60 protein-coding genes and 1 tRNA gene (1 of these 61 cut by a window edge) are annotated in these 54,712 nt (G+C 61.4%); 17 read left to right on the plus strand and 44 right to left on the minus strand.

Going from position 1 to position 54,712, the window contains the following annotated elements; genetic code table 11:
• Window positions 1-152: 152 nt before the first annotated feature.
• Entirely contained in the window at window positions 153-2,024 is a 1,872-nt protein-coding gene (locus ACF8GF_RS24290) for a TonB-dependent receptor domain-containing protein (RefSeq protein WP_392461584.1), read from the plus strand.
• On the opposite strand, the gene ACF8GF_RS24295 is transcribed toward ACF8GF_RS24290, so the two are convergent.
• From ACF8GF_RS24295 to nrdR, 12 genes are all read right to left on the minus strand, one after another.
• A complete protein-coding gene (locus tag ACF8GF_RS24295) occupies window positions 2,002-2,814 on the minus strand; it encodes a cobalamin-binding protein (protein WP_176684358.1) in 813 nt (270 codons plus the stop codon). The genes ACF8GF_RS24290 and ACF8GF_RS24295 overlap by 23 nt on opposite strands.
• Entirely contained in the window at window positions 2,814-3,233 is a 420-nt protein-coding gene (locus tag ACF8GF_RS24300; protein WP_176684357.1) for an MFS transporter, read from the minus strand. Before ACF8GF_RS24300 ends, ACF8GF_RS24295 begins: the two co-directional genes overlap by 1 nt.
• Entirely contained in the window at window positions 3,230-3,847 is a 618-nt protein-coding gene (ribA, locus tag ACF8GF_RS24305; protein ID WP_003255389.1) for a GTP cyclohydrolase II, read from the minus strand. The genes ACF8GF_RS24300 and ribA overlap by 4 nt, the downstream gene beginning before the upstream one ends.
• A 180-nt stretch (window positions 3,848-4,027) precedes the next feature.
• Window positions 4,028-4,771 carry an ABC transporter substrate-binding protein gene (locus tag ACF8GF_RS24310; RefSeq protein ID WP_176684356.1) on the minus strand — a complete coding sequence of 248 codons (744 nt, stop codon included), beginning with the start codon at window positions 4,769-4,771 and terminating at the stop codon, window positions 4,028-4,030.
• Window positions 4,772-4,787: 16 nt separating this feature from the next.
• The gene (locus ACF8GF_RS24315) at window positions 4,788-5,291 is read right to left on the minus strand and encodes a phosphatidylglycerophosphatase A (RefSeq protein ID WP_028697792.1); all 504 of its coding nucleotides are present in this window, start codon (window positions 5,289-5,291) and stop codon (window positions 4,788-4,790) included.
• Window positions 5,288-6,256: a thiamine-phosphate kinase gene (thiL, locus tag ACF8GF_RS24320; protein WP_392487502.1), complete on the minus strand. Its 969-nt coding sequence runs from the start codon at window positions 6,254-6,256 to the stop codon at window positions 5,288-5,290. The genes ACF8GF_RS24315 and thiL overlap by 4 nt, the downstream gene beginning before the upstream one ends.
• A gap of 18 nt (window positions 6,257-6,274) precedes the next feature.
• Complete coding sequence (nusB, locus tag ACF8GF_RS24325; protein WP_003255393.1) at window positions 6,275-6,775, minus strand: transcription antitermination factor NusB; 501 nt, start codon at window positions 6,773-6,775, stop codon at window positions 6,275-6,277.
• Complete coding sequence (ribE, locus tag ACF8GF_RS24330; protein WP_003255395.1) at window positions 6,772-7,248, minus strand: 6,7-dimethyl-8-ribityllumazine synthase; 477 nt, start codon at window positions 7,246-7,248, stop codon at window positions 6,772-6,774. The genes nusB and ribE overlap by 4 nt, the downstream gene beginning before the upstream one ends.
• A 91-nt stretch (window positions 7,249-7,339) precedes the next feature.
• Complete coding sequence (ribBA, locus tag ACF8GF_RS24335) at window positions 7,340-8,431, minus strand: bifunctional 3,4-dihydroxy-2-butanone-4-phosphate synthase/GTP cyclohydrolase II (RefSeq protein ID WP_209968241.1); 1,092 nt, start codon at window positions 8,429-8,431, stop codon at window positions 7,340-7,342.
• An 18-nt stretch (window positions 8,432-8,449) separates the two neighbouring features.
• Window positions 8,450-9,115: a riboflavin synthase gene (locus ACF8GF_RS24340; protein WP_003255399.1), complete on the minus strand. Its 666-nt coding sequence runs from the start codon at window positions 9,113-9,115 to the stop codon at window positions 8,450-8,452.
• A gap of 42 nt (window positions 9,116-9,157) precedes the next feature.
• A complete protein-coding gene (gene ribD, locus ACF8GF_RS24345) occupies window positions 9,158-10,288 on the minus strand; it encodes a bifunctional diaminohydroxyphosphoribosylaminopyrimidine deaminase/5-amino-6-(5-phosphoribosylamino)uracil reductase RibD (RefSeq protein ID WP_392487503.1) in 1,131 nt (376 codons plus the stop codon).
• A 2-nt stretch (window positions 10,289-10,290) separates the two neighbouring features.
• The gene (nrdR, locus tag ACF8GF_RS24350; protein ID WP_003255402.1) at window positions 10,291-10,755 is read right to left on the minus strand and encodes a transcriptional regulator NrdR; all 465 of its coding nucleotides are present in this window, start codon (window positions 10,753-10,755) and stop codon (window positions 10,291-10,293) included.
• 106 nt (window positions 10,756-10,861) lie between these two features.
• Here nrdR and ACF8GF_RS24355 point away from each other — a divergent pair, with 106 nt between their 5' ends.
• From ACF8GF_RS24355 to trxA, 3 genes are read left to right on the plus strand one after another with little or no spacing between them, the layout of a single operon-like run.
• Window positions 10,862-11,308 carry a YbaY family lipoprotein gene (locus ACF8GF_RS24355; protein ID WP_339535389.1) on the plus strand — a complete coding sequence of 149 codons (447 nt, stop codon included), beginning with the start codon at window positions 10,862-10,864 and terminating at the stop codon, window positions 11,306-11,308.
• Window positions 11,309-11,968, plus strand: coding sequence for a 50S ribosomal protein L11 methyltransferase (locus tag ACF8GF_RS24360; RefSeq protein WP_176684351.1), 660 nt, complete (start codon window positions 11,309-11,311; stop codon window positions 11,966-11,968).
• 31 nt (window positions 11,969-11,999) lie between these two features.
• Window positions 12,000-12,872, plus strand: a complete 873-nt coding sequence (gene trxA, locus ACF8GF_RS24365; protein ID WP_176684350.1) for a thioredoxin — start codon at window positions 12,000-12,002, stop codon at window positions 12,870-12,872.
• A 151-nt stretch (window positions 12,873-13,023) separates the two neighbouring features.
• Here the strand turns inward: trxA and ACF8GF_RS24370 are convergent, their stop codons facing one another.
• Window positions 13,024-13,368 carry a hypothetical protein gene (locus tag ACF8GF_RS24370; RefSeq protein ID WP_392461588.1) on the minus strand — a complete coding sequence of 115 codons (345 nt, stop codon included), beginning with the start codon at window positions 13,366-13,368 and terminating at the stop codon, window positions 13,024-13,026.
• Between the two features lie 130 nt (window positions 13,369-13,498).
• Here ACF8GF_RS24370 and ACF8GF_RS24375 point away from each other — a divergent pair, with 130 nt between their 5' ends.
• The 5 genes from ACF8GF_RS24375 to ACF8GF_RS24395 all read left to right on the plus strand — a co-directional run bounded on the left by ACF8GF_RS24375 (window position 13,499) and on the right by ACF8GF_RS24395 (window position 17,494).
• The gene (locus ACF8GF_RS24375; RefSeq protein WP_392487504.1) at window positions 13,499-14,086 is read left to right on the plus strand and encodes a DUF2796 domain-containing protein; all 588 of its coding nucleotides are present in this window, start codon (window positions 13,499-13,501) and stop codon (window positions 14,084-14,086) included.
• Window positions 14,087-14,797, plus strand: coding sequence for an ABC transporter ATP-binding protein (locus ACF8GF_RS24380; protein ID WP_176684347.1), 711 nt, complete (start codon window positions 14,087-14,089; stop codon window positions 14,795-14,797). It begins immediately after the preceding gene.
• Window positions 14,797-16,062 (plus strand): ABC transporter permease, encoded by a 1,266-nt coding sequence (locus ACF8GF_RS24385; RefSeq protein ID WP_176684346.1) that lies wholly within the window; start codon window positions 14,797-14,799, stop codon window positions 16,060-16,062. Before ACF8GF_RS24380 ends, ACF8GF_RS24385 begins: the two co-directional genes overlap by 1 nt.
• A 126-nt stretch (window positions 16,063-16,188) precedes the next feature.
• The gene (locus ACF8GF_RS24390) at window positions 16,189-16,701 is read left to right on the plus strand and encodes a DUF3299 domain-containing protein (protein ID WP_209968269.1); all 513 of its coding nucleotides are present in this window, start codon (window positions 16,189-16,191) and stop codon (window positions 16,699-16,701) included.
• A gap of 109 nt (window positions 16,702-16,810) precedes the next feature.
• Window positions 16,811-17,494 (plus strand): OmpW family protein, encoded by a 684-nt coding sequence (locus ACF8GF_RS24395; RefSeq protein ID WP_021783920.1) that lies wholly within the window; start codon window positions 16,811-16,813, stop codon window positions 17,492-17,494.
• Here the strand turns inward: ACF8GF_RS24395 and ACF8GF_RS24400 are convergent.
• Window positions 17,482-18,687, minus strand: coding sequence for an MFS transporter (locus tag ACF8GF_RS24400; protein WP_392461594.1), 1,206 nt, complete (start codon window positions 18,685-18,687; stop codon window positions 17,482-17,484). The two genes, ACF8GF_RS24395 and ACF8GF_RS24400, sit on opposite strands and share 13 nt — an antisense overlap.
• A 102-nt stretch (window positions 18,688-18,789) precedes the next feature.
• Here ACF8GF_RS24400 and ACF8GF_RS24405 point away from each other — a divergent pair, with 102 nt between their 5' ends.
• Window positions 18,790-19,233 (plus strand): helix-turn-helix domain-containing protein, encoded by a 444-nt coding sequence (locus ACF8GF_RS24405; protein WP_209968275.1) that lies wholly within the window; start codon window positions 18,790-18,792, stop codon window positions 19,231-19,233.
• A 30-nt stretch (window positions 19,234-19,263) separates the two neighbouring features.
• Here ACF8GF_RS24405 and ACF8GF_RS24410 read toward each other — a convergent pair whose 3' ends face one another.
• Both ACF8GF_RS24410 and ACF8GF_RS24415 read right to left on the minus strand, forming a co-directional pair.
• The gene (locus tag ACF8GF_RS24410) at window positions 19,264-20,202 is read right to left on the minus strand and encodes an NAD-dependent epimerase/dehydratase family protein (RefSeq protein ID WP_176684342.1); all 939 of its coding nucleotides are present in this window, start codon (window positions 20,200-20,202) and stop codon (window positions 19,264-19,266) included.
• The gene (locus ACF8GF_RS24415) at window positions 20,195-21,079 is read right to left on the minus strand and encodes a sugar nucleotide-binding protein (RefSeq protein WP_176684341.1); all 885 of its coding nucleotides are present in this window, start codon (window positions 21,077-21,079) and stop codon (window positions 20,195-20,197) included. The genes ACF8GF_RS24410 and ACF8GF_RS24415 overlap by 8 nt, the downstream gene beginning before the upstream one ends.
• Before the next feature lie 261 nt (window positions 21,080-21,340).
• On the opposite strand from ACF8GF_RS24415, the gene ACF8GF_RS24420 reads away from it, so the two are divergent.
• The 3 genes from ACF8GF_RS24420 to ACF8GF_RS24430 are packed head-to-tail and all read left to right on the plus strand — an operon-like array spanning window position 21,341 to window position 24,043.
• Window positions 21,341-22,381, plus strand: coding sequence for a hypothetical protein (locus tag ACF8GF_RS24420; RefSeq protein ID WP_392461596.1), 1,041 nt, complete (start codon window positions 21,341-21,343; stop codon window positions 22,379-22,381).
• Window positions 22,382-22,397: 16 nt separating this feature from the next.
• A complete protein-coding gene (locus ACF8GF_RS24425) occupies window positions 22,398-23,189 on the plus strand; it encodes a TSUP family transporter (RefSeq protein ID WP_209968281.1) in 792 nt (263 codons plus the stop codon).
• A gap of 8 nt (window positions 23,190-23,197) precedes the next feature.
• Window positions 23,198-24,043, plus strand: a complete 846-nt coding sequence (locus ACF8GF_RS24430; RefSeq protein WP_176684339.1) for an alpha/beta hydrolase — start codon at window positions 23,198-23,200, stop codon at window positions 24,041-24,043.
• A gap of 11 nt (window positions 24,044-24,054) precedes the next feature.
• Here the strand turns inward: ACF8GF_RS24430 and ACF8GF_RS24435 are convergent, their stop codons facing one another.
• Window positions 24,055-24,864, minus strand: a complete 810-nt coding sequence (locus ACF8GF_RS24435) for a helix-turn-helix transcriptional regulator (protein ID WP_176684338.1) — start codon at window positions 24,862-24,864, stop codon at window positions 24,055-24,057.
• 178 nt (window positions 24,865-25,042) lie between these two features.
• Here ACF8GF_RS24435 and ACF8GF_RS24440 point away from each other — a divergent pair, with 178 nt between their 5' ends.
• Both ACF8GF_RS24440 and ACF8GF_RS24445 read left to right on the plus strand, forming a co-directional pair.
• Entirely contained in the window at window positions 25,043-26,485 is a 1,443-nt protein-coding gene (locus ACF8GF_RS24440) for a sodium:alanine symporter family protein (RefSeq protein WP_176684337.1), read from the plus strand.
• Window positions 26,486-26,548: 63 nt separating this feature from the next.
• Window positions 26,549-27,547, plus strand: a complete 999-nt coding sequence (locus ACF8GF_RS24445; protein WP_392461598.1) for an asparaginase — start codon at window positions 26,549-26,551, stop codon at window positions 27,545-27,547.
• Window positions 27,548-27,653: 106 nt separating this feature from the next.
• Here ACF8GF_RS24445 and ACF8GF_RS24450 read toward each other — a convergent pair.
• The 9 genes from ACF8GF_RS24450 to ACF8GF_RS24490 all read right to left on the minus strand — a co-directional run bounded on the left by ACF8GF_RS24450 (window position 27,654) and on the right by ACF8GF_RS24490 (window position 38,555).
• Window positions 27,654-27,749: transfer RNA gene (locus ACF8GF_RS24450), tRNA-Sec, on the minus strand.
• A gap of 6 nt (window positions 27,750-27,755) precedes the next feature.
• On the minus strand, window positions 27,756-29,678 hold the full coding sequence (gene selB, locus ACF8GF_RS24455) for a selenocysteine-specific translation elongation factor (protein WP_392487505.1): 1,923 nt from the start codon (window positions 29,676-29,678) through the stop codon (window positions 27,756-27,758).
• On the minus strand, window positions 29,675-31,102 hold the full coding sequence (selA, locus tag ACF8GF_RS24460; RefSeq protein WP_176684334.1) for an L-seryl-tRNA(Sec) selenium transferase: 1,428 nt from the start codon (window positions 31,100-31,102) through the stop codon (window positions 29,675-29,677). The genes selB and selA overlap by 4 nt, the downstream gene beginning before the upstream one ends.
• 139 nt (window positions 31,103-31,241) lie before the next feature.
• On the minus strand, window positions 31,242-32,168 hold the full coding sequence (gene fdhE / locus ACF8GF_RS24465) for a formate dehydrogenase accessory protein FdhE (RefSeq protein ID WP_392461600.1): 927 nt from the start codon (window positions 32,166-32,168) through the stop codon (window positions 31,242-31,244).
• Window positions 32,169-32,172: 4 nt separating this feature from the next.
• Entirely contained in the window at window positions 32,173-32,829 is a 657-nt protein-coding gene (locus ACF8GF_RS24470) for a formate dehydrogenase subunit gamma (RefSeq protein WP_392487506.1), read from the minus strand.
• Complete coding sequence (gene fdxH, locus ACF8GF_RS24475; protein ID WP_176684331.1) at window positions 32,826-33,776, minus strand: formate dehydrogenase subunit beta; 951 nt, start codon at window positions 33,774-33,776, stop codon at window positions 32,826-32,828. The genes ACF8GF_RS24470 and fdxH overlap by 4 nt, the downstream gene beginning before the upstream one ends.
• Entirely contained in the window at window positions 33,776-36,844 is a 3,069-nt protein-coding gene (fdnG, locus tag ACF8GF_RS24480; protein ID WP_392487507.1) for a formate dehydrogenase-N subunit alpha, read from the minus strand. The genes fdxH and fdnG overlap by 1 nt, the downstream gene beginning before the upstream one ends.
• A gap of 147 nt (window positions 36,845-36,991) precedes the next feature.
• Window positions 36,992-37,753: an SDR family NAD(P)-dependent oxidoreductase gene (locus ACF8GF_RS24485; protein WP_021783900.1), complete on the minus strand. Its 762-nt coding sequence runs from the start codon at window positions 37,751-37,753 to the stop codon at window positions 36,992-36,994.
• A gap of 13 nt (window positions 37,754-37,766) precedes the next feature.
• The gene (locus tag ACF8GF_RS24490) at window positions 37,767-38,555 is read right to left on the minus strand and encodes a sulfite exporter TauE/SafE family protein (protein ID WP_392487508.1); all 789 of its coding nucleotides are present in this window, start codon (window positions 38,553-38,555) and stop codon (window positions 37,767-37,769) included.
• Window positions 38,556-38,756: 201 nt separating this feature from the next.
• Between ACF8GF_RS24490 and ACF8GF_RS24495 the strand changes: the two genes are divergently transcribed.
• Window positions 38,757-40,139, plus strand: coding sequence for a PLP-dependent aminotransferase family protein (locus ACF8GF_RS24495; protein ID WP_176684328.1), 1,383 nt, complete (start codon window positions 38,757-38,759; stop codon window positions 40,137-40,139).
• Between the two features lie 90 nt (window positions 40,140-40,229).
• Here ACF8GF_RS24495 and ACF8GF_RS24500 read toward each other — a convergent pair whose 3' ends face one another.
• Complete coding sequence (locus ACF8GF_RS24500) at window positions 40,230-40,775, minus strand: single-stranded DNA-binding protein (RefSeq protein WP_003255446.1); 546 nt, start codon at window positions 40,773-40,775, stop codon at window positions 40,230-40,232.
• A gap of 9 nt (window positions 40,776-40,784) precedes the next feature.
• A complete protein-coding gene (locus ACF8GF_RS24505) occupies window positions 40,785-42,179 on the minus strand; it encodes an MFS transporter (RefSeq protein ID WP_176684327.1) in 1,395 nt (464 codons plus the stop codon).
• A gap of 129 nt (window positions 42,180-42,308) precedes the next feature.
• Between ACF8GF_RS24505 and uvrA the strand changes: the two genes are divergently transcribed.
• Window positions 42,309-45,143 (plus strand): excinuclease ABC subunit UvrA, encoded by a 2,835-nt coding sequence (gene uvrA, locus ACF8GF_RS24510; protein WP_176684326.1) that lies wholly within the window; start codon window positions 42,309-42,311, stop codon window positions 45,141-45,143.
• 72 nt (window positions 45,144-45,215) lie between these two features.
• On the opposite strand, the gene bfr is transcribed toward uvrA, so the two are convergent.
• The 16 genes from bfr to rpsN form a co-directional block, all read right to left on the minus strand.
• A complete protein-coding gene (gene bfr, locus ACF8GF_RS24515) occupies window positions 45,216-45,680 on the minus strand; it encodes a bacterioferritin (protein WP_003255449.1) in 465 nt (154 codons plus the stop codon).
• Between the two features lie 163 nt (window positions 45,681-45,843).
• Window positions 45,844-47,283: a catalase gene (locus tag ACF8GF_RS24520; protein ID WP_339443336.1), complete on the minus strand. Its 1,440-nt coding sequence runs from the start codon at window positions 47,281-47,283 to the stop codon at window positions 45,844-45,846.
• 172 nt (window positions 47,284-47,455) lie between these two features.
• Entirely contained in the window at window positions 47,456-47,842 is a 387-nt protein-coding gene (rplQ, locus tag ACF8GF_RS24525) for a 50S ribosomal protein L17 (protein WP_003255451.1), read from the minus strand.
• 42 nt (window positions 47,843-47,884) lie between these two features.
• On the minus strand, window positions 47,885-48,886 hold the full coding sequence (locus ACF8GF_RS24530; RefSeq protein ID WP_003255452.1) for a DNA-directed RNA polymerase subunit alpha: 1,002 nt from the start codon (window positions 48,884-48,886) through the stop codon (window positions 47,885-47,887).
• 22 nt (window positions 48,887-48,908) lie between these two features.
• The gene (gene rpsD / locus ACF8GF_RS24535; protein WP_003255453.1) at window positions 48,909-49,529 is read right to left on the minus strand and encodes a 30S ribosomal protein S4; all 621 of its coding nucleotides are present in this window, start codon (window positions 49,527-49,529) and stop codon (window positions 48,909-48,911) included.
• A gap of 15 nt (window positions 49,530-49,544) precedes the next feature.
• On the minus strand, window positions 49,545-49,934 hold the full coding sequence (rpsK, locus tag ACF8GF_RS24540; protein ID WP_003255454.1) for a 30S ribosomal protein S11: 390 nt from the start codon (window positions 49,932-49,934) through the stop codon (window positions 49,545-49,547).
• 18 nt (window positions 49,935-49,952) lie between these two features.
• The gene (gene rpsM / locus ACF8GF_RS24545; protein ID WP_012316515.1) at window positions 49,953-50,309 is read right to left on the minus strand and encodes a 30S ribosomal protein S13; all 357 of its coding nucleotides are present in this window, start codon (window positions 50,307-50,309) and stop codon (window positions 49,953-49,955) included.
• 131 nt (window positions 50,310-50,440) lie between these two features.
• Window positions 50,441-50,557 carry a 50S ribosomal protein L36 gene (gene rpmJ, locus ACF8GF_RS24550; protein WP_002555468.1) on the minus strand — a complete coding sequence of 39 codons (117 nt, stop codon included), beginning with the start codon at window positions 50,555-50,557 and terminating at the stop codon, window positions 50,441-50,443.
• 28 nt (window positions 50,558-50,585) lie between these two features.
• Window positions 50,586-51,917, minus strand: a complete 1,332-nt coding sequence (gene secY / locus ACF8GF_RS24555; protein WP_003257108.1) for a preprotein translocase subunit SecY — start codon at window positions 51,915-51,917, stop codon at window positions 50,586-50,588.
• Complete coding sequence (gene rplO / locus ACF8GF_RS24560; protein ID WP_003255461.1) at window positions 51,918-52,352, minus strand: 50S ribosomal protein L15; 435 nt, start codon at window positions 52,350-52,352, stop codon at window positions 51,918-51,920.
• Between the two features lie 3 nt (window positions 52,353-52,355).
• Complete coding sequence (rpmD, locus tag ACF8GF_RS24565) at window positions 52,356-52,532, minus strand: 50S ribosomal protein L30 (RefSeq protein WP_003255463.1); 177 nt, start codon at window positions 52,530-52,532, stop codon at window positions 52,356-52,358.
• Between the two features lie 2 nt (window positions 52,533-52,534).
• Window positions 52,535-53,035, minus strand: a complete 501-nt coding sequence (rpsE, locus tag ACF8GF_RS24570) for a 30S ribosomal protein S5 (RefSeq protein WP_003255465.1) — start codon at window positions 53,033-53,035, stop codon at window positions 52,535-52,537.
• Between the two features lie 3 nt (window positions 53,036-53,038).
• Window positions 53,039-53,389 (minus strand): 50S ribosomal protein L18, encoded by a 351-nt coding sequence (gene rplR / locus ACF8GF_RS24575; protein ID WP_003255467.1) that lies wholly within the window; start codon window positions 53,387-53,389, stop codon window positions 53,039-53,041.
• 10 nt (window positions 53,390-53,399) lie between these two features.
• Window positions 53,400-53,933 carry a 50S ribosomal protein L6 gene (rplF, locus tag ACF8GF_RS24580; RefSeq protein ID WP_003255469.1) on the minus strand — a complete coding sequence of 178 codons (534 nt, stop codon included), beginning with the start codon at window positions 53,931-53,933 and terminating at the stop codon, window positions 53,400-53,402.
• Window positions 53,934-53,945: 12 nt separating this feature from the next.
• Entirely contained in the window at window positions 53,946-54,338 is a 393-nt protein-coding gene (gene rpsH / locus ACF8GF_RS24585; protein ID WP_003255471.1) for a 30S ribosomal protein S8, read from the minus strand.
• A gap of 208 nt (window positions 54,339-54,546) precedes the next feature.
• On the minus strand, window positions 54,547-54,712 hold the 3' portion of the coding sequence (rpsN, locus tag ACF8GF_RS24590; protein ID WP_110637824.1) for a 30S ribosomal protein S14. It continues 140 nt past the right edge of the window; only the last 166 of its 306 coding nucleotides appear in the window; the start codon falls outside the window, past its right edge; it ends in the stop codon at window positions 54,547-54,549.

Genomic DNA, 54,712 nt, shown 5'->3' on the forward strand with positions numbered 1-54,712 from the left:
TGCCCACTGTAGGAGCGGGTTTACCCGCGAATACGGTAGCGGCGGCAACGGTGAACGGCTGGTGGAAATTGGCCAGCAGGCCCGGCCCTTTCGCGGGTGAACCCGCTCCTACGGGGACAGCACAGTGCTGTGAAAACTCTTTGGAACTGCCCATGAAAAAATTTGCCTGTACCACGATTCTCTGTGCCCCTACATTCCTTCTGGCCGCTGAGCGCGACGACGCCCTCAAGCTCCCCGACGTGCTGATCAGCGCCAGCCGTCAGGTCGAGTCGCGAACCGCCACCAGTGCCGCCAACACGGTTTTCACCCGCTCCGACATCGACCGCCTGCAACCCACCAGCGTCACTGACCTGCTCTCCCGCGTACCGGGCGTGCAAGTGGCACCTACCGGTGGCCGTGGCAGCCTGCCGGGCATCTTTATCCGTGGCACCAAGGCGGCGCAAAGCCTGGTGCTGGTCGATGGCGTACGCATCGCCAATGCCACTTCGGGCGACAGCGGCCTGCAGTTTCTGGACGTCGATCAGATCGAGCGGGTTGAAGTGCTGCGTGGCTCGCGCTCGGCGGTGTACGGCAGCGATGCCATTGGCGGGGTTATTCAGATCTTCACCCGCCGCAGCAATGGCCCCGGCCTGCAGCCACGCCTGCGCATGGCCGCCGGCAGCAACCAGACATTCCAACGCAGCCTGGGGCTTTCTGGCGGCAACGACTCGACCCGCTTCAACCTTGGCGCCAGCCTGGATGAAACTGCCGGTATCGACTCGACCGGGCCATCCTTCGCCAGCGATGGTGACCACGACGCCTACCGCAACAAGGCGGTGAACCTGAGCCTGAGCCACACCTTCGGTGAGCGTTTCGAGGTCGGCCTGAACCTGCTCGACAGCCGTGGTCGCAGCGAGTACGACAACCCGTTCGGTGGCTTCGACCCGGTCACCTTCGAAAGCTTCGGTCAACAACCCTACACCGACTTCAGCGTCAGCAGCCTGGGCAGCTACTTTGACGTTCAGTTCACCGAAACCTGGCATTCACGCCTTGAACTGGCACATAGCGAGAACCGGGACGACAAACGCGACAAGCTCAGCGCTGAGCGCTTCGTGTTCAACACCTACCGCGATCAGGCTACCTGGCAGAACGACCTGTCCATCGGCGAACGGAACACCGTACTGATCGGTGGCGACTGGTACGAAGACCGCGTACACGGCAGTACCGACTTCACTGAGGACAGCCGCTGGAACCGTGCCGTGTTCGCCCAGCACCGCTACCAGGGCGAGCCGTTTTCCACTGAGCTGGGCGTGCGCCATGACCGCAACCAACAGTTTGGTGGCCAGACCACCTGGAGCGGCAGCCTGACCGTACCGCTGAACGCGAACAACGATGTGCTGCTGTCATACAGCGAAGGCTTCCGCGCTCCGACGTTCAACGACCTGTATTACCCACAGTTCAGCAATCCGAACCTGGACCCAGAGCACTCCAGAAGCTACGAGCTGCAATGGCGCAGCCAGCTGAGTACAGAGAGTCGGCTGGAGACTTCGCTGTACCGCACCGATCTGCGCGACGCGATCATCTTTGGCCAGGACTCGATACCCCGTAACGTCGCCTCGGCACGAATCAATGGGGTGGAAATGGCACTAGCGCAGCAATGGGGCGCCTGGCACAGCCAGCTTGGCCTGGCGCTGATCGACCCACGCGACCGCGAGACCGGCCATACCCTCGCCCGCCGAGCCCGCCGCTCCTTGAGCCTGGACCTTGACCGTGAGTTCGGGCGTTTCAGCGTGGGTGCCAGCTGGCAGGCGGTCAGCAGCAGTTATGACGATGAGGCCAACCGTAACCGCATCGGTGGCTATGGCCTGCTTGGTTTGCGCGGCAGTTGGGCGGCTAGCGATGAACTGGAACTCGAAGCCAAACTGGATAACCTGCTGGACCGCAACTACAGCCGCGCCCTTTACAGCTACGAGGGCACGTATCACCCTTACCGCGAAGAAGGCCGCACTGTGCTCTTCAGCGTCACCTGGACGCCGGCGCTTTAGCGTCCAGCAACGCACACAAGCGGGCGGTGGCTTCGATCATCTGCCCGCTGGGACGCTCCAGCCCTTTGTCCGGCACCACCAGCAGGCGCCCATCAGCAACCGCCCGAATCTGCGGCCAGGCCTTCCAGCTGGCCAGTTGCGCCTCATCGGCTGCCAGGATGACCTGCGGATTACGCAGCAGCACGGACTCCACATTCACTTGCGGCGCGGGCTGGGCAAGGTCAGCGAACACATTGCGCGCCCCGCACACGGCCAAGGCGTCGGTCACCACCTGGCGGCCACCGAGCGTGTACAGCGGCCGATCCCAGACTTGATAAAACACCTGCAAGGGCTCGTCACGCCGATACTGTTGGCGCAGCTGCTGCAGCCGCTCACGCAGGGCTCGCGCGTACGAATGGCCCTGCTCGGCCCGCCCGATACGCCCGGCAATGGCCTCGATCTGCTCAATCAACTGGTCGATGTCATGGGGTTCGGCGCTGAAGGTGGCAATACCCAGGCGCTTGAGTTGGTCACGCTGGGCCGGTGGCACACTGCCTGGCCACAGCAGCAACAGATCGGGGCGCAGGCTGAGCAGGCGCTCCATGTCCAGTTGCCCCTGGCGCCCGACCGAAGGCAAGTGGCGCAGCGCAGCCGGCCGGTCGCCGCCATCCAGCACGCCCACCAGCAGGTCGTCGGCCTGCAGCTCAAGCATGATCTCGCTCATCGAGGGGGCCAGGCTGACGACACGCAGCGGTTCGGCAGCCTGTACGGTGCAGGCGAACAACGCCAGCAGGCCAGGTAGCAGTCGCATCAGCCCAACTGGCGCGGAATGCGATAGAGGTACAGCACTACAACCGTCGACAATGCGAGCAGGATCTGCGGCACCGCCTCCAGGCCGACCAGCACCGACAGTGCGGCGACCCAAGCCGGGAAGCAGGCATACAGCATGGCCACGCGCCGTACCCGTGCCAGTTCGATCCAGGCAGTGGGCTCTTCACCCGTACCGAGCACTTTGGAGGTGGCAATAAGTGCGCGCTTATAGGCGCCGAAGCGCGGCAGGCTGAGAAACATGGTGGCCGCACCGGCGATGAATAGCGGCATGGCCAACACCGGAGGCAGCGCATCGCCTCCCCCAAAGGCCCAAGCCATGACTGGCAACGGTACCAGGCCCACCGCCAGGTACTGCCACCAGGCCAGTGCCAGGCGCCGCTTGACCTCGGCGCGGGTCACGCCTGGGGCACCTCGCCCTGGTGTTCGTTGCCCAGCATGTGGCCCAACTTGCCGGCCTTGGTCGCCAGGTAGTAGCGGTTGTGCGGGTTATGCCCGGTGTGCAGCGGCACACGCTCGGCAACCACGATGTTCATGTCGGTCAGGGCTTTGACCTTGCGCGGATTGTTGGTCATCAGGCGCAGCGACTTGACGCCCAGGTGCTCGAGCATCGGCAGGCATATGGCGTAGTCACGCTGGTCGGCAGCGAAGCCCAGGCGCTCGTTGGCTTCGACGGTGTCGGCGCCGCCATCTTGCAGCTCGTAGGCGCGTATCTTGTTCAGCAGGCCGATGCCACGGCCTTCCTGACGCAGGTACAACAGCACCCCACGGCCTTCGCGGGCGATGGCCTGCAGCGCGGCTTCAAGCTGCGAGCCGCAGTCGCAGCGCTGGCTGAACAGTGCATCGCCGGTCAGGCACTCGGAATGCAGGCGCCCCAGTACCGGCTGGCCGTCCGCGATATCACCCAGGCTGAGCACCACATGCTCACGGCCTGTAGCTTCGTCGAGGAAGCCATGCATGGTGAAGGTCGCGAAGGGCGTCGGGAGTTTAGAGGCGGCAACAAAGACGACGGGCACGTTGTGCTCCTGGAATAAGTAGGAATTTTCTCGTGGGCCGATTGTATCAGCAGGTTGGGGGATGTGGGCTGGCTGTATACGGTGGGTTAAGATCGAAAAGTTCGATACTTATTGAAAGCCACCGCTCAATCACAAGCCCGCTGCCACAGAGAACCGCGATCTACCTCAATGTATTCGGCCTCAGTGCGGGCGACTGTCCGCGTTGAACGGATAGGGCTGTTTCCAGTGCTCGAAAATCGGCTTCAGTTCGCCGCTACGTACCAGCTCTTTCATGCGCTTGTCGAACAGATCGCGCAGGGCCCTGGCCTGGTCGTTACGGGCAAAGGCCAGGTACAACGGCAACTCGGCCACATGGGTACGCCGAAAGCGCTCGGGCTGGGGGGCTTGCCCGAGCACGTAGTCCACCTCGGTCAGTGCGTCGATGTAGTAGTCCACCCGGTCATGCTCGAGCATCGGCAAAATGCCCTCGCGACGCTGGATTTCGCGGAACTCGTGCACATTGGGCAAGTAGCTGCCGTAATCATAGCCACGCACCCAGGCCAACCGGTACTTGCCGATGGTCTCCAGCGTAGGCGCAGGCTTGCTGGCCAGCCCCAAGGCATAGATATGGTCCATGTCGAAGTGCCAGCGCGGGTACAGATTGTCGTCGTTTTCTTCCTTGTACGAGCCAACCCAGGCATCAGCCTCGCCGCGCCTGACCAGGCCAACCGCCCGGCTGTAGGGCGCGCTCTGGGTGACCACCTCGACTCCGGCCGGCTCGAACACTTTGCGCAGCACATCCCAGGCCACCCCGGTACCGTCGGCGTTGGTGTAGTCGAGCCACTCCTCGCTAACCAGATGGATCTGTTTCGGCATGCTCTCGGCAGCCGCCACCCACGGGGCAACACTCAGCAGCATTGCCAGCAGTACAGTCCTTATGGCCATTCACGCACTCCCTGTTTCAGGCAACCGCCCACACCAGAACCTGCATGCCCAGCCAGGCAAACACGCCGGCCAGGATATCGTCGAGCATGATGCCGACGCCCCCGTGCACATGGCGGTCGATCCAGCGGATCGGCCACGGCTTGAGGATGTCGAAGAAGCGGAACAGCAGGAACCCTGCCAACAGCCACTGCCAGCCCTCCGGCACCAGCCAGAGGGTGATCCACATGCCGACAATCTCGTCCCAGACAATGCCTTCATGGTCGTGTACGCGCAAGTCATTGGCAACTTTGCCACACAACCAGAAGCCAAACAGCATGCTCACGCCGAGCAACAGCCAGTAACCCCAGTCGGGCAGCATCTGCCACAGCGGGATGAACGGTATGGCCACCAGCGAGCCCCAGGTACCCGGCGCCTTGGGCAAGGTGCCAGAACCAAAGCCAAAAGCGATGAAGTGCCACGGGTTGCGCCAGACCGAAGGCGGAACGAACTCCGCAGGCACCTGATTGGGGTGATCGGTCACGGTATCTCCCTGAAGTGTTGATAGCCCCGCTGAACGGGGGTGATGTCCTGGCCCTGCGCGTCGCGCAAGGTCACGCCTTGCCCTTCGAGCACACGGCCGACGGTATGCACCTCGATAAAATCGAAGGCTGCCAGAGGCGCCAACGCCTCGGGTGGCAAAGTGAACGCCAGTACGTAATCGTCGCCACCGGTAAGCGCTGCCTGCACGGCTGCTTCACGGCCGAGGAAGCTCTCCAGAGCAGGAGACACTGGCACTTGCGCCAGGTTCACCTCCAACGCGACACCGGATGCCTTGGCAATATGCCCACAGTCGGCGAGCAGCCCGTCGGAGATGTCCAGCGCCGCCGTGGCCCGGCCACGCAGCAGGGCACCGAGGGTGAGCTGCGGCATCGGTGACCAGTAATGGGCCAGCAGCGGCTCGGCCTGCGCGGCAGGCACCTCGCGCTCACCCAGCACCAGCGGCAATGCACCGGCGGCCTTGCCCAGTGAACCACCGACACACAGCAGGTCACCCGGCCTTGCACCGCTGCGGCGCAAGGCCTGGCCAGCCGGTACGCGGCCGAACACGGTCACGGTGATGCTCAACGGGCCGCGCGTGGTGTCACCACCGATCAGGCTCATGCGACAACGGTGGGCCATGCGACCAAGGCCGTCGGCAAAGGCCGCCAGCCAGTCAGGGCCAACGTCAGGCAGGGTCAGTGCGAGGGTAAAGCCGATTGCAGTCGCACCCATGGCTGCCAGGTCACTGGCCGCCACGGCCAACGAACGCTGGCCAAGCAGCAACGGATCGCAAACAGCAGGAAAGTGCACCCCGGCGACCAGGGTATCGGTCGACACCGCCAGTTGCTCACCGGGGGGAAGGTCCAGCAGGGCGCAGTCGTCGCCGATTCCCAGCGCCACGCCATCGCCGCCCTGCGCACAAGGCGCAGCGGCGAAGTAATGGTTGATCAGCTCGAACTCACCCATGGCCAGGCAGCGCCAGGATCAGCGCTTGTTCGCCTTGACTTCTGCTTCACGCAGCGCCGGGGCGAGCTTGTCCAATACGCCGTTGACGAACTTGTGGCCGTCAGTGGCACCGAAGACCTTGGCCAGCTCCACACCTTCGTTGATCACGACGCGGTACGGCACGTCGACGCGCTTGATCAGTTCCCAGGTGGACAGGCGCAGCACGGCCAACTCAACCGGGTCGAGCTCTTCCAGTGCGATGGTCATGCAAGGCACCAGCGCCTTGTCGATTTCGCCCTTGATTGCCGGGACCCCATGCAGGATCTCGCGGAAATAGGCACCGTCGACATCGGTGAAATCGTTGTCCACCCGGAACTGCGCTTCGATCTCGTTCAGCGAATGCTGGGCCATGTGCCACTGGTAGAGGGCCTGGGTCGCGAGCTTGCGGGCTTCGCGGCGCTTGGCGCTCTTCGAGGGCTTGCCGGCATCCGCAGGTTTTGGATCGCGCGGGTTGAAACGATCGCTTTCGTCGCTAATCACTTGGCCTCCAACTGCGCCAGCAGGCTGACCATTTCCAGTGCGGACAGGGCAGCTTCAGCACCTTTGTTGCCGGCTTTGGTGCCAGAACGCTCGATGGCTTGCTCGATGGAGTCGACGGTCAGTACGCCGAACGCCACCGGAACACCGAACTCCATGGACACCTGGGCCAGGCCCTTGGTGCATTCGCCCGCCACGTATTCGAAATGCGGGGTACCGCCACGGATCACGGCGCCCAGGGCGATGATCGCGTCGTAGGCGCCTTGCTGGGCGACCTTCTGTGCCACCAGCGGGATCTCGAATGCACCCGGGGCACGGATGATGGTGATGTCGCTTTCGCTGACACCATGGCGTACCAGGGCGTCAACGGCACCGCTTACCAGGCTTTCGACAACGAAGCTGTTGAAGCGGCCAACCACCAAAGCATAGCGACCTTTGGGGGCGATGAAGGTACCTTCGATGGTCTTCAGGGTCATTCCGATATTCTCATCTTCAAGAGCGAGGCCGCATACAAGCGGCCTCGGCAGGGGTCTGGACTCGAGCAGAGGGCGTCAATGCCGCCTCAAGTCACTCGGAGGGCACGTATTCTACAACTTCCAGATCGAATCCGGATATCGCGTTGAACTTCATCGGCGAACTCATCAGGCGCATCTTGCGCACGCCGAGGTCGCGCAGGATCTGCGAACCGGCACCCACAGTGCTGTAGGTGGTCGGGGCCTTGGTCGGCGCATCGCCCGCACTTTCGCGGATGTGCGCCAGCAGCACGTCGCCGTCCAGTGGGTGGCCCAGCAGCAAGACCACACCGCTGCCGGCCTCGGCCACGGCGGCCATGGCCGCGCGCAGGCTCCAGCGACCTGGCTGTTTGACCAGCAGCAGGTCACGCAGTGGGTCCATATTGTGTACCCGTACCAAGGTCGGCTCTTCGGCGCAGATCTTGCCCAGGGTCAAGGCCATGTGTACGTCGCCTTCGACCGCGTCACGGTAGGTGACCAGGTTGAACTCACCCAGCTCGCTCTCCACCGATTGCTCGGAAACACGCTGCACGGTGCGTTCGTGGATCATGCGGTAGTGGATCAGGTCGGCGATGGTGCCGATCTTCAGGCCGTGCTCGGCGGCGAACACTTCCAGTTCGGCGCGGCGCGACATGGTGCCGTCGTCGTTCATCACTTCGCAGATCACGCCGCTTGGCTCGAAACCGGCCATGCGCGCCAGGTCACAGGCGGCTTCGGTGTGGCCGGCACGCGCCAGCGTACCGCCTGGTTGGGCCATCAGCGGGAAGATGTGACCAGGGCTGACGATGTCTTCGGCCTTGGCGTCCTTGGCTGCGGCAGCCTGCACAGTGCGTGCGCGGTCGGCGGCGGAAATACCGGTGGTGACGCCTTCGGCGGCTTCGATCGACACGGTGAACTTGGTGCCGAAGCCCGAGCCGTTGCGCGGTGCCATCAACGGCAGCTTCAGCGTTTCGCAACGCTCGCGGGTCATCGGCATGCAGATCAGGCCACGGGCGTGCTTGGCCATGAAGTTGATGTGCTCGGGCTGGCAGCATTCGGCCGCCATGATGATATCGCCTTCGTTCTCACGGTCTTCGTCATCCATCAAGATGACCATTTTGCCCTGGCGGATGTCTTCGACCAGTTCTTCGATGCTGTTGAGCGCCACGCGGCACCCCCTTCTCAATCAGGATTTCAAGAAGCCATTGGCGGCCAGGAAGCTTTCGGTAATGCCACTGCCCTTGCTCGGTTCGGCGGCCTTGTCACCCAGTAGCAAGCGCTCCAGGTAACGGGCCAGCAGGTCGACCTCAAGGTTTACCCGACGCCCTGCACGGTAATCGGCCATGATGGTTTCGGACAGAGTGTGCGGGACAATGGTCAGCTCGAACTCGGCGCCATTGACCTCATTCACCGTCAGACTGGTACCGTCGACGGTGATCGAACCCTTGTGGGCGATGTACTTGGCCAGTTCCTTCGGTGCACGCACGCGAAACTGGATGGCGCGAGCGTTATCGCTGCGCGAAATGATTTCGCCGACCCCGTCGACGTGGCCGCTGACCAGGTGCCCGCCCAGGCGGGTGGTGGGCGTCAGGGCTTTCTCCAGGTTGACCTTGCTGCCGCTCTTGAGGTCGATGAAGGCGGTGCGCTTGAGGGTTTCGACGCTGACATCGGCCCAGAAGCCGTCGCCCGGCAGCTCTACGGCCGTAAGGCATACACCGTTGACGGCGATGCTGTCGCCGAGTTTGACGTCCCCCAAGTCGAGCTTGCCGGTTTCTACGTAGACGCGCACGTCACCACCCTTGGGGGTCAGGCTGCGGATGGTGCCAATGGATTCGATGATGCCGGTGAACATGGGGTCTTCCTCAAAAACGGTTTGCGCAGGGCAAGCCCGGCATTATACGCCGGGCGCCGGCAGGGGGATGGCAGTGACCCGCCAGTCATCGCCCACTGCGCGCATTTCGGTAATTTTCAGCCGCGGCGCCTCGCTCATCTTTTCCAGTGGCCAGTCCAGTAATGGGCGGGCGTGGGAGCCGAGGAAGGTGCCGGCGACGAACAGCTGGAACTCATCGACCAGGCCCAGCCTGGCAAAGGCACCCACCAGGCCAGCGCCAGCTTCCAGCAGGATTTCGTTTACGCCGCGGGCGGCCAGGGCCTGCAGCAGCGCCGCAAGGTCGACCTGGCCATTGTCGCCCGGCAAGCTGAGCAATTCGTGGCCGGCAGCGGCATAGCGCGGGTCATCTGCGACAGCAGTCACCACCAGAGCCGGGCCGACCTGGAAGAACGGCGCAGCCAGTGGCAGGCGCAGGCGGCCATCGACCAACACTCGCAAGGGTGTGCGGCTGAGTGCCTGGGCAGTGGTTTCGGCATCCAGACCCAGCTCGGCGCCACGCACGGTCATGCGTGCGTTATCGGCCAGTACACTGGCGGCGCTGGTCAGCACCACGCTGGAACGGGCGCGCAGGCGCTGTACCGCCGAGCGGGCGGCCGGGCCGGTGATCCACTGGCTTTCACCACTGGCCATGGCGGTGCGGCCATCCAGGCTCATGGCCAGCTTGGCGCGAACGAACGGCAGGCCATGCTCCATGCGCTTGAGGAAGCCTGGGTTGAGGGCGCGAGCCTCGGCTTCGAGCACCCCGCTGGCCACTTCGATTCCGGCTTCGGCCAGGCGCCGCAGGCCCTGTCCCGCCACTTGCGGGTTAGGGTCCTGCATGGCGGCTACTACACGCGCCACGCCGGCCTTGACCAGCGCTTCGGCACACGGCGGCGTACGGCCATGGTGGCTGCATGGTTCCAGGGTGACGTAGGCACAAGCCCCGCGGGCAAGTTCACCCGCCTGACGCAGGGCATGCACTTCGGCATGCGGCTCGCCGGCGCGTACGTGCCAGCCTTCGCCAACCACCTCGCCATCACGTACGATCACGCAGCCGACCCGCGGGTTCGGGTGGGTTGTGTACAGGCCTTTGCGCGCCAGCTCCAGCGCGCGGGCCATGTAGTGGGCGTCTAGGATGGCGGCTTGGCTGGGCATGTTCACTCTTTAGCTGGCTCACGGGCCAGACGGTCGATTTCTTCGCGGAACTCGTCGAGGTCCTGGAAGCGCCGGTACACCGAGGCAAAGCGGATATAGGCCACTTCATCGAGTTTGCGCAACTCGGCCATGACCATTTCACCGACCACCAGCGATTTGACTTCGCGTTCGCCAGTGGCTCGCAGCCGGCTCTTGATGTGCGCCAGCGCGGCTTCCAGGCGCTCGACGCTGACCGGACGCTTTTCCAGCGCCCGCTGCATGCCGGCGCGCAGCTTTTCTTCGTCGAAGGGCTGACGCGTGCCGTCCTGCTTGATCAGCCGGGGCAGCACCAGCTCGGCGGTTTCGAAGGTGGTGAAGCGCTCGCCGCAGGCCACGCATTCACGGCGGCGGCGCACCTGCTCGCCCTCGGCGACGAGGCGAGAGTCGATGACCTTGGTGTCGTTGGCACCGCAAAAGGGACAGTGCATGGTGGCAGGCAACAAAAAAAGGGAGGGCCATGGTAGCGCATTGCACTGGCAAGACAAGCCAAAGGGGTTAACATCCATGGGAAATATGCCCGTGAAGGACTCCCCCATGCACTACCGAGCGCTCGTCGTGCTGTGCTGCGCCGGTCTGCTTGCCGCCTGCGGCAGCGACAGGCCAAAGACCGACAACCCGGCGCCCGCCCCTGCCCGCTCGGCCAAGGCCGAAGTACCGGGTCCGCTGCCGGCCTACCAGCGCGAGCTGAGCGGCACCTTGCTGGAAATCCCGGCAGGTGCCGACGTGGAACTGGCCTTGCTGGTCATCGACGAACGCGACCGTCCGCAGCGCCTGCTGGCAAGCAGCAAGCTGACCGGTACTGGCCAGGCACTGCCCTACCACCTGCGTTTCAACCCCGAAGCCTTCCCGCCCGGTGCCCGAGTCGAACTGCGTGGCCGCGCCAGCAACTCTGGCCAGCTGATCATGCACCTGCCCCCTGTGCGCATTATCCAGGCACAGACCCAGGCCACAGGCCCGCTGCGTTTCGAGAAGGCGCCGTAAGTGGCGCCGCTGGCCCTGCAACAGGCCCTCAGCGGCCTGATCGGCGAAGCGCGCCTGATCGTCAGCGAACTGCCCGATTGCGACCTGAAGCTATGGCTGATCGACGACCAGAACATGGATCGCGCCTTCAGCAGCGAAGAAACCCGGCGCATTCTTGAAGAGCCCCCCTATTGGAGTTTCTGCTGGGCCAGTGGGCTGGCAATGGCCCGCTACCTGGCCGAACGCCCGGAGTGGGTGGCGGGCAAGCGCGTGCTGGACTTTGGCGCCGGCTCTGGCATCGCCGGCATTGCTGCTGCACGCGCCGGTGCACTGGAAGTGGTGGCCTGCGACCTCGACCCGCTGGCCCTCGATGCCTGCCGTGCGAATGCAGCACTGAACGGGGTGACACTAAGCTACAGCAGCGATTTCTTTGCCGAGGAAGACCGCTTCGACCTGATCCTGGTTGCCGATGTGCTGTACGACCGCGCCAACCTGCCGCTGCTGGATGCCTTCCTGAGCCGCGGTCGCCAGGCCCTGGTGGCCGACTCGCGAGTACGTGACTTTCGCCACCCGTTGTACCAGCAATTGGGCGTGCTCGAAGCACTGACCCTGCCGGACCTGGCCGAGCCACACGAATTCCGCCGGGTCAGCCTGTACCACGCCAGCCGCGACACCTTATAGTGTTGCCATACACGAGTTTGCGAGAGTCGCGATGACCCAAGACACGCCTTACATTTTCGACGCCACCGATACCACCTTCCAGCAACTGGTGATCGAGAACTCCTTCCACAAGCCGGTGCTGGTAGACTTCTGGGCCGAGTGGTGCGCGCCGTGCAAGGCGCTGATGCCATTGCTGGCAAAGATTGCCGAGGGTTACCAGGGCGAACTGCTGCTGGCCAAGATCAACTGCGACGTGGAGCAACAGGTGGTTGCCCAGTTCGGCATCCGCAGCCTGCCGACAGTGGTGCTGTTCAAGGACGGCCAGCCGGTTGACGGTTTTGCCGGGGCACAACCGGAGTCGGCGATCCGCGCCATGCTCGAGCCGCATGTACAAATGCCAGCCGCGCCCACCGCCTCGCCACTGGAACAGGCTAAGGCGCTGTTTGCCGAAAGCCGTTTTGCCGAAACCGAAGCGCTGTTGCAGGCGCTGCTGGGTGAGGACAACAGCAATGCCGAAGCGCTGATCCTGTATGCCCGCTGCCTGGCCGAGCGTGGCGAGCTGGGCGAAGCGCAAGTGGTGCTGGATGCGGTCAAGACTGACGAACACAAAGCTGCACTGGCCGGTGCCAAGGCCCAGCTGACCTTCCTGCGCCAGGCTGCCAGCCTGCCGGAAGTGGCTGACCTTAAAAGCCGCCTGGCGCAGAACCCGCAAGACGACGAGGCGGCTTATCAGCTGAGCATTCAGCAACTGGCGCGCCAGCAGTACGAGGCGGCGCTGGAAGGGCTGCTGAAGCTGTTCCAGCGTAACCGTGGCTACGAGAACGGGCTGCCGCAAAAGGCGCTGTTGCAGGTGTTCGATTTGCTGGGTGGCGATCACCCGCTGGTTGGTGTTTATCGTCGCAAGCTGTCGGCGGCAATGTTCTGAGTGACCTTGAAGCCTGCGCTGGACCTGTGGGAGCGGGCATGCCCGCGAAGAAACCGACACAGTGGATGGCACCGGCTCTGCCGGTGTTCGCGGGTAAACCCGCTCCTACGGGCGACCGCGCAGACTTTTCAGATTTTGAGCAAGACAGCGCTCACCCGACCCAGTGATAAACCGGCGCATCCACGCCACTCTCCACCTTGACCTCACTGCTGTGCCGCAAACGCACCAGCAGCCGTTTGCCCGCCGCCGTACTCCCGGCCAACCCTTCCAGCCGGTCCAGCAATTCCGGCCCGCTCATCTGTCCTGCCAGGCGCAACACATCACGCGCCGCAGCCCACTGAGCGTCATTCTGGCGCGGCCCGGCCACCGCTGCTGTCGCAGCCGCCTGGGCTACCACCGGCACCTCGGTCTGCCGCCCCAACTGCGCCCACTCTTCAGGCGTAAGCTCGATGGTCAGGTCCACCGGCCAGTCACCAATCTGTCCACGAACTCTCATGATGCATTCCTTGAACTCACGTCAATGCAGCCATGCTACCGCAACATGAAACCTGTGCCACACAGACTGGCGGCAAGCAGAAAAGTTGTTATAACATAACCGAATCTTTCAGCCCGCTCCGGAGTCGTCCATGCGTCGCCTGCTGCTCGCCCTGCCCTTCGCTTTGCTGCCACTGGCCGTTGCCCATGCCCACGATGACCATGATCATGACCACGCCCACGGCTCGCTCGGCGCCCACGAGCATGGCGTGGCCAAGCTCAACGCGGTACTCGATGGCAATACCCTGGAACTGGAGCTGGACAGCCCGGCAATGAACCTGGTCGGCTTCGAGCATGCCGCCAGCAGCGATGCCGACAAGGCCAAAGTCGCCGCCGTGCGCCAGCAACTTGAACAACCACTGAAGCTCTTCGGTCTTTCTGGCGCCGCAAACTGCAAGGAAGACCAGCAGGCACTGGAAAGCCCTCTCTTCGGTGACGCCTCCAAGGCCGATGACGAGAGTGACGAACACGAACATGAACACGAACACGGCCATCAGCACAGCGACATCGGCGCCCACTACCAGCTGACGTGCGCCAACCCCGACAAAATGACCCAGCTGGACCTGGCGCCGCTGTTCAAGGCCTTCCCCGCCACCCAGAAAATCAACGTGCAACTGATCGGTCCCAATGGCCAGAAAGGCCTGGAATCCACGCCGGCCAAGGCAGCGGTCGCCTTCTGAATGAACCAGCCGTTGATCGATCTGCATGACCTGGTGTTCGCCTGGCCAGGTCACCCGCCGCTGCTGGATATTCCGGCATTGCGCCTGGACGCTGGTGAGGCACTGTTTCTCAAAGGCCCCAGCGGCAGTGGCAAGACGACCTTGCTGGGCCTGCTGGGCGGGGTGAACGTGCCGGACAAGGGTCGCATCCAGCTGCTCGGCCAGGACCTCGGCAGCCTGAGCCAGGGCGCCCGCGATCGTTTTCGGGTCGATCACACAGGGTACATCTTTCAGCAGTTCAACCTGCTGCCGTTCCTCTCGGTACGTGAAAACGTCGAGCTGCCCTGCCGCTTCTCGCGCAGCCGCAAGGCACGCGCCGAGCAGCGCCATGGCAGTGTTGACCAGGCGGCCAGCACGCTGCTGACCCACCTGGGCCTGGGCGACCCTGCCATGCTTGCCCGCCGCGCCGACAGCCTGTCGATCGGCCAGCAGCAGCGGGTCGCCGCCGCCCGCGCACTGATCGGCCAGCCTGAGCTGGTGATTGCCGACGAACCGACCTCGGCTCTGGATGCAGACACCCGCGAAGCGTTCATCCGCCTGCTGTTCGATGAGTGCCGCGCCGCCGGTGCCAGCCTGCTGTTCGTCAGCCACGACCAGAGCCTGGCACCGCTGTTCGACCGCCACCTGTCGCTTGCTGAACTGAACCGTGCCGCCAAGCCCCGGGAGGCCTGATGTACCTGCTCCGCCTTGCCTTGGCCAGCCTGGCCAACCGCCGCTTCACCGCTTTTCTGACCGCCTTCGCCATTGCCCTGTCGGTGTGCCTGCTGCTGGCTGTTGAGCGGGTCCGTACCGAAGCCCGTGCCAGCTTCGCCAGCACCATCAGCGGCACCGACCTGATCGTCGGCGCACGCTCTGGCTCGGTGAACCTGCTGCTGTATTCGGTGTTCCGCATTGGCAACGCGACCAATAACATCCGCTGGGACAGCTTCCAGCACTATGCACAGGACCCACGGGTGAAGTGGGCAATCCCGATCTCGCTGGGCGATTCGCACCGCGGCTACAGAGTGATGGGCACCACCACAGATTACTTCAGCCATTACCAGTACGGCCGCCGCCAGCATCTGCAACTGAGCCAGGGGCGAGAGTTTGCCAACGACCCGTTCGAGGTGGTGCTCGGCGCCGAAGTGGCCGAGGCATTGCACTACAAGCTGGGTGACAAGCTGGTGCTGGCCCACGGCGTGGCCGCAATCAGTCTGGTCAAGCACGACGACAAGCCGTTTACCGTGGTCGGCGTACTCAAGCGCACCGGTACCCCCGTCGACCGCACCCTGCATATCAGCCTGGGCGGCATGGAGGCGATCCATATCGACTGGCACAACGGCGTACCCGCCCGTGGCGCCGGGCGCATCAGCGCCGAGCAGGCCCGTACGATGGACCTGCAACCTGCTGCCATCACTGCATTCATGCTTGGCCTGAACAGCAAGATCGCAACCTTCAGTCTGCAGAGGGAAATCAACGAATACCGCAGCGAGCCGTTGCTGGCGATCCTGCCTGGGGTCGCCCTGCAAGAGCTGTGGAGCCTGATGGGCACCGCAGAGCAGGCATTGTTCGTGGTGTCACTATTCGTGGTGCTGACCGGTTTGATCGGCATGCTCACGGCGATTCTCACCAGCCTCAACGAACGCCGCCGAGAAATGGCAATCTTGCGCTCGGTCGGGGCCCGGCCTTGGCATATTGCAGGGTTGCTGGTACTGGAAGCACTGTCACTGGCGTCGGTCGGGATCGTGGCCGGGCTTGGCTTGCTATATGCGGGTATCGCCCTGGCACAGGGGTATGTGCAGGCCAACTATGGTTTGTATTTGCCACTGGCTCTGCCAAGTACTCATGAATGGACCTTGCTGGCTATCATCATGGGGGCCGCGTTGCTGATGGGCAGCGTGCCGGCGTGGCGGGCTTACCGCCAGTCGCTGGCCGACGGCCTGTCCATCCACCTCTGAGTGCGCGTAATGATCAAACACCTCTCCGCCTGCCTCGCGGGCACGCCCGCTCCCACAGGGAGCCCCGCAGGCTTCGGACCTTGTGCAGTACCTATGGGAACGGGCATGCCCGCGAAGAGGCCGGCAATGCACATGCTGCTGGCCCTGCTGTTGCTGGTAGCGATGCCTCTGTGGGCCGCCGAACCCAAGGAGCTGGACTGGCCCGCGCTGATCCCTGAAGGTGCACCGGTCATCCCGCCGCAACTGGCTCCGCTGCACGACATGTCACAGCTCAGCAGCGCATTGTCTGCCGAATCCGCCCCGCCCGCGCGCCAGCAGGCGCCCGACGCGCCAGTGGTAAAAAGCCTCGACGGCCAACAGGTCAAACTGCCCGGCTACATCGTGCCCCTGGAGGTCAGCGAGGAAGGCCGCACCACCGAATTCCTGCTGGTCCCTTACTATGGCGCGTGCATCCACGTGCCGCCGCCACCACCGAACCAGATCGTGCATATTTTCAGCGAGATGGGCGTGCGCGTCGAAGACCTCTACCAGCCCTACTGGATCGAGGGAAAGATGCAGGTTAGAGCTTCCAGCAGCGAGCTGGCCGACGCTGGCTACCAAATGGAAGCCGAGAAAATCTACGCTTATGAGCTGAGATGAGAACTGTTTCGAATTCGTGAAGACGCTTCGTTGAGCTGGGTCAAACTTTCCGTTTAACCAGCTCCGTACCATTGGACTACTCGATTAATAACGTCCTTTGGGAGCTTCCATGAACAAGTCCTTGCTGGGTGCCTCGCTTGTGGCCCTTGCGCTCGCCGCCCCTGCCGCCCACGCCTATCAGGCGGGGGACATGATCCTGCGCGCAGGCGCCATCACCACCGCCCCGAACGAGAGCAGCGGCGACCTCAAGTTCGACGGTAACAAGGTGTCGGGCACCAAGGCGACCCTGGACAGCGATACCCAGTTGGGCCTGACCTTTGCCTACATGCTCACCGACCACATCGGCCTGGAGCTGCTGGCAGCTACCCCGTTCAAGCACACTGTCGCCGTAAAAGGTCTGGGCGGCGGGCTGGACGGCAAGCTGGCGGACATCAAGCAACTGCCGCCGACGCTGTCGCTGCAGTACTACCCAATGGAGCCAAATTCGCGCTTCCAGCCGTACGCTGGCGTCGGTATCAACTACACCCTGTTCTTTGACGAAGACTTGAGCAGCGCACGCAAGCAACAAGGCTTCAGCAACCTCAAGCTGCAGGATTCGGTAGGTATCGCCGGCCAACTGGGCATGGACTACATGCTGACCGACAACCTGCTGGTAAACGCCTCGGTCTGGTACGTCGACATCGACACCAAGGCCAGCGTCAACGGCCCGACCGCCCTTGGCTACAGCAAGACCAAGGTCGACGTCGACGTCGACCCGTGGGTATACATGGTCGGCCTAGGCTACAAGTTCTGACCTGAACATTGCAGGGCGGCCTCGGCCGCCCTCGCGCGCTGCAGCCATAGCCAGTAGCACAGCGCGGCGGCACTGATGCCCATGCCAAGCCCACACACCGCAACCCAGCCCCAGTGTGCAAACACCCAGCTCGCCAACACCGCCCCCAAACCGCTGCCCAGCGAATAGCAACACATGTAGGCGCCGATCAAACGGCTAGCCATCGCACCACGTCCGGTCAGCAACAGGCTCTGGTTGGTAACATGCACTGCCTGCACGGCAAAATCCAGCATCAGCACACCCAGCACAAAGGCCAGCAATGAATGCTCGACGAACGCTGTTGGCAGCCACGACAACGTCAGCAGGGCCAACGACACCCCGGTTGTACGCTCACCCCGCCCATGGTCGGCCAGACGCCCGGCATGCGAAGCCGCCAGCGTACCCACGACACCTGCCAGGCCAAACAGGCCGATCTCGGTATGGCTCAGCGCCAGCGGCGCAGCGCTTAGCGGCATGACCATGGCGCTCCAAAGCACGCTGAATGCAGCGAAGATCAATACACCGAACACGCCGCGCTGGCGCAGCAACCTGTCGTGCCGATACAAACTGAACTGGGCCATGATCAGCGCCCGGTAACGCGGCCGGCTCCTCATCGGCTGCCCGCCGGGCAGACTGCGCCACAGCACCAGCGCCAACAACATCAAGAGCCCTGCGGCGACCAGGTACACACTTCGCCAACCGGCCAGGTCGGCAAGCCCGCCCGAAGCCAGCCGTGCCAGCAGAATGCCCAGCACCACACCACTGGTGACAGTGCCTACCGCCTGCCCTTGCTGGCCAGGTGAGGCCAGGCTCGCGGCATGAGCCACCATCACCTGCACCATGACGGCCATCAACCCAGTGATAGCCAGAGCCAGCAGCAATATTGCCCAGTTCGGCGCCATGCCAACGCCGACCAGCGCAAGCGCCGAGAACAGCAACTGGCCAAGCAACAGACGTTTACGGTCGACCAAGTCCCCGAGCGGCACAATCAGTAGCAGCCCCAGGGCGTAGCCCGCCTGGGTCGCGCCGACTACCCAGCCAATCTGCTGCTGCGCCACCCCCAACTCAGCAGCCATCGACTCAAGCAGCGGTTGAGCGAAGTACACCGTCGCCACAGCCATCGCACTGGTGGTGGCAAGCAACAGGGTTATCCAGCGTGTCAGCGAAGGTATCATCGGGCAAGCCTCTGGAATCTGGTTTCAATTTGAAACCACACGCTGGCTATTTAACAAAAGTGGTTTTAATCTGCAACCAGATAATCAAGACAGGCGTGCCCCATGCTCGATGAAAACAATGCGCAGTGCCCCGTGGCCCGGGCTCTGGAGGTGCTGGGTGACCGTTGGGCGCTGATGATCCTGCGCGATGCCTTTGACGGCCTACGGCGTTTCAGTGAATTTCAGAAGAACCTGGGGCTGGCGAAGAACATCCTCACCTCGCGGCTAAAGCTGTTGGTGGAAAGTGGGTTACTGATGACACAGCCGGCATCGGATGGCAGTGCCTACAAGGAATATGTGTTGACCGATAAAGGGCGGTCGGTGTTTCCAGTGGTGATTGGTTTGAGGCAGTGGGGGGAGCGGTTTCTGTTCGAGGCGGGTGAAACGCGTTCGGAACTGGTGGACGGCGTGACGGGGCAAGCGCTTGAGATATTGCAGGTCCGCAGCCAGGATGGGCGGGCCTTACATCCCGAAGATTGCCAGCGCAGAAGGGTGCGGCATGGGTGATTTCAGGGCCGCGGCGCAGCCCCGAGGGGTTCAGCCTTTACCGAGAAGCTTTGCCAGGCCTTCAACCATCGGCGTCACCTGCGCAAAATCGAACCGCGCCAACAACCGCTGGTTATCCGCTCGCGAATGGCGGATATCACCCGATCGCGCCGCCGCATAGCTGATCGCTGGCAAGCGCCCCACAACCTTCTCCAGCGCAGCCAGCAACTGGTTCAGTGAGGTCGCCTGGTTCAGCCCGATGTTCACCGCCCCCTCCTCGACCTGCGGCTGCTCCAGTGCCTGCACCATCACCTGCACCAGGTCGCCCACGTAAAGGAAGTCCCGCGTCTGCTCGCCATCACCGAACACTGTAATCGGCAAGCCCTGTACAGCACGCTCGCAGAAGATGCTGATCACCCCGGAATACGGTGAGGAAGGGTCCTGCCGTGGCCCGAAGATGTTGAAGAAGCGGAACACCACCGGCTCCAGGCCATGCTGGCGGCGGTAGAAGTCCAGGTACTGCTCACTGGCCAGCTTGTCCACGGCATAAGGTGTCAACGGCGCCTTGGGTGTGTCTTCGGAAATCGACTCCCCTTCACCATTGTTGCCGTACACCGCTGCGCTGGAGGCGAACAGCACCCGACGCAGCCCATGCACGCGCATGGCTTCGCAAACGTTGAGGGTACCGATGAAGTTACTCTGGTGAGTACGCACCGGGTCTTCGACCGAGGCCTGAACCGAGGCCACCGCGGCCAGATGCACCACAGCACGGCAACCAGCCGCAGCCTGAGTGACCAGCCCGGCATCGGCAACATCACCTTCGATCAGTTCCAGCCGGGGGTGGTCGACCTGCAGATTGCTTCGTCGGCCGGTGGAGAAGTCGTCGAGAATGCGTACGGCGTAACCTTTGTCCAACAACGCATCGCACAGGTGGGAGCCAATGAAGCCGGCACCGCCGGTGATCAGGATGGGGGCGTCAGCGTCAGCCATGGCGGTAGAACCGGTCCAGTAGAGGTGGCAAGCCAGCGCGCCAGGCACGCGGCTTGATACCGAAGGTATGAAGGATTTTCTTGCAGGCCAGTACCGCATGCTGTGGCTCTTCGCTGGCATCCGGACGCGCGGCATGGGCCTGCGCCGTGGGGGCCTGCACGGCCAGCTGGCGGTATTGACCGGCCTCGGCGAGGATCGCCTGGCCCAGCGCCAGCGGCGTGGTCGCCTCATTGCCGGCGTAATGGTAGGTGCCCCACAGCGGCGCATTGCAATCAAGTTGCTTGAGTACCGACAGGATCACTCGGGCGGCATCATCGATCGGCGTCGGGTTGCCACGTCGATCATCGGCCAGCAGCAGCTCTTGTGGTTGCTCGGCACGGGTCAGGAAGCGGCCCAACGCGCCATCGATACTCTCATCCAGCAACCAGCCAAAGCGCAGCAGCACATGCTGCGGGCAGGTCGCACGCACGCTCTGCTCGATGCGCCAAAGGGCCTGGCCACGCAAGCCCAGCGGCACTGGCTCGTCCTTTTCGCTATAGGCCGTGGCCCGCGAACCATCGAACACACGGTAGCTGGATGGCTGCACCAAGGTGATCTGATGGTGCTGGCACAGCTCTGCCAACCGCTCCACCGCCCGCTCCTGTTGGGCCAGGCGCTGCTCGCTGACCGACTCGGCCTGGAACCAGTCGAAGTAATAGGCCAGGTTGACCAGCGCGTCGGGGCGATGGTCATCGAGCAGCTGAGTGAGGCTTGAGGGCGCCCAGCCGTTCTCGGGCGGGCGCGGTGCCAGGAATGCGATGTCCTCCTCGGCCCCAAGACGAATCAGCGCTTGCCCGAGGGCATTGCCACCACCCAACAGCATTAGGCGCATACGCATAGAGTCAGCAGATCCGGAGAGGTTGATGGAGTAAAGGGGTTATTTTGCGGTTTCCTGCCCGGGAAGTCCAACACCGGCCCCGTTGGATGCCGCAGGCGGGAGCGATTCCACAGTTTCACCGTTCAATACCGCCACAGGCAGAAATCTCCTACGACACACAAGGAATGGGCTGACTTCCACGTATCGGCATAACTGCATTGAATAGTCGACTCCCCACTTGCCAGGCAGGGAGCCTCACAAAAAAACTACAAGGAACGTTCAATGCCTCATTCCGAAGCTGCGTACCTGGATTTTTACCCAGAGCAAAGCCAGGCCATAGCCTTTGCAAGCCAAACCCTTGCTGATTTGGGTGGACCGGAGGCTAAAGGAGTAGCACTTCAGGCTCGTATATTCGCCGATCAACTCGAAAAAGCCTTGAGTGAAGAACAGCGTGCGCTCCTCCGGCGCTTCAGTGAAGGCCATCTATCTGCCTTGATGTACAGGCAGATGCACTGTGCCAACGAGCCAATACCAGAATACCTACCCGACATTACCGCCCTGGCGCAAAGCCCTCGCAGCCAATACCTTGCCTCGCGCAATCAACTGCTGCTGGAGCTCGTACGCCACCGCAGTTTCGCCTTCGATATCGACAACGATGGCAAACAGGTCCGCCTGGTCGGCAACTTCAAGGGCGGTGGCCGCGTCCCGCGACCCGACGAAGATCCCTGCCTGGAGGTTGAAACCAGCTCGCATGCGGGCTTGCGCTTAGGGCCACACACTGAAGCACCTTACAACTGCTCAACAAACGCCAGCAACGCTCACTCCCCTGCTCCCTCAGCACTGATTCTCACTGCGCGCTGGAACCCCGCCAATGAACCTACGAATGTCTTCCCACTCCGGGAAATCATCGAACGCTTGAGTAACCTGGACACACTTGCGCTGACTTCAAAGTCTTTCGACTTCACACGCAGTGACTGCTTCGCTCAGGGACAGGGCAATGCTGGCAAAGCAGTTTCAATGCTGCAGTTCGAGCCCAATGGTGGTTTCTCTGTTCGATACAACAGCTATCGCTTCAGTCTGAATGAACGTGCCTGCAACGCTGCGGCGCGCGCGTTCAGCGCCTTTCAAAAAGCACTGAGCACTGCACAACCGCTGACGTTTGCCCTGCAACCTGATAGCGCACTGTTGATCAACAACAGCCGAGCCTTGCACGGCCGCGACAAGGTCCAGGACAACCGGCGCCTGCTTATCCGTCAGTTCGGATACTCCCCCTTCGCCGTACCGTTGGTGCTCGCTGAAGACCCGCTGCTGGTCCGTGGTTGAGCACAGGAAATACCCCATGATCGAAATCGACTTGACGTTTGTTCTGCTACTCGCACTGGTTGCACTGATGGCCGGCTTTTTTGATGCTATCGCCGGCGGCGGTGGCCTTATCACGCTCCCGGTGCTGTTCATTGCCGGTGTAGAACCCTTGGCAGCTATTGCCACAAACAAGTTCCAGGCAGCTTCGGCTACGGTTTCGGCTACGTGCGCCTTCGCCCGCAAAGGCATGATCGACTGGAGACGAGGCAGTCCCATGGCTGTCATGTCGTTCATCGGTGGGGCGTTGGGAGCCTTGTCGATAACTTACGTCCCCAAAAGCGTTTTGCAGGCGTGCGTCCCACCACTGCTGATCCTGATCGCCGCCTACTTTGCCTTCAGCCCAAAGCCGAATGAACAAGCGCGCAAGGCAAAGGTATCGACTAGCCTATTCTGCGTGACGGCTGCACCATTCATTGGCTTTTATGACGGCATCTTCGGCCCTGGAGTCGGCTCGTTCTTCATGCTGGCTTGCGTGGTCCTCCTGGGCCAGCACCTCATTCAAGCCGTATGCACCAGCAAGCTTTTGAACGCAGCCTGTAACCTGGGCGCATTGTCAGTCTTTTCTCTCAGCGGGGCGATCATCTGGCCGCTGGCGCTGGCAATGGCGCTCGCCGCCTTTCTGGGCGCGCAATTGGGGGCACGCTGCGCAGTACGCTTCGGCTCACGCCTCATAAAACCGCTGCTGGTCAGCGTCTGCTGCATCATGGCACTCAAACTGCTGCTCGATACGGGCAACCCGCTCGGCGAATGGCTCAACCAGTTCTTCTAGAGAGCACCATGCACATTCAAAAGGCTTCCCCGCAGCGCGTGAAGTGGCAGTTTGACGAGCCCGCCCCAGGCAAAGAGCTGTTCATCAATGAAGTCTTTGGAAACTATCAGCAACAGGCGCGATTGCTGGTACCTGATATCGAGCGCGCAGCTCCAGCATTCGTTTTGGGGGGAGCGCGTTCCGACTTTACCCGGCTCAACCCCCTGCTTTATCGCCTGCAAGCCGCAGGCATTGGTTCACTCACTGGCAATCTGTCAGGTCATAGCCTCGCCAGCGAGCCAGGCGCAATATCGCCGTCACTGGCTACGAACCTTGATGAAGCACAGCGTTTCCACGCGCATATCGCGCCTCGATGCCGAACGCTCATAGGCCACAGCCTTGGCGCGGCAATTACGCTCAAGCTTGCAGCACAGTTGCCACAAGTGGACAACATCGTATTAATCTGCCCAGCAGTTTATCCAGACCACGCCTACCAGGCGCCGTTCGGCCCAGCCTTCACTGCTGCCATCAACAAGCCTTTCGGTTTTCTGGAGAGCGATAGCTACACCTTCCTCAACCAGTTTCGTGGAAGAGTATTGATGGTGATCGGCGAGTACGACGGGCTCAACTCCCAGAGATTCGGCAAAGGCCCTGGCACCAGCGCTGGCAACCTGTGGATTGCCGGCACTGAACGCTATAGCCCGATTCCTGAAGAAGTTACCCTTGCCTTGATGCGAGCAGTTTCAGCGTCGCGCTTGCAATGCCTGTTTCTTACCGACTGCGACCATGGCATCGCGGCACATTTGCGCAGGGCTCCAGCGATAGCGGACCAGGTTGCGGACGCAGTAGCAACGTTCATCCTCGACAATGCTTAAGGCGTTGAGCATTACTCGATCTCGAACAGACCATCGCGCAACGGCGCCACACTCAACCGCTTACGCACATCGTCGTCTATGCGTGGATCATCCGGCCGGTACAGTTTCACCTGTCGATACGCATTAATGCGATTGATCTCCTCGCCCAGGTATTCCCATACCACCCGGGTACAGGCCGGGTTGCGCCGGTCGCCGCTGGATACGCCGGCCTTCAGGCCATTCAACCGGGTGATGCGGCTTTTGAAGCTGGGGATGAGGATGGTCTGGCTCATCTCGTTGAACGTCAGCGACTCGTAGTCGATGAGGAACATCCGGTCCTGCAACTGGAACGCCGCCCCCAGGTAGCGACAGCGTACCTCGGCATGCTGATCGGTGGCGCTGGAGCGCTCCTGCCGTTCCTGGCGCTCGAACAGAAAACGGCCGCGTTCTTCCCACAGGTGCACCAGCGACACGAGGATCGTGCCCGGCACCGACATGCAGTTGGAGTACTCGAAGTAGTAACCGCAATAGCGCGAAAGGTTGCCGCCATGTTCGTGCAACGGGCGGAACAACTCGCTGATCGGGTCACTGGACTGCTGGGCCCGGGGCGATACCCGCGCACCGATCAGACGGGCGAACTGCTCGGCGGGCAGGTTCAGTTCGTAATCCTCGACACCGAAGAAGTCGCCGATACGCTTCAGGTTGAAAGCCGTCGGACGGCTTTGCCCGCTCAGGTACTTGTTGAACTGCGCGCGGTTGATCGACAACTGGCGGCAAACTTCGGAAATAGAGCGGTAATGGCTGCAGGCAAGTTTGAGGTTGGTAGCGAAATGATCGCTCATATGCGGGATCCAGGTGACGCGAATGACGCCATTGTAGCATCAACTCGCATCAAGTCAGAGCAATCCGCGAAATTGTAACCACTCTTGTCATAGCCAACCATGCGCCCCAACGAATAGCGGTGCGCCTGCCGTCCGCTGGTCTTTCCACACGAAGAATAAGAATCGAGGTCATTTTCCAATGCTCGAAGTAATCAACGATTTCCTTTCGGGGAAACTCCTCATCGTGCTGATCGTAGGGCTGGGTAGCTACTTCACCATCCGCTCCCGGTTCGTCCAGTTCCGCCACTTCACCCATATGTTCAGCGTGTTCAAGGAATCGCTGCGTGGCCAGGCAGGCCAGCTGAGCTCCTTCCAGGCCCTGATGCTGAGCCTGGCCGGCCGCGTGGGCGCCGGCAACATCGCCGGTGTCGGTATCGCAGTCACCCTGGGTGGCCCAGGTGCGGTGTTCTGGATGTGGGTCACCGCACTGGTAGGCATGTCCAGCAGCTTCTTCGAATGCACCCTCGCCCAGGTGTATAAGCGCGCTGATGGCGATGGCCTGTACCGTGGCGGCCCGGCCTATTACATCCAGCACGGGCTGAAGCGCAAGAACATGGCCATCGTGTTCTCGGTCTTGCTGCTGGTCACCTACGGCTTCGCCTTCATCGGCCTGCAGTCGTACACCATGACCCATTCGCTGCAGAACGCCTTTGCCTTCGACCCAAGCCACAGCGGTATTGTCCTGGCCGTGCTGATGGCCATCACCTTCATCGGCGGCATCAAGCGCATCGCGGCGGTGTCGGACCTGCTGGTACCCGTCAAGACCCTGGCCTACATCGGCGTGACCTTGTACGTGATCGGCACCCAGATCGAACACGTGCCAGCCATGCTTGAAACCATCTTCAAGAGCGCCTTCGGCCTCGACCCGGCTTTCGGCGGCCTGCTCGGCAGCGCTATCGTCATGGGTGTGAAGCGTGGCGTGTTCGCCAACGAAGCCGGCCTGGGCAGTGCGCCAAACGTCGCTGCCGTGGCTGCCGTGAAACACCCGGGCGCGCAGGGCGTGGTCCAGGCCTTCAGCGTGTTCCTCGACACCTTCCTGATCTGCACCTGCACCGCACTGCTGATCCTGCTTTCGGGCTTCTACACCCCGGGCTTCGAGGGCGACGGCATTGTCCTGACCCAGAACTCGCTGGCCGCCGTAGTCGGTGACTGGGGCCGGGTGTTCGTCAGCGTGGCGCTGTCGCTGTTCGTCTTCACCTGCATCCTCTACAACTACTACCTCGGCGAGAACAGCCTGCAGTTCCTCAGCCGTAACCGCGTAGTGTTGATGGTGTTCCGTGGCCTGGTGCTGGCACTGGTCGTGTGGGGTTCGATGCAAGACCTGTCGACCGTGTTCGCCTTCGCCGACATCACCATGACCTGCCTGGCCTTCGTCAACCTGGTGGCCCTGGCCATGTTGTTCAAGGTCGGCCTGCGAGTCATGCGCGACTACGACGACCAGCGCAAGGCCGGTGTAAAGCAGCCTGTGTTCGACTCGTCCAAGTTTGCCGACCTGGACCTGGACCGCAATGCCTGGCCTGCCAATCCTCAGGTGGAAACAGCCACTGACAAAGCAGTCGGCCAAGTTCAGCCGCAGCGCTGATATCCTCCCCTGCCCAGCCGCCCCTTCCGCGGGCGGCTTTTCTTTCTCCGCTCACTGCTACGGATGCTTTCCATGCGCGCAGTAAAGAATCTTCTCGTTCTCTATACCGGTGGCACCATCGGCATGCTCGAAACCCCCGAAGGCCTGGCACCGGCCGGTGGTTTTGAAGCGCGGATGCGTGAACACTTTGCCCAGATGGCCAATGCACCCCAGGTGCAATGGACGCTGCACGAGCTGGACCCGCTGCTCGACAGCGCCAACATGCAACAGCACAACTGGCTGGCGATGCGCGATGCCATCGTCGAGGCGGTGGATGTAGCGGGCCACGATGGCGTGCTGGTGCTGCACGGCACCGACAGCATGGCCTACAGCGCTGCAGCGTTGTCGTTCCTGTTGCTTGGCTTGCCCGTACCAGTGTTGCTGACCGGCTCGATGCTGCCGGCAGGTGCCCCGGACAGCGATGCCTGGGACAACCTGTGCGGCGCATTGCGCCAGTTCGAACAAGGCCTGGAAGAGGGCGTGCAGCTGTACTTCCACGGTCAGCTGCTGCATGGCTGTCGGGCGTCGAAGCTGCGCAGCGAAGCGTTCGATGCCTTTGCGGCGCTGCCACGCCATCGTGACGCTGAGCGGGCCGATACGATCCCTGCCGAGCTGGGCTACAGGCAGCCGCGCAAGCCGGTCAACCTGGCGGTCGTGCCAGTGTTCCCAGGGCTGCAGGCCGGGCATTTGCAGGCCTTGATCGACAGTGGTGTGCAGGGTTTGCTGCTGGAGTGCTACGGCAGCGGTACCGGGCCGTCGGATGACCAGGCGCTGCTGAATGTGCTGAGCGCAGCGCGCCAGCGCGGCGTGATGCTGGCAGCGATCAGCCAGTGCCCGGAAGGCTCGGTGGTGTTCGACACCTATGCAGCGGGCAACCGCTTGCGCGGGGCCGGGCTGGTCAGTGGCGGTGGCATGACCCGTGAAGCAGCACTGGGCAAGATGGTGGCACTGCTGGGCGCAGGGTTGGATGCTGACGCAGCAGACCGCTGGTTTGTCCTGGATTTGTGTGGCGAACGGGCTTGATCAGCGCCTTTGAGGGCCTCTTCGCGGGTAAACCCGCTCCTACGACGATAGCGTTTCCTGTGTAGGAGCGGGTTCACCCGCGAAGAGGCCCTAAAGGGTGAAAAAATGGCGGAAGGCAGCGGGAGTCGAACCTGCCCGGGAACGGCTGCCGTCCCCAACCGGGTTTGAAGCCCGGCCGCGCCACCGGGCGCGATTGCCTTCCTTGAACTCAGTGCCTGGCCTGCTGTTGGGCCAGGGCGCTGTCGGCGCGGATGTGACGCTGGTCGGCCACCCTCCGGGTCAGGCCGATACGGTCGAAGTATTCCAGAATCTGCACACTGCGCTTGCGACCGATGCCCAACATATCGCGAAACGCAGAAACCTGCACTATCGTCGTTTCGCTGGCCTGCCCCAGCATCAACGCTGCGATGCGCTGTAGCGTCGCCTCTGGGTAGAACAGGTCGCGCACCACCTGATGTACCAAGCCCAGCCGCGCCAACTTGCGCAATAACAGGCGCACATCGGCTTCGGCACGGTTCTCCTCACTCGCCAGTGTCCTGACCCAAGGTGGGTCATATTGCCCTGCGATCAACTTCGGCTGCAGACGTGCCCACAATGCACTGTCGGCTTCGCTCAACTGGACCTTGTGATCGGGCAGATGCAGCCATGGTCCACTGCTGGCGATGGCGCTGTCGTCGAGCAGCTCATCCAGCAGGCTGACGAATGCCGGCCGTTCCAGGGGCAAGGCTACAAAGCGCCGCAAGCGATCACGGTCAGGGCCGAGCTGGTCAGGCTCTTGCTCGTGAAAGCGCGCCAGCTGTTCCAGAACCTGCTGCTTGAGCGCCTGCCATTGGGCGTTGGCGAACAACAGTTGGCCCTGCCGGGTGGCCACCACCCGCACATTGTCCGGTAACTGCCAGGTTTCCCGCAGGCGGTTGAACTGCCGCTCGAGCCGCTGCGGGCTAATGCCGCCCGGTGCACTGGCGAGCAGTGCTGGCAGTGCCTGCTCCAGATCCGCTGCGTCGCGCAGCACCTGCAACTGCTGCAGACGGGCATCGCTACGGCGTTGGCGGCTTGGTGCGAACGGGTCGAGCACCTTGCCGCCGCCCAATGTGCGCTGAGCACGCTGATCGCGCAGCACCAGGCGGTCGCCGTGCACGGCCTGCAACGGCGCGTTGAGCAACAACTGGGCAAACATGCGCTGGCCGGCAGCCAGGCTTTCGCCTTCGAGCAAGGCGACCCGGGCCGTGACATCCTGAGTGCCGAGGTGCACATGCACGGCGCTGAAATGTTCGAAAGTACGCGTCTCATCAGGTAACAGGTTCAGCTCGATATCCACCCGAACACTGGGCGCATGCAACCACTCGGGCACCAACCAGTCGCCCCGGTGCACCTGCTCCACGGCCAGGCGCTCGGCAGCGATGTTCAGCGCCACCCGTTGACCGGCTTCTGCCACCAACGCGGCCTGGTTCTGAGCATGCAGGCCACGCACGCGCACCACTTTGCCAGCCTTGCCCAGCAGCAACGTATCACCCGCACTGACCCGCCCTGCCAGTGCCGTGCCGGTGACCACCACACCCGCGCCGGTAACCGCAAAGGCACGGTCGACGGCCAGGCGAAAACCACCGTGCACACTGCGTTGCCGCGTACCTGCTTCGGCCTCCAGCAGGGCTTGGCGCAACGCTCCCACGCCCTCCCCGCTGATGCTCGACAGCGGAAACTGCCGCGCACCGCCATACGGCCCACGCGCCAGCAGTTCACTGACTTGCATCTGCACCTCGGCCAGGCGCGACGGCTCGACCCGGTCGCATTTGCTGATCGCCACCAAGGCCTGGGGAATACCCAGCAGCTCGATGATCGCCAGGTGCTCACGGGTCTGCGGCATGACCCCGTCGTCGGCAGCCACTACCAACAGCACCAGATCGATGCCATGGGCGCCGGCCAGCATGTTATGGATAAAACGCTCGTGGCCCGGCACATCGATGAAGCCGGTCAACGGCGCGCCTTCGCTCAGCGCCGCATAGCGGTAGCCAAGGTCGATGGTCATGCCACGGGAACGCTCCTCCTGCCGCTGGTCGCCGGCTTGGCCAGTTAGCGCCTGCAGCAGTGCGGTCTTGCCATGGTCGATGTGGCCAGCGGTTCCAACGATCACTGCACCGGCCCCAGCTGCAGAGCTGGTAACTGGGCCAGCCACTGGGTTTCGTCATCCAGTTGGCGCAGGTCCAGCCACAGGGCATCGTCGTCAATCCGGCCCAGCACCGGCACCGGCAGGTCGCGCAGGGCTCGCTCCAGCACATGCAGGCTGCGCCCGCGCAGCTTCTTCGACACTTGCGGGCGCAGGCACAGCGCAGCACTGGGCAAGCGCGCAACCGGCTGGCTGCCACTGCCGATCATGCCCAACGCAGGCTCTACGCTGATTGCCCATTGCTCACCGAGGCGCGCCTTGAGTTCAGGCGCCAGGCGCTCGGCCTGGGCCTGGATCTCGGCCTGGTTGCGAGTCAGCAGGCGCAGACTGGGCAGGCGCTCGGCCAGGCGATCGGGATTGCGGTACAGCGCCAGCACCGCCTCGAGTGCAGCGAGGGTGATCTTGTCGACGCGCAACGCACGCTTGAGCGGATTTTTCTTGATCCTGGTGATCAAGTCCTTATGGCCGACGATGATCCCGGCCTGCGGACCACCCAGCAGTTTGTCGCCACTGAAGGTGACGATATCGGCACCATCGGCCAGGGCCTGGCGTACCGTGGGTTCGGCGGGCAGGCCCCAGCGGGTAAGGTCGAGCAGGCTACCGCTGCCCAAGTCTTCAAGCAGCGGCAATTCATGTTGGTGGGCGATACGTGCCAGCTCGGCAGTAGCCACCTGGGTGGTGAAGCCCTGGATGCTGTAATTACTGCAATGCACCCGCATCAGCAGGCCAGTGCGCGGACCGATGGCGGCCTCGTAGTCGCGGGCGTGAGTACGGTTGGTGGTACCGACCTCATGCAGCTTGACGCCGGCACGGGCCATGATGTCGGGAATCCGGAAGGCACCACCGATCTCGATCAGCTCGCCGCGAGAGATGATGCCTTCCTTGCGCGCGCCCAGGCTGTTGAGCGCTAGCAGCACGGCGGCGGCATTGTTGTTGACCACGGTGACGGCTTCGGCACCGGTCAACTCGCGGATCAAGCCTTCGATCAGGTCATCACGATCACCCCGTTTACCGGTGGCCAGGTCGAATTCCAGGTTGAGCGGATAACGAGCGGCGGTCCGCATGGCCTCGATGGCTTCTTCCGGTAGCAAGGCGCGGCCCAGGTTGGTGTGCAGCACGGTGCCGGTGAGATTGAACACGCGGCGAACCTGGCTACGTTGCTGGAGGGCGAGGCGTTCGCCGCTGCGGCCAAGGAGGATTTCCGGGGCCAGCTCGGCGCTGCCGAGTTCGCCATTACGGGCGGGCTCGCGCAGGTCGTCGAGCAACTGGCGCAGGGTAGTCAGCACGGCGTCGCGACCGTGGCGGTCGATCAGCGGGAGGCAAGCCGGGTGGCGCAGGAGGGTATCGATGGACGGCAGGCGTGGGGTGTCGCTGGCTAGGCTGTTGGACATGCGGTACTACCTTGGACTGATCCGTTGTCTGTGCTGGCCCATTCGCGGGTGAACCCGCTCCTACAAGTACAGCGTCATCCTGAAGGTTGGCGCAATTACCTGTAGCTACGAAGGCAAGTCGGTGTTTCAGTGTAGACCCTCACCCACTACCCGGGGCGAGCATCAGGTTGGGCGCCAGGCGATGGAAACCCTCCCCGTCCAGGCGTATATCCAAGGCCAGGCTGGCCAGGTCGTCGGCCAGCGGCTCGGCCGCCGCATCGTTCTCCAGGTAGTTCTGCTTCAGGTAGCTGTCGCAACCTGGGCAGCACTCGGCGCGCAGTGGCGCCTTGCCGGGTGCATGGCGATCATCCTCAAGGCTGGTGTAACGCAAGTCCTTGCTCGACTCGCAGTACACACACTTGACTCGCACAACATGCCACTCACAGGCACACAACGAACAGGCCAGGTAACGCAAGCCGTTGTGCTTTCCACGGTTGCGCACCACCCCGGCCATCGCCGGCGAACCACAAGCCGGGCATTGAGCCAGGCTGCCGGCAGGCTTGAGCTGGTGTACGGGCAGCGCCAGCAACCAGCTGGACCAAGCCGCCTGCAACGCGGCCCCGAGGAACGGCACCAGTGCTGCGGGCACACCATCGTACTGGCCTGCCAGCAAAGCAATGCCCCAGCCCTTGCGCTGATGGTCATCACTGCCTCGTAGCAGCTGCAGCGCCTCACCCAGCGGGCCACTGCGTTCGCCGCTGAGGTGCTCTAGCAGTGCCTGCAACCAGACCAGCCACGGCCCTTCACGCACCAGGCTGTCAGCCGCCAGCGGCGGCAAACCATGGTCCATGCACAGGCGCTGACGCTCCTCGGCCACGGGCAAGCCGCTGGGCGGGTTATCCACAAGCTGCTGCTGGATGCGGCATAAACGCGCAATCAACCTCAGGTAGTCGCCAAGCGCGTTGCCCTCAGCCAGTTGCTCCAGGCGGGCGGCGCGCAGTTCAAACAGGTTGCCAGCAGGCAGGTGTAGAAATGGCGGCGTGACCGCCGACGCTTCGATCTGCCCGGGTTCAAGTATGATGCTCAAGCGCTCATCCTTTTTTTCGTCCGTGATCACCCGGCGTCTTTTCGCCGGTCACTTCGCGGTACCACAACTCATGATGCTTGCGTGCCCAGGCGCGGCTGACCCAGCCATGCAGCATGGCGCTGATCGAGCCCTTGATCCAGATGCCGGCGTAGATGTGCACGATGATGCTGAGAATCAGCACGAAGGCCGCCAGCGCATGCAACAGCGCAGACAAACGAATGGCATCAATGCCAAACCAATGGCTGAAGTATGCCCGCCAGATCACCACGCCACTGATCAGCAGCACCAGCATGCACACCAGCAGGGTCCAGAACAGCAGCTTCTGCCCGGCATTGTATTTGCCGACCGGCGGCACCCCCTCCTCCTCGTTGCGCATTACCCGGTCCACCCGGCGCAGCCACAGGCGGTCGTTGGCAGTGATGAAGTTGGCCCGCCAGAAGCGCAATACCAGGCCGAGGAAGAACACGAACATCGCTACCCCGATGAAGGGATGCAGAATGCGCGTCCACGGCCCGCCGCCGAACAGGTTGCTGAGCCAGAATAGCGCCGGATGGAACAGCGCAAGCCCCGACAGCCCAGCCAGGATGAACAGGATCGCCACCACCCAGTGGTTGCTACGCTCGTTGGCGTTGTAGCGCAGGATGGGTTTGTTGTCGTTCATGGCCGCTGCTCCCCTTGCCCACCGGGCTGCTTCGGATCATAGACATGGACCGACGGGTCCACTTGATGCACGCTTTCGTCCGGCGGTGTCGGGTGCTCATCCTCCTCAACCCGCTGTGGGCCAATGCGCACATAGTGGAAGAACCCCGCCAGCACCGCCGCACCCATGGCCAGCAGCGCCAGCGGCTTGGTGAAGCCCTTCCACAACCCCACCAACGGGCTGATCACTGGCTGGTCCGGCAGGCCGGCATACAGCTTCGGCGTGTCGGCATGGTGCAGCACATACATCACGTGGGTACCACCGACGCCGTCCGGGTCGTACAACCCGGCGTTGTCGTAGCCCCGCGACTTCAGATCGACGATGCGCTCGGCCGCATGCACTTTCATCTCGTCCTTGCTGCCGAACACGATCGCACCGGTAGGGCAGGTTTTCACGCACGCCGGCTCCAACCCCACGCTCACGCGATCGGAACACAGGGTGCACTTGTACGCCTTGTGGTCTTTCTGCGAGATGCGCGGGATGTCGAACGGGCAGCCGGTGATGCAGTAGCCGCAGCCGATGCAGTGGTCCTGGTTGAAGTCGACGATACCGTTGGCGTGCTTGATGATCGCACCCGGGCTCGGGCAGGCCTTCAGGCAACCTGGGTCGGCACAGTGCATACAGCCGTCCTTGCGGATCAGCCACTCCAGGTTGCCGTCGTCGCGCTCGTGCTCGGTAAAGCGCATCAGTGTCCAGGTCTCGGCAGTGAGGTCCTGGGGGTTGTCGTAGGTGCCGTGGTTATGGCCAACCTCGTCACGCAGTTCATTCCACTCCGAGCACGCCACCTGGCAGGCCTTGCAGCCGATGCACTTGGTAGTGTCGATCAGCTTGGCGACCTCCTGCTGCTGACGCACCGAGGGCGGGACGGTAGTGGTGGCCGAGCGGGCGATGATGTCTTGGCTGGCCATCAGAGTTTCTCCACTTTGACGAGGAACGACTTAGACTCTGGCGTCTGCGTGTTGCCATCACCGAGGAACGGCACCAAGGTATTGGTCAGGTAGCCATGCCGGGTAACGCCGGTGAAGCCCCAGTGCAGCGGGATGCCGATCTGGTGCACGGTCTGATTGTTGACCTGCAGCGGGCGAATCCGCTTGGTTACCACCGCCACCGCATCGATATGCCCACGCTTGCTCGACACCCGTACCCGGTCGCCGGCCTTGATGCCTTTCTCGTTGGCCAGCACCTCGCCGATCTCGACGAACTGCTCGGGCTGGGCAATGGCGTTGAGCCGGCAATGCTTGCTCCAGAAGTGGAAATGCTCGGTCAGCCGGTAGGTGGTCGCCGCATAGGGGAACTCGTCGTGCGTGCCGAGGGTGTCCCATACAGAATCGAAGATGCGCCCGGCCGGGTTGCTGGTGGCCTTCTTGTTCTGCGGGTGCAGCGGGTTGATGCCGATCGGTGTTTCGAATGGCTCATAGTGCTCGGGGAACGGGCCTTCGGCCATTTTGTCGATGGCAAAGAAACGCGCCACGCCTTCGGGGTTCATGATGAACGGGTTCATCCCCGCTTCGGGCGGCGAGTCGACCTTGAAATCCGGCACGTCGGTGCCGGTCCAGGCCTTGCCGTTCCACCACACCAGGCGCTTTTTCTCCGGGTCCCAAGGCTTGCCTTGCGGGTCGCTGGAGGCACGGTTGTAGAGGATGCGGCGGTTGGCCGGCCAGGCCCAGGCCCAGTTCTGCACCTGGTGCATGCCATACGGGTCGCTGTTGTCGCGGCGAGCCATCTGGTTGCCCTGTTCGGTCCAGCAGCCGGCGAAGATCCAGCAGCCAGACGCGGTGCTGCCATCGTCCTTGAGCTGGCCGAAGCCCGCCAGTTGCTGGCCCGCCTTGATCACCGCGCCAGTCGGGTCGGTGACATCGGCCACCGCCCAGCCGTTCATCTCCTTGGCCAACTCCTCCGGGGATGGCTCCTCAGGTATCTTGTACGGCCAGCTGATGTTCATTATCGGGTCGGGGTAGGCGCCGCCCTCGGCCTGGTAGCGTTGGCGCAGGCGCAGGAACAACTCGCTCATGATGTGCACGTCGGTACGGGTCTCGCCCGGGCCGTCTGCGCCCTTCCAGTGCCATTGCAGCCAACGGCTGCTGTTGACCAGCGACCCGTCTTCCTCGGCGAAGCAGGTAGTGGGCAAGCGGATCACTTCGGTCTGGATATTGGCCGTGTCGACGTCGTTGAACGGCCCGGCATTGCGCCAGAACTCCGATGTCTCGGTAGCTAGCGGGTCCATGACCACCAGCCACTTGAGCTTACTCAGCGCCGTGGTGACACGGTTCTTGTCCGGCAGCGCTGCAATCGGATTGAAACCTTGGCACATATAGCCGTTGACCTTGCCCTGGTCCATCATCTCGAACATGCGCAGTACGTCGTAGCCCGGCACGTCGAGCTTGGGTAGCCACTCGTAGCCCCAGTTGTTTTCTACCGTGGCGTTGGCCCCGTACCAGGCTTTCATCAGGCTGACGTGGAACTTGCCGTAGTTCTGCCAGTACGACAGCTGGCCCGGGCGCAGTGGCTTGGAGGCGCGCTTGTCGATGTAGGCGGCGTAATCCTGCTCGGCATCGCCGGGCAAGGTCAGGTAACCCGGCAGCAAGTTGGACAACAGGCCGAGGTCGGTCAGGCCCTGGATGTTGGAGTGTCCACGCAACGCGTTGACCCCGCCACCCGGCATGCCGACGTTGCCCAGCAGCAACTGAACCATGGCCGCGCTACGAATGATCTGCGCGCCGATCGAATGCTGCGTCCAGCCAAGCGCATAGAGGATCGTCATGGTCTTGCCCGGTACCGAGCAGGAGGCGATCTCTTCCCAGACCTTCATCATGGCGTCCTGTGGCATGCCACAGGTCATGCTCGCCAGTTCCGGGGTATAGCGGCTGTAATGCTGCTTCATCAACTGGAACACGCAGCGAGGGTGCTGCAGTGTCGGGTCGACCTTGGCATAGCCGTCCTCGCCCAACTCGTAACCCCAACCGGACTTGTCGGCGTACACACGCTTGGCCTCGTCGTAGCCGCTGAACAGCCCGTCCTCGAAGCCATAGTTCTCTTTGACGATGAACGACACGTCAGTGTAGTTGCGCACGTACTCGTGCTGGATCTTGTCTGTGCTAAGCAGATAGTTGATCAGCCCGCCCATGAAGGCGATGTCGGTACCAGTACGGATCGGTGCATAGTAATCCGCCACCGAAGCGGTACGGGTAAACCGCGGGTCGACCACAATCAGCCGCGCCTTGTTGTGCGCCTTGGCCTCGGTCACCCACTTGAAGCCGCACGGGTGCGCTTCTGCTGCGTTGCCACCCATCACCAGGACCAGATTCGCGTTGGCGATATCGGACCAGTGGTTGGTCATGGCGCCACGGCCGTACGTCGGGGCAAGACTTGCCACCGTCGGGCCATGTCAGACACGTGCCTGGTTATCGAACCCCAGCATGCCTGTTGCGCGGACGACCTTGTGGGTCAGGTAACCAGCCTCGCTGGAGGCGGCGGAGGCAGCAAGAAAACCGGTGGTGAGCCAGCGGTTGACTGTTTGCCCTTGGGCGTTCTTCTCGATGAAGTTGGCATCGCGGTCCTGCTTCATCAGGTCGGCGACGCGGTCGAGCGCCTCGTCCCAGCTGACCCGCACCCATTCTTTGCTGCCCGGCTTGCGAACCTCGGGGTACTGCAGGCGGCTCGGGCTGTGGATAAAGTCCAACAGGCCGGCGCCTTTCGGGCAGAGGGTGCCGCGGTTGACCGGGTGGTCGGCGTCCCCTTCGATATGGATGATGTTCTGTTTGACGTTTTTTCCCGCATCACCCTGGCTGTACATGATCAGGCCGCAGCCGACCGAACAGTATGGGCAGGTGTTACGGGTTTCTTTGGTATGCGCCAGCTTGAAGTGACGCACCTGCTCGGCGAATGCCGGCGTCGGGGCCATGCCCAACGCTGCAAGGCTCGAGCCTCCAAGGCCGACGGCGGCGACCTTGAAGAACTGCCGACGGTTCAGGTCCATCGTGCACTCCTGATCAGGTGGTGGACGCGCGGAACATTGCCGGCGCCTCTTGGTAGTCACGGTGGCGGCCAATTGATAGCCGCCAAACGATAAGACTAGTCAAGAATCCAGAAGGTGCGATGACCTGAGTCAGTGGTACAGCACCGATCAGGTACGTGGCAGGTTGCGCACCACATTCAGTGCCGCACTGCTCTGCGCCACAGGCATGATCTCGATGGTGTTGATGTTTACATGCGCCGGCTGCTCGGCAACCCAGGCTACCGTTGCTGCAATGTCCTCCGGCAGGAGGGCCTCTACATCCCGATACAGGGCCTGCACGGCGTCCACGTCGCCATTCAGGCGCACCATCGAGAAGTCAGTGCCTGAGCACAGCCCCGGCTCGATGTTGCTTACCCGCACGCGGGTGCCAGCCAGGTCGGCACGCAGGTTGAGGCTGAACTGGCGGACGAACGCCTTGCTGGCGCCATACACGTTACCGCCCGGGTAGGGGTAAGTACCGGCGATCGAGCCGATGTTGATGATCATGCCGCTATCGGCTTCCACCATCTGCGGCAGAATCTTGTGGGTGACCATGGCCAGGCCGGTGATGTTGGTGTCGATCATCTGCTGCCAGTTTGCGGCACTGCTGGCTTGGGCACGGTCCACGCCCAGCGCCAGCCCCGCGTTGTTGACCAGCAGATCGATCTGCAGCGACGCCTCACGCATCTGCTCGACCGCCTTCTCGAGCGATACTGAATCAGTGACATCCAGCGCCAGCGGAATGAAATTGGCGCCCAGTTCAGCCTCCAGTGCTTTCAGTTTGTCCATGCGCCTGGCCCCACCGACCACGCGGTAGCCTTTGCCGATCAGAGTGCAGCAGATGGCGCGGCCAAAGCCTGAGGAAGCACCGGTTACAAATGCGGTTTTCATTCGTTATCTCCTATCAATGGGTCAGGTACTTCACGCCCAGGCTGGTGAACAGGCAGAGCATCGAGAACACCAACACCTTGCGCACCACGTCGTTACCTTTACGCAAGGCCAGGGAACTGCCCAGGTGGTTACCGAGGATGTTGCAGGCCACAAGTGGCAATGCCAGCAGGTAAAAGACCTTGCCTGCGCTGACGAAGGCGACCAACGCGCCGATGTTGGAAGCGAAGTTGAAGGTTTTGGAGTTGGCCGAACTGGAGACCAGGTCCATGCGCAACAGGTAATGGAAAGCGATGATGAACATGCTGCCGGTGCCGGGGCCGAAGAAGCCGTCATAGAAGCCAATGGCCAGGCAGGTCAGCGGGACCACGGTGAACAGCATGCGCGATGACAGTTCGCGCTCCTCGACCGGGCGGTCCTTGGGAGTAAGGAAAATGAGAATGCCGAGCGGAATCAGTGCCAGGATGATCTTGCCCACAGTTTCCTGCGAGATCGATACGATCAGGTGAGCCCCCAGATAGGCGCCTAGCAGCGAAAACGGCACCCCGACCAACGCTACCTGCCAGACCATCTTGCTGTTGGCCAGGAAGTTTCGTATAGCCGCCAGTGTGCCGAGGGTACTGACCAGTTTTTCCTGACCCAGTGCCACCTGCGGCGGCATGCCAACCAGCAGAAAGCCCGGTACCAGGAACAAACCACCACCACCGGCAATGCTGTCGACGAAACCTGCAACGAAGGCGATCGCGCCAAGCATGAGGATGGCCAGCAACCAGTGCTCCGCCCAGTAAGAACCCAAAATTTCCATAGCAATGTCCATCCAGTGGAGCGTTTAAGCCAGGCACAGCCCGAGTGCGGCTGGCCTGATCGGTGCGATGATTGTAATTTCAAAAATTGAATCGATTCAATCTAAAATAAAACCAACTCAATCCAACCAATTACTATCATTACCTGCATCAGAGCTTTCATGCTAGGCTTTCGCGCTCTTGCAGCGTCTGGTGCCATCTCCATGTGGGTCCCTCAATACAGCCATCAAACACAGCCGGTTTACCTGATGATCGCTGATGCCCTTGAACAGGACATCGAAAGTGGTCGGCTTGCAGAAGGCGATCGCTTACCCACACTCAAGGACCTCGCCGAGGCGCTGAACGTAACCCCCGGCACTGTTGGCAGGGCCTACGACGAAGCAGCCAAGCGCGGCTTGGTGGCGGGCGAGGTAGGCCGAGGCACATTTGTCAGGCAATTGCGACAGCCATTAACCGCCCCGTCGGTGCCCGCCCCTGTGGCCGGAGAGAGCAGCCAGATTGATCTCTCGATCATCAAGCCCAACGACGCTCACATGAGCGAATGGCTAGGCACGGCTATCAGCGAACTGGCCGCCTCCTCGGACTTGGGGCAGGTACTCGACTATGTGACAGAGGGTGGCCACACGTCCCACAAACAAGCCGGTGCGACCTGGCTACAGCGCTGGCTGCCTGATGCGCGCTGGCAACAGGTAGTACTGACCGCTGGCGCCCAGCATGGGCTGCTGGTGGCCATCAGCAGCCTGTCGAAGAGTGACGATGTGGTGCTGTGCGAGTCGCTCTGCTACCCGGGCATCATATCCCTGGCCCACAGCATGGGCCGACGCCTGCGCGGCGTCGCCGTGGACGAACACGGGCTCATCCCGGAAGCATTACGCGCGGCCTGCCTGGAACACCGCCCTTCCCTGCTGGTGTGCGTCACCACGCACCAAAACCCGACCAACTCGATCATGCCCCCTGCAAGGCGTCAGGCTATTGCCGAGATCGCCCGTGAGTTCGACCTGTTCATCGTGGATGACGATATCTACGGTTTTCTCGAGCCCAGCCCAGACTACAAGCCGCTTGCAGCGTATGCGCCAGAGCGCTCGGTATACCTCACCAGCCTGTCCAAAAGCGTGCTGCCGGCGCTGCGCATCGGCTACCTGTACGCCCCGCCGCAAACCCTGTCACGGTTATCATCGATGGTACGCAGCAGCGTGTGGATGCCATCGCCATTGATGGCGCAACTGGCCAGTAACCTGATCAACAGCGGCAAGGCCGACCAGTTGGTGCGTATGCAGCAGGAAGAGGCGGCCGCGCGCCAGCACATGGCCAGGGAGATTCTTGGCCAATACAAGATCCGCATTCAGCCCCATAGCTTCCATATCTGGCTGGAGCTGCCAGAACCGTGGACCAGCGACGAGTTTGCCAACCTGGCGCGTGACAACGGCGTAACGGTGGTCAGCGGCAGCCAGTTTCTGCCAGAACGCAGCCACGCCACCAGCGGTGTGCGCATCGCCCTGATGGCACCCAGCCGCCAGGAACTGGCCTTTGCCCTGACCAAGCTGGCAAGCCTGCTGGATTCGCCTGAGCCGCGGTTGTTTTATTGAAAGCGCTGTCAGATACGCGGTGCGGCCCATAAAAAAACCCGGGGCAACTGCCCCGGGTTTCTGGTCTTGCTGAACGCCTTACCGCTCTGATCAGAACGGAATATCGTCATCGAAGCTGTCGAAATCAGCAGCCGGCTGCGGCGCAGGCTGTTGCGGCGCTGGGCGCTGAGGGGCCTGCTGCGGGCGCTGGGCCTGCTGGCGTGGCGGTGCCTGGTTGTATTGTTGCTGCTGGCCGCCACCGTAATTGCCGCCACCCTGGTTGTACGGGTCGCCGCCCTGCTGCTGGCCTTGCGGACGACCGCCGAGCAGCTGCATGGTGCCGTTGATATCGACGATGATCTCGGTGGTGTAGCGCTTGATGCCGTCTTTTTCCCACTCGCGGGTCTGCAGCTTGCCTTCGATGTAGCACTGCGAACCTTTGCGCAGGTATTCGCCAGCGATTTCGGCAACCTTGCCGAACAGCGACACCCGGTGCCACTCGGTACGCTCGACCTTCTGGCCCGACTGCTTGTCAGTCCACTGCTCGCTGGTGGCCAGGCTCAGGTTGGTCACGGCGTTACCGTTGGGCAGGTAGCGGACTTCGGGATCCTGGCCACAGGTACCGACCAGAATGACTTTGTTAACCCCACGGGCCATAACGTTCTCCTAGGCTTCGCACGCCGAAGAGGCTGGATTCACCAGTCGCTCCAGGGTCGCACGGTCCAAAATTTTCGTATCCAGTTTGATATAGATGGCGGCTTCTTCTGCCACCACCACAGCGTCGGTCACACCCGGCACGGCCATCAGGCGCTCGGTCAGGCCGGCTTCCCGGACCGCCTCAGGCGTCAGGGGCATGCGCAGGCTGGTCACATATGGCGGCTCGTTCATGCGCAAGGCAACGATCAGCCAGATAACACACAGCGCCGCGCTACCGAGGAACACCGTGTCCAGCCCACCGTGCTGGAACAGCCAGCCACCCAGAATCCCGCCTAACGCTGCACCGAGGAACTGGCTGGTGGAATACACCCCCATTGCCGTCCCCTTGCCACCGGCAGGCGACACCTTGCTCACCAGAGAAGGCAGCGAAGCCTCCAGCAGGTTGAATGCGGTAAAGAATACCACGGTGCCAATCACCAGTCCGCGCAAACCGTCAGCCCACTCCCAGAAGTATATCTCTGTCAGCAGCAGGACACTGACCGCGCCGGCCAACACACGTTTCATCTTGCGCTTTTTTTCGCCGTAGATGATGAACGGGACCATTGCAAAAAATGAGATGAACAGCGCGGTCAGGTACACCCACCAGTGCTGCTCCTTGGGCAGGCCACCACGCTCGACGAACGCCAGCGGCAGCGCAACGAAGCTGGCCATGAGGATGGCGTGCAGGATGAAAATGCTTATGTCCAGGCGCAGAAGGTCCGGATGGCGCAGGGTCGGGCCGATGGCCTGGCGCGCCACACCCGACTCGCGGTGCTGCAGGATGCTGTGGGTGTTGGGCACGACAAACGCGATCAACAGGATGCCGACCAGGGCAAGCCCAGCCGTGACCAGGAACAAACCTGACAAACCAAAGGCACTTGTCAGCAGTGGACCAACGACCATGGCGACAGCAAACGACAAGCCGATGCTCATGCCGATCATGGCCATGGCCTTGGTCCGGTGTTGTTCGCGGGTGAGGTCGGACAGCAACGCCATGACCGCGGCAGAAATTGCCCCGGCGCCCTGCAGGATGCGCCCGGCAATCACGCCCCAGATAGAGTCGGCCTGGGCCGCCAGCACGCTGCCAAGGGCAAAGATCAACAGCCCCAGATAAATCACCGGCCGGCGACCGATACGGTCGGAAATCATCCCGAACGGGATCTGAAATACCGCCTGGGTCAGGCCATAGGCACCAATGGCCAGGCCGATCAGCGCAGGCGTGGCGCCAGCCAGGTCCATGCCGTAGGTGGCCAGTACCGGCAAGACCATGAACATGCCCAGCATACGAAAGGCAAAGACCAGGGCAAGGCCGCCAGCGGCGCGGGTTTCGCCGCCACTCATGCGCTCGTTGTGGGTGTCGTGCATGGATTAACCTCGTGTGAACCGGCGGCGATTCTATCAGTCCGACAGCTTGACGGCATCTACGCGACGCTTTGCCGCGTACTGGCAGGGCGCCGTATACTTCCTTGTTTATGCCCGCCGAGCGAGGCCGTAGTGGACAAGATCCTGATTCGTGGGGCACGTACCCACAACCTGAAGAACATCGACCTGACCCTGCCCCGGGACAAGTTGATCGTGATCACCGGCTTGTCCGGTTCCGGCAAGTCGTCCCTGGCGTTCGATACCTTGTACGCCGAAGGCCAGCGCCGCTACGTGGAGTCGCTGTCGGCCTACGCCCGGCAGTTCCTGTCGATGATGGAAAAACCCGACGTCGACACCATCGAAGGCCTGTCGCCGGCGATTTCGATCGAGCAGAAATCGACCTCGCACAACCCGCGTTCCACGGTCGGCACCATCACCGAAATCTATGACTACCTGCGCCTGCTGTACGCCCGCGTCGGTACGCCACGCTGCCCGGACCACGATATTCCGCTGGAGGCGCAAACGATCAGCCAAATGGTCGACCTGGTGCTGGAAAACCCGGAAGGCAGCAAGCTGATGCTGCTCGCGCCGGTAGTGCGCGAGCGCAAAGGTGAGCATCTGGCAGTGTTTGACGAGCTGCGCGCCCAGGGCTTCGTGCGGGCCAGGGTCAACGGCAAACTCTACGAACTCGATGAGTTGCCCAAGCTGGACAAGCAGAAGAAGCACAGCATCGATGTGGTGGTGGACCGTTTCAAAGTCCGCGCCGACCTGCAACAGCGCCTGGCCGAATCGTTCGAGACCGCGTTGAAGCTGGCCGATGGTATTGCCTTGGTGGCACCGATGGAAGGCGAACAAGGCGAAGAGACAATCTTCTCCGCGCGCTTCGCCTGCCCGGTATGCGGCCACGCGATCAGCGAGCTGGAACCGAAGCTGTTCTCCTTCAACAACCCGGCTGGCGCCTGCCCGACCTGCGACGGCCTGGGGGTCAAGCAGTTCTTCGACACCAAACGCCTGGTCAACACCGAACTCACCTTGGCCGAAGGCGCGATCCGCGGCTGGGACCGGCGTAACGTGTACTACTTCCAGATGCTCGGTTCGTTAGCCGCGCACTATGGCTTCAGCCTGGAAGAGCCTTTCGGCGAGCTGTCGGCCGAACACCAGAAGGTGATCCTGCAGGGCAGCGGCAAGCAGAGTGTCGACTTCAAGTACCTCAACGACCGAGGCGACATCGTCAAGCGATCGCACCCGTTCGAAGGCATTGTGCCGAACCTTGAGCGCCGCTACCGCGAAACCGAATCGGCCACGGTGCGTGAAGAACTGGCCAAATTCCTTGGCACGCAACCGTGCCCGGATTGCCGGGGTACGCGCCTGCGCCGCGAGGCGCGCCATGTGTGGGTGGGCGAGAAGACCCTGCCCGCAGTAACCAATATGCCGATCGGTGAAGCCAGCAACTACTTTGGCGAACTGACCCTTACTGGCCGCCGTGGCGAAATCGCGGCAAAAATCCTCAAGGAAATCTGCGAACGACTTCAGTTCCTGGTCAACGTCGGCCTCGACTACCTGACCCTGGATCGTAGTGCCGACACCCTGTCCGGTGGTGAAGCGCAACGTATCCGCCTGGCCAGCCAGATCGGCGCCGGTCTTGTGGGGGTGATGTACATCCTTGATGAACCGTCCATCGGCCTTCATCAACGCGACAACGACCGCCTGTTGGCCACCCTCAACCATTTGCGCGACCTGGGCAACACGGTAATCGTGGTGGAGCACGACGAGGACGCCATCCGGCTGGCCGACTACGTGGTCGACATCGGCCCGGGCGCTGGTGTGCACGGCGGGCAGATCGTCGCCGAAGGCTCGCCTCAGGAGGTCATGGACCACCCTGACTCGCTGACTGGCAAGTACCTGTCCGGGCGCAAGAAGATCGTTGTGCCGGCCAAGCGCACACCGCGCAACAAGAAGCTGCAGCTCAAGCTCAAGGGTGCGCGTGGCAACAACCTGCAGAACGTCGACCTGGAAGTACCGATCGGCCTGCTGACCTGCGTGACCGGTGTATCCGGCTCAGGTAAATCGACGCTGATCAACAATACCCTTTACCCCTTGGCCGCCACCGCCCTCAATGGCGCAAGCAGCCTGGAAGCCGCGCCACACAGCAGCATGGACGGCCTGCAGCACCTGGACAAGGTGGTGGATATCGACCAGAGCCCGATCGGCCGCACCCCACGCTCCAACCCGGCGACCTACACCGGCATCTTCACGCCGATCCGCGAACTTTTCTCTGGTGTACCGGAGTCACGCTCGCGTGGTTATGGCCCGGGGCGTTTCTCGTTCAACGTCAAGGGTGGCCGTTGCGAGGCCTGCCAGGGTGATGGCCTGATCAAGGTGGAAATGCACTTCCTGCCGGACATCTACGTGCCGTGTGACGTGTGCAAGAGCAAGCGCTACAACCGCGAAACCCTGGAGATCAAGTACAAGGGCAAGAACATCCACGAGGTGCTGGAAATGACCATCGAGGATGCCCGAGAGTTCTTCGATGCGGTGCCGGCGCTGGCGCGCAAGCTGCAAACGTTGATGGACGTGGGCCTGTCATACATCAAACTGGGGCAGTCAGCGACCACGCTGTCCGGCGGTGAGGCGCAGCGGGTGAAACTGTCGCGCGAGCTGTCCAAGCGCGATACCGGCAAGACCTTGTACATCCTCGACGAACCTACCACCGGCCTGCACTTTGCCGATATCCAGCAACTGCTGGACGTATTGCATCGCCTGCGCGACCACGGCAATACCGTGGTGGTGATCGAGCATAACCTGGATGTGATCAAGACCGCCGACTGGCTGGTTGACCTGGGCCCTGAGGGTGGCTCCAAGGGTGGGCAGATCATTGCCTGCGGTACGCCAGAAGAGCTGAGCGTGATGAAACAGTCGTATACCGGCCATTACCTGAAACCATTGCTGGAGCGGGATCGGGCCTGAGTGCTGTCAACGCAATGAAAAAGCCCCTGGTACCGTTGGTGCCAGGGGCTTTTACTTGTGTCTGTGGATAACTTACATCTGCGACTGCAGATAGTTTTCCAGCCCGATGGCCTTGATCAGGCCCTGCTGCTTCTCGAGCCAGTAAGTGTGATCTTCTTCGGTGTCGGCCAGCTGCGCACGCAGGATGTCACGACTGACGTAATCCTTGTGCAATTCGCACAGCTCGATGCCTTTGCAAAGCGCACCGCGCACCTTGTATTCGAGCTTGAGGTCTGCCTCGATCATTTCCGGCACGGTGCTGCCGACCTCCAGGTCATCCGCACGCATGTCAGGGGTCCCTTCGAGCATGAGGATACGACGCATCAGGGCATCGGCGTGCTGCGTCTCTTCCTCCATCTCGTGGTTGATGCGCTCGTAGAGCTTGGACAGGCCCCAGTCTTCGTACATGCGCGAATGAATGAAGTACTGGTCGCGTGCCGCCAGTTCGCCCTTCAACAGCGTGACGAGATAGTTGATTACATCCGGGTGGCCTTGCATCGCCCTGATTCTCCATGTGAAAACGTCTATGCCACATAGTGTGAACCAGCTTTTGTCTACGGTCACTGAAAAACGCGCAATCAGACGCAAAAAATCGGTTAAACAGTAGTGATATTCATTGAAAAACCGCCCAAATGAGGGCGGTTCTTCTTATCACTTCGACTCAGGCGAGATTGATGCCCAAAGCCTTCGCAATCCCTTCACCGTAGGCCGGATCCGCCTTGAAGAAGTACTGTAACTGACGCTGGATCACGTCTTCGCTGACGCCCGCCATGGTACCGGCGATGTTGCTGATCAGCAGGGCCTTCTGCTCATCGCTCATCAAACGGAACAAAGCGCCGGCATGGCTGAAGTAGTCGGTGTCCTCGCGGTGATCGTAGCGATCAGCCGAACCATTCATGGCCAATGCTGGCTCAGCATGACGTGGGGACTGTTTCGGGGCACCGCTGTAGCTGTTTGGTTCATAGTTCGGTGCACTACCGTAGCCACCGGTGGCCATGGAGCCGTCGCGCTGATAGCTGTTAACCGGGCAGCGCGGCGCGTTGACTGGCAATTGCTGGTGATTGGTACCCACGCGATAGCGGTGCGCATCAGCGTAGGCGAATACGCGGCCTTGCAGCATGCGGTCTGGCGAAAGACCGACGCCGGGCACCATATTGCTCGGCCCGAACGCGGCCTGCTCGACCTCTGCGAAATAGTTGAGCGGGTTACGATTGAGCTCCAGCACACCCACCTCGATGAGCGGATAGTCCTTCTGCGACCATGTCTTGGTCACGTCGAATGGGTTCTCGTCACGGCTAGCAGCCTCGGCTTCGCTCATCACCTGAATGCAGACCGTCCAGCGCGGGTAGTCGCCACGTTCGATGGCCTCAAACAGATCTCGCTGAGCGTAATCCGGGTCGGTACCTGCAAGGCGTGCAGCGTCTGCCGGGGTGAGGTTCTTGATGCCTTGTTGAGTCTTGAAGTGCCACTTGACCCAAGTGCGCTCACCCTTTGCATTGATGAGGCTGTAGGTATGGCTGCCAAAGCCATGCATATGGCGGTAGCCGTCCGGAATGCCACGGTCGGAAAAGAGGATGGTTACCTGGTGCAGCGCTTCAGGAGAGTGCGACCAGAAATCCCACATCATCTGAGCGTTCTTCAGGTTGGACTGCGGATGGCGCTTCTGGGTGTGGATAAAGTCCGGGAACTTCAGTGGGTCGCGAATGAAGAATACTGGCGTGTTGTTACCGACGATGTCCCAGTTGCCTTCCTCGGTGTAAAACTTCACCGCGAAACCGCGCGGGTCACGCTCGGTATCTGCCGAACCGCGCTCGCCACCAACGGTGGAAAAACGTAAGAAAGTCTCAGTTTGTTTACCGATCTCTTCGAACAGCTTGGCGCTGGTATAGCCGGTAATATCGTGAGTAACGGTAAAAGTGCCATAGGCACCCGAGCCTTTGGCATGGACGCGGCGTTCTGGAATGTTCTCGCGGTTGAAATGGGCGAGCTTCTCGATCAGGTGGAAGTCGTCGAGCAGCAGCGGACCGCGCGGGCCGGCGGAGCGGGAGTTCTGGTTGTCGGCTACAGGTGCACCGCTAGCGGTAGTGAGAATCTTGCTCATGGGCTCTCCTTATCGGTCTTCAAGCGCCGGCTAATCGGCTGTGAAGAGAGTATTGCCGAGCGAGATTACAGGCACAAATTTATTACATGACTTACATCAATAGAAATAAACAATAGATGTGCAAACAAAAAACCGGGCACTAGGCCCGGTTTTTTGTAGCAGACAGAACGTCTTACTCAGCAGCTTCTACAGCACCGCCGACCGGACGATCAACCAGCTCGACGTACGCCATAGGCGCGTTGTCGCCAGCGCGGAAACCGCACTTCAGGATGCGCAGGTAGCCGCCCTGACGGGTGGCGTAACGCTTGCCCAGATCGTTGAACAGTTTGCCAACAGCGGACTTCGAACGGGTACGGTCGAAGGCCAGACGACGGTTAGCAACGCTGTCTTCCTTGGCCAGGGTGATCAGCGGCTCGGCAACGCGGCGCAGTTCCTTGGCTTTCGGCAGGGTGGTTTTGATCAGCTCGTGCTCGATCAGCGACACTGCCATGTTCTGGAACATAGCCTTGCGGTGAGAGCTGGTGCGGCTCAGGTGACGTCCACTTTTACGATGACGCATGATTCATTCCTTACCAAACACTACGTTCGGTGATTACGACGATCAGGCGGTCGCCTTGTCGTCTTTCTTAAGACTTGCAGGCGGCCAGTTGTCGAGGCGCATGCCGAGAGACAGACCACGAGAGGCCAGAACGTCCTTGATTTCAGTCAGGGACTTCTTACCCAGGTTAGGAGTCTTCAACAGCTCTACTTCGGTACGCTGAATCAGGTCGCCGATGTAGTAGATGTTCTCCGCCTTGAGGCAGTTGGCCGAACGTACAGTCAGTTCCAGGTCGTCAACCGGACGCAGCAGGATCGGATCGATCTCGTCTTCCTGCTCGACTACGACAGGCTCGCTGTCACCCTTGAGGTCGACGAACGCGGCCAGCTGCTGTTGCAGAATGGTCGCAGCGCGGCGGATAGCCTCTTCAGGATCCAGGGTGCCGTTGGTTTCCAGATCAATGACCAGTTTGTCCAAGTTGGTACGCTGTTCAACACGGGCGTTCTCGACCACATAGGCGATACGACGCACCGGGCTGAACGAAGCGTCCAACTGCAGACGGCCAATGCTACGGCTTTCGTCTTCGTCGGTTTGACGGGAGTCGGCCGGCTCGTAACCACGACCACGAGCTACAGTGAGCTTCATGTTCAGAGCGCCGTTCGACGCCAGGTTCGCGATTACGTGATCGGGGTTGACGATCTCGACATCGTGATCCAGCTGAATATCGGCAGCGGTAACCACCCCCGAACCCTTTTTCGACAAGGTCAGCGTAACTTCGTCACGACCATGCAGTTTGATAGCCAGGCCTTTCAGGTTCAACAGGATTTCAATTACGTCTTCCTGAACACCTTCGATCGCGGAGTACTCATGGAGTACGCCATCGATCTCGGCCTCGACTACTGCACAGCCAGGCATGGAGGACAACAGGATGCGGCGCAGCGCGTTGCCCAGGGTATGGCCGAAACCACGCTCGAGAGGCTCGAGCGTAATCTTGGCGCGGGTCGGACTGACTACCTGCACATCAATATGGCGGGGAGTCAGGAACTCATTTACCGAAATCTGCATGGATGCACCTATTTTCTAGCCCTTACTTGGAGTAGAGCTCGACAATCAGGTTTTCGTTGATGTCGGCAGACAGGTCGCTGCGAGCAGGAACGTTCTTGAAAACGCCCGACTTTTTAGCAGCATCCACGTCAACCCACTCAACGCGGCCACGCTGGGCGCACAGTTCAAGGGCTTGAACAATGCGCAACTGGCCCAGCGATTTCTCGCGGACTGCGACCACGTCACCCGGACGAACTTGGTAGGATGGAATGTTTACAGTTTTACCGTTGACGCTGATCGCTTTGTGCGAAACCAGCTGACGGGACTCGGAACGAGTCGAGCCGAAGCCCATACGGTAAACGACGTTATCCAGACGGCACTCGAGCAGTTGCAGCAGGTTCTCACCGGTTGCGCCTTTTTTCGAGGCAGCAGCTTGGTAGTAACCGCGGAACTGACGCTCCAGAACACCGTAGATACGACGGACTTTTTGTTTCTCACGCAGCTGGGTGCCGTAGTCGGACTGACGGCCACGGCGCTGGCCGTGGATACCTGGGGCTGCTTCGATATTGCACTTCGATTCCAGAGCGCGAACGCCGCTCTTCAGGAACAGGTCAGTGCCTTCACGACGAGACAGTTTGCATTTTGGACCAATGTAACGTGCCATTCTTCTGTCTCCTGATTACACGCGACGCTTCTTCGGCGGACGGCACCCGTTGTGCGGGATTGGCGTCACGTCGGTGATGCTGGCGATCTTGTAGCCGCAGCTGTTCAATGCACGAACGGCGGACTCACGACCTGGACCTGGACCCTTGACGTTAACGTCGAGGTTCTTCAGACCGTATTCCAGCGCAGCTTGACCAGCACGCTCAGCAGCGATCTGGGCTGCGAACGGGGTGGATTTGCGCGAACCACGGAAACCCGAACCACCGGAGGTCGCCCAGGACAAAGCATTGCCCTGACGGTCGGTGATGGTCACGATGGTGTTGTTGAAAGAAGCATGGATGTGGGCGATGCCATCAACCACTGTCTTTTTGACTTTCTTACGAGGACGAGCAGCAGGTTTTGCCATGTCTATATTCCTGGGCGATTACTTGCGGATCGGCTTACGCGGGCCCTTACGGGTGCGTGCGTTGGTCTTGGTGCGCTGACCGCGAACCGGCAGACCTTTACGATGACGCAGGCCGCGGTAGCAACCCAGGTCCATCAAGCGCTTGATCTTCATGTTGACGTCACGACGCAGGTCACCTTCGGTGGTGAACTTCGCGACTTCGCCACGCAGGGTTTCGATTTGCTCGTCGCTCAGATCCTTGATCTTAGCGGCTGGGTTTACACCAGCGTCTGCACAAATCTTCTGTGCAGTTGTGCGACCGACACCATAGATGTAGGTCAGCGAGATAACAGTATGCTTGTTATCTGGAATGTTGACGCCTGCAATACGGGCCATTCAGTGGGACTCCAATTGACAGCTACCTACGCCCCGGAAGCCAAGAAATAGGGCGCGAGATAATATCGCTGTAGAAACGAATAATCAACCCAGCAGCACACTAGCTGCTGGGTTTGAAGCGCAGATCACACTCAGCCTTGGCGCTGTTTGTGACGCGGTTCCGCGCTGCAGATCACTCGTACGACGCCTTCGCGACGGATGATCTTGCAGTTACGGCACAGCTTTTTCACCGATGCACGAACTTTCATTACCGACTCCTCGAACCTTAGGGGCGTATCAGCGCAGCAGACCGCTGCCACCGTAGCCTTTCAGGTTGGCTTTCTTCATCAGGGATTCGTACTGGTGCGAAACGAGGTGCGATTGTACTTGGGACATGAAGTCCATCACAACCACTACCACAATCAGCAACGAGGTCCCGCCAAGGTAGAACGGCACATTTGCTGCCACCACCAGGAACTGGGGCAGAAGGCAGACGGCCATCATGTAAAGAGCACCGAACATGGTCAAACGGGTCAGAACGCCATCAATGTAGCGCGCCGACTGCTCACCAGGACGGATGCCCGGAATAAAGGCACCGGACTTCTTCAGGTTTTCCGCTACGTCTTTCGGGTTGAACATCAACGCTGTGTAGAAGAAGCAGAAGAAAATGATCCCTGCACTAAACAGCAGAATGTTCAACGGCTGACCAGGAGCGATCGACTGCGAGATGTCCTGCAGCCAGCCCATACCTTCGGACTGACCAAACCAGGCACCCAGCGAAGCCGGGAACAGCAGAATGCTGCTCGCGAAAATGGCCGGGATAACCCCCGCCATGTTCACCTTCAACGGCAAGTGGCTGGTCTGCGCAGCGAAGACCTTGCGGCCCTGCTGACGCTTGGCGTAATGAACGGCGATACGACGCTGACCACGCTCAATGAACACCACAAAACCGATAATCGCTACTGCCAGCAGACCGATAGCGACCAGGGCGAAAATGTTGATATCGCCTGTGCGTGCAGACTCGAAAGACTGCCCGATTGCTCTCGGAAGACCGGCAACGATACCTGCGAAGATCAACATCGAGATACCGTTGCCCACACCGCGCTCGGTGATCTGCTCGCCCAGCCACATCATGAACATCGCGCCTGCCACGAAAGTGGAAACAGCGACGACGTGGAAGCCCAGGCCTACAGAAAACGCCACGCCCTGGTTGGCCAGGCCAATGGACATGCCAATGGCTTGGACCAGTGCCAGGATAACGGTGCCGTAGCGGGTGTACTGGCTGATCTTGCGACGGCCAGCTTCACCTTCCTTCTTCAACTGCTCCAGTTGCGGGCTGACCGCCGTCATCAACTGCATGATGATCGATGCCGAAATGTACGGCATGATCCCCAGTGCAAAGATGCTCATGCGTTCGAGCGCGCCACCGGAAAACATGTTGAACAAGCTAAGAATGGTCCCCTCATTCTGCCGAAACAGATCCGCCAGACGGTCCGGATTGATGCCGGGAACCGGGATATGCGCACCTATCCGATAGACGATGATCGCCATGAACAGAAAGCGCAGACGAGCCCAGAGTTCCGACATCCCGCCCTTACCGAGCGAAGAGAGAGCACCTTGCTTAGCCATTTATTCCTCGAATTTGCCGCCAGCTGCTTCGATAGCCGCACGCGCACCCTTGGTGGCTGCGATACCCTTGATGGTGACTGCGCGAGTAACTTCGCCAGACAGCATGATTTTCACACGCTGAATGTGCTGGTTGATCACGTTGGCATCCTTCAGGGATTGCACGGAGATCACGTCGCCTTCCACTTTAGCCAGCTCGGACAGACGCACTTCGGCGCGGTCCATGGCCTTCAGGGAAACGAAGCCGAACTTCGGCAGGCGACGGTGCAGCGGCTGTTGACCGCCTTCGAAGCCAGGAGCGATCGAACCACCCGAACGGGAAGTCTGACCTTTGTGGCCACGGCCGCCGGTCTTACCCAGACCGCTACCGATACCACGACCTGGACGATGCTTCTCGCGACGGGAACCCGGCGCTGGACTCAGATCATTGAGTTTCATCGATTAGCCCTCGACCTTCAGCATGTAGTAAGCCTTGTTGATCATCCCGCGGTTCTCGGGAGTATCCTGGACTTCTACAGTGTGACCGATGCGACGCAGACCCAGGCCTTTAACACACAGCTTGTGGTTAGGCAGACGGCCCGAGACGCTCTTGATCAGCGTTACTTTTACGGTTGCCATGATCAGAAGATCTCCTCGACGCTCTTGCCACGCTTGGCGGCAATGGATTCAGGAGATTGCATGGCTTTCAGACCCTTGAAGGTGGCGTAAACCACGTTCACTGGGTTGGTCGAACCGTAGCACTTGGCCAGAACGTTCTGAACACCAGCAACTTCCAGGACAGCACGCATTGCGCCACCGGCGATGATACCGGTACCTTCCGAGGCAGGCTGCATGTAAACCTTCGAGGCGCCGTGGGCAGCCTTGGTGGCGTACTGCAGGGTGGTGCCCTTCAGGTCAACCTGGATCATGTTGCGGCGAGCAGCTTCCATGGCTTTCTGGATCGCGGCTGGTACTTCGCGCGACTTGCCACGGCCGAAGCCAACACGACCTTTACCATCACCAACCACGGTCAACGCGGTGAAGGTGAAGATACGGCCGCCTTTTACGGTTTTGGCAACGCGGTTAACTTGAACCAGCTTCTCGATGTAGCCTTCGTCGCGCTTTTGATCGTTATTTGCCATAACTTAGAACTCCAGCCCGCCTTCACGAGCAGCATCAGCCAGCGCTTTGACGCGGCCATGGTACTTGAAGCCGGAACGGTCAAAGGCAACTTGAGATACACCGGCGGCTTTCGCACGCTCAGCTACCAGCTTGCCAACCTTAGTGGCCGCGTCGATGTTGCCAGTGGCGCCATCACGCAGGTCTTTGTCCAAGGTCGAGGCGCTTGCCAGAACCTTGCTGCCGTCGGCCGAAATGACCTGGGCGTAGATGTGCTGCGAGGAGCGGAACACGCACAGGCGCACGACTTCGAGTTCGTGCATCTTGAGACGTGCTTTGCGAGCGCGACGCAGTCGAATAACTTTTTTGTCGGTCATTTACTAGGCCCTACTTCTTCTTGGCTTCTTTACGACGGACTACTTCGTCCGCGTAACGCACACCTTTACCTTTGTAAGGCTCTGGCGGACGGAAGTCGCGGATTTCAGCGGCCACCTGACCTACCAGCTGCTTGTCGATACCCTTGATCAGGATGTCGGTCTGGCTAGGTGTTTCAGCGGTGATACCGGCTGGCAGTTCGTAGTCCACTGGGTGAGAGAAGCCCAGGGCCAGGTTCAGGACGGTGCCTTTAGCCTGTGCCTTGTAACCAACACCGACCAGCTGGAGCTTGCGCTCGAAGCCTTGGCTTACGCCTTGGACCATGTTGTTGACCAGAGCGCGGGTGGTACCGGCCATGGCACGAGCTTGCTGGTCACCATTGCGAGCGACGAAACGCAGCTCACCAGACTCTTCGGTAACTTCAACAGACGAGTGAACGTTCAGTTCGAGAGTACCTTTGGCACCCTTCACCGAAAGCTGCTGACCGGCGAATTTGACTTCGACACCGGATGGCAGCTTAACGGGGTTCTTAGCGACGCGAGACATGTCTATCCCCCCTTAGAACACTGTGCACAGAACTTCGCCGCCGACACCGGCAGCGCGCGCAGCGCGATCCGTCATCACACCTTTGTTGGTGGAGACGATAGACACGCCCAGACCGCCACGTACTTTCGGCAGATCGGTGACGGCCTTGTACTGGCGCAGGCCTGGACGGCTGGAGCGCTTCAGTTCCTCGATGACCGGACGGCCTTCGAAGTACTTCAGTTCGATCGACAGGGAAGGCTTGGCCTCACCAGTTACCTGGTAGCCAGCGATGTAACCTTCGTCCTTCAGAACTTTGGCAACCGCGACCTTCAGGGTAGAGGAAGGCATGCTTACGACGGACTTTTCAGCCATCTGGGCATTACGGATGCGAGTTAGCATGTCCGCTAACGGGTCCTGCATACTCATGGGCTAGATGCTCCTGATACAAGAATTATTAGCCTTGCGGCTATGACAACCACCCGAACGGATTGGGCAAAAACCCAGGCTCAGGTGAGCCGGTCATTCTAGACACAAGGCAGAAACGAAACAAGCCCCATATAGGGGCTTGTTTGTTGGCGAGGTCACCGGCGGTCGGAAGATTGCTCCCCTTCCACCAGCGCCTTGCCTGCAGCGATTACCAGGAGGCCTTGACCAGACCCGGCACGTCACCACGCATTGCAGCTTGACGCAGCATGTTACGGCCCAGGCCGAACTTACGGTATACACCGTGAGGACGACCGGTCAGGCGGCAACGGTTGCGCAGGCGCGAAGCGCTAGCGTCACGTGGCTGCTTCTGCAGA

Origin of the sequence: Pseudomonas sp. yb_5 (genome assembly GCF_043103865.1) — a bacterium.
In the GTDB taxonomy this organism is placed as follows: Bacteria; Pseudomonadota; Gammaproteobacteria; order Pseudomonadales; family Pseudomonadaceae; genus Aquipseudomonas; species Aquipseudomonas putida_Y.

Coding starts and splice junctions, on each gene's coding strand:
- ACF8GF_RS24290 (WP_392461584.1), top strand. CDS start 153: ATGAAAAAATTTGCCTGTACCACGATTCTCTGTGCCCCTACATTCCTT.
- ACF8GF_RS24295 (WP_176684358.1), bottom strand. CDS start 2,814: ATGCGACTGCTACCTGGCCTGCTGGCGTTGTTCGCCTGCACCGTACAG.
- ACF8GF_RS24310 (WP_176684356.1), bottom strand. CDS start 4,771: ATGGCCATAAGGACTGTACTGCTGGCAATGCTGCTGAGTGTTGCCCCG.
- thiL (WP_392487502.1), bottom strand. CDS start 6,256: ATGGGTGAGTTCGAGCTGATCAACCATTACTTCGCCGCTGCGCCTTGT.
- ribE (WP_003255395.1), bottom strand. CDS start 7,248: ATGACCCTGAAGACCATCGAAGGTACCTTCATCGCCCCCAAAGGTCGC.
- ACF8GF_RS24340 (WP_003255399.1), bottom strand. CDS start 9,115: ATGTTCACCGGCATCATCGAATCCATTGGCACCATCCGCAGCCTGACC.
- ribD (WP_392487503.1), bottom strand. CDS start 10,288: ATGCCCAGCCAAGCCGCCATCCTAGACGCCCACTACATGGCCCGCGCG.
- nrdR (WP_003255402.1), bottom strand. CDS start 10,755: ATGCACTGTCCCTTTTGCGGTGCCAACGACACCAAGGTCATCGACTCT.
- ACF8GF_RS24355 (WP_339535389.1), top strand. CDS start 10,862: ATGCACTACCGAGCGCTCGTCGTGCTGTGCTGCGCCGGTCTGCTTGCC.
- trxA (WP_176684350.1), top strand. CDS start 12,000: ATGACCCAAGACACGCCTTACATTTTCGACGCCACCGATACCACCTTC.
- ACF8GF_RS24370 (WP_392461588.1), bottom strand. CDS start 13,368: ATGAGAGTTCGTGGACAGATTGGTGACTGGCCGGTGGACCTGACCATC.
- ACF8GF_RS24375 (WP_392487504.1), top strand. CDS start 13,499: ATGCGTCGCCTGCTGCTCGCCCTGCCCTTCGCTTTGCTGCCACTGGCC.
- ACF8GF_RS24380 (WP_176684347.1), top strand. CDS start 14,087: ATGAACCAGCCGTTGATCGATCTGCATGACCTGGTGTTCGCCTGGCCA.
- ACF8GF_RS24385 (WP_176684346.1), top strand. CDS start 14,797: ATGTACCTGCTCCGCCTTGCCTTGGCCAGCCTGGCCAACCGCCGCTTC.
- ACF8GF_RS24390 (WP_209968269.1), top strand. CDS start 16,189: ATGCACATGCTGCTGGCCCTGCTGTTGCTGGTAGCGATGCCTCTGTGG.
- ACF8GF_RS24395 (WP_021783920.1), top strand. CDS start 16,811: ATGAACAAGTCCTTGCTGGGTGCCTCGCTTGTGGCCCTTGCGCTCGCC.
- ACF8GF_RS24400 (WP_392461594.1), bottom strand. CDS start 18,687: ATGATACCTTCGCTGACACGCTGGATAACCCTGTTGCTTGCCACCACC.
- ACF8GF_RS24405 (WP_209968275.1), top strand. CDS start 18,790: ATGCTCGATGAAAACAATGCGCAGTGCCCCGTGGCCCGGGCTCTGGAG.
- ACF8GF_RS24410 (WP_176684342.1), bottom strand. CDS start 20,202: ATGGCTGACGCTGACGCCCCCATCCTGATCACCGGCGGTGCCGGCTTC.
- ACF8GF_RS24415 (WP_176684341.1), bottom strand. CDS start 21,079: ATGCGTATGCGCCTAATGCTGTTGGGTGGTGGCAATGCCCTCGGGCAA.
- ACF8GF_RS24420 (WP_392461596.1), top strand. CDS start 21,341: ATGCCTCATTCCGAAGCTGCGTACCTGGATTTTTACCCAGAGCAAAGC.
- ACF8GF_RS24425 (WP_209968281.1), top strand. CDS start 22,398: ATGATCGAAATCGACTTGACGTTTGTTCTGCTACTCGCACTGGTTGCA.
- ACF8GF_RS24430 (WP_176684339.1), top strand. CDS start 23,198: ATGCACATTCAAAAGGCTTCCCCGCAGCGCGTGAAGTGGCAGTTTGAC.
- ACF8GF_RS24435 (WP_176684338.1), bottom strand. CDS start 24,864: ATGAGCGATCATTTCGCTACCAACCTCAAACTTGCCTGCAGCCATTAC.
- ACF8GF_RS24440 (WP_176684337.1), top strand. CDS start 25,043: ATGCTCGAAGTAATCAACGATTTCCTTTCGGGGAAACTCCTCATCGTG.
- ACF8GF_RS24445 (WP_392461598.1), top strand. CDS start 26,549: ATGCTTTCCATGCGCGCAGTAAAGAATCTTCTCGTTCTCTATACCGGT.
- selA (WP_176684334.1), bottom strand. CDS start 31,102: ATGTCCAACAGCCTAGCCAGCGACACCCCACGCCTGCCGTCCATCGAT.
- ACF8GF_RS24470 (WP_392487506.1), bottom strand. CDS start 32,829: ATGAACGACAACAAACCCATCCTGCGCTACAACGCCAACGAGCGTAGC.
- fdxH (WP_176684331.1), bottom strand. CDS start 33,776: ATGGCCAGCCAAGACATCATCGCCCGCTCGGCCACCACTACCGTCCCG.
- ACF8GF_RS24485 (WP_021783900.1), bottom strand. CDS start 37,753: ATGAAAACCGCATTTGTAACCGGTGCTTCCTCAGGCTTTGGCCGCGCC.
- ACF8GF_RS24490 (WP_392487508.1), bottom strand. CDS start 38,555: ATGGAAATTTTGGGTTCTTACTGGGCGGAGCACTGGTTGCTGGCCATC.
- ACF8GF_RS24495 (WP_176684328.1), top strand. CDS start 38,757: ATGTGGGTCCCTCAATACAGCCATCAAACACAGCCGGTTTACCTGATG.
- ACF8GF_RS24500 (WP_003255446.1), bottom strand. CDS start 40,775: ATGGCCCGTGGGGTTAACAAAGTCATTCTGGTCGGTACCTGTGGCCAG.
- ACF8GF_RS24505 (WP_176684327.1), bottom strand. CDS start 42,179: ATGCACGACACCCACAACGAGCGCATGAGTGGCGGCGAAACCCGCGCC.
- bfr (WP_003255449.1), bottom strand. CDS start 45,680: ATGCAAGGCCACCCGGATGTAATCAACTATCTCGTCACGCTGTTGAAG.
- ACF8GF_RS24520 (WP_339443336.1), bottom strand. CDS start 47,283: ATGAGCAAGATTCTCACTACCGCTAGCGGTGCACCTGTAGCCGACAAC.
- rplQ (WP_003255451.1), bottom strand. CDS start 47,842: ATGCGTCATCGTAAAAGTGGACGTCACCTGAGCCGCACCAGCTCTCAC.
- ACF8GF_RS24530 (WP_003255452.1), bottom strand. CDS start 48,886: ATGCAGATTTCGGTAAATGAGTTCCTGACTCCCCGCCATATTGATGTG.
- rpsD (WP_003255453.1), bottom strand. CDS start 49,529: ATGGCACGTTACATTGGTCCAAAATGCAAACTGTCTCGTCGTGAAGGC.
- rpsK (WP_003255454.1), bottom strand. CDS start 49,934: ATGGCAAAACCTGCTGCTCGTCCTCGTAAGAAAGTCAAAAAGACAGTG.
- rpsM (WP_012316515.1), bottom strand. CDS start 50,309: ATGGCCCGTATTGCAGGCGTCAACATTCCAGATAACAAGCATACTGTT.
- rpmJ (WP_002555468.1), bottom strand. CDS start 50,557: ATGAAAGTTCGTGCATCGGTGAAAAAGCTGTGCCGTAACTGCAAGATC.
- secY (WP_003257108.1), bottom strand. CDS start 51,917: ATGGCTAAGCAAGGTGCTCTCTCTTCGCTCGGTAAGGGCGGGATGTCG.
- rplO (WP_003255461.1), bottom strand. CDS start 52,352: ATGAAACTCAATGATCTGAGTCCAGCGCCGGGTTCCCGTCGCGAGAAG.
- rpmD (WP_003255463.1), bottom strand. CDS start 52,532: ATGGCAACCGTAAAAGTAACGCTGATCAAGAGCGTCTCGGGCCGTCTG.
- rpsE (WP_003255465.1), bottom strand. CDS start 53,035: ATGGCAAATAACGATCAAAAGCGCGACGAAGGCTACATCGAGAAGCTG.
- rplR (WP_003255467.1), bottom strand. CDS start 53,389: ATGACCGACAAAAAAGTTATTCGACTGCGTCGCGCTCGCAAAGCACGT.
- rplF (WP_003255469.1), bottom strand. CDS start 53,933: ATGTCTCGCGTCGCTAAGAACCCCGTTAAGCTGCCATCCGGTGTCGAA.
- rpsH (WP_003255471.1), bottom strand. CDS start 54,338: ATGAGTATGCAGGACCCGTTAGCGGACATGCTAACTCGCATCCGTAAT.